Origin of the sequence: Yersinia aldovae ATCC 35236 (assembly GCF_000173735.1) — a bacterium.
Taxonomy (GTDB): domain Bacteria; phylum Pseudomonadota; class Gammaproteobacteria; order Enterobacterales; family Enterobacteriaceae; genus Yersinia; species Yersinia aldovae.
This window is the reverse complement of the sequence record NZ_ACCB01000003.1, coordinates 1-57,671: the sequence shown is the minus strand read 5'-3', so window position 1 is coordinate 57,671 and position 57,671 is coordinate 1. Positions and strand designations below refer to the sequence as shown.

The window sequence follows — 57,671 nt, the reverse complement described above, 5'->3', positions numbered from 1 at the left end:
AATCCAGACCCGGAAGTCTTCAGTTGGGCTGCAACTCAGGTCTTTACCGCCATGAATGCCACTCAAAAATTGGGCGGTGAAAACTATGTATTATGGGGTGGGCGTGAGGGCTATGAAACACTGTTAAATACGGATTTGCGCCAGGAACGCGAGCAAATTGGCCGTTTTATGCAGATGGTGGTTGAGCATAAACATAAAACCGGTTTCCAGGGCACACTGTTAATTGAGCCTAAACCACAGGAGCCAACTAAGCATCAATACGATTATGACGTAGCAACTGTTTATGGTTTCCTTAAACAGTTTGGGCTGGAAAAAGAGATTAAAGTGAATATTGAGGCTAACCACGCCACATTAGCGGGGCACTCTTTCCATCATGAGATAGCCAGTGCGATTGCATTAGGTATTTTCGGCTCGGTGGATGCCAACCGGGGTGACCCACAGTTGGGCTGGGATACTGATCAATTCCCAAATAGCGTAGAAGAAAACGCGCTGGTGATGTTTGAAATCCTCAAAGCGGGTGGTTTTACCACCGGCGGCTTAAATTTTGATGCCAAAGTACGCCGTCAAAGCACTGATAAATATGACTTGTTCTACGGTCATATCGGTGCGATGGATACCATGGCTCTGGCACTAAAAATTGCGGCCAAAATGATTGAAGAGGGTCAGTTAGATAAGCAGGTTGCTAAACGTTATGCCGGTTGGAATGAAGAGTTTGGGCAACAGATCCTAAAAGGCAAACTGTCGCTGGAAGAATTAGCGCATTATGCCGAACAGCATAACTTGAACCCACAGCACCAGAGTGGGCATCAAGAGCAACTGGAAAATCGGGTTAACCGCTATATATTCGGCTGATGTTTAAAATGGGACACTCGCTGTCCCAGTCTCACCTATAAGGAAGGCATATGTACCTTGGCATCGACTTAGGCACTTCCGGCGTCAAAGCAATCCTCTTGGCCGAAAACGGGCAGGTGATTGCCAGCCAAAGTGCCACTTTATCCGTCTCGCGCCCGCACCCTTTATGGTCAGAACAGAACCCATCTGACTGGTGGCAGGCAACCGATAAAGCCCTGCACGCATTGGCTGTAGAGCATGATTTACAGCAGGTAAAAGCCCTCGGACTGACCGGTCAAATGCACGGCGCAACCTTACTGGATAAACAGCATCAGGTGCTGCGTCCGGCCATTTTATGGAACGATGGCCGCAGTTTCTCCCAATGCCAGGCACTGGAACATGCGGTGCCCGAGTCGCGCCAGATTACCGGCAACCTGATGATGCCGGGGTTTACCGCACCGAAACTAAAATGGCTGGCAGAACATGAGCCAGACATTTTCAATCGTATTGATAAGGTGCTGTTACCCAAAGATTATCTACGTTTTCTGATCAGTGGTGATTTTGCCACTGATATGTCAGATGCCGCCGGCACGATGTGGCTCGATGTGGCAAAACGCGACTGGAGTGATGAGATGCTGGCCGCCTGCGATTTGGACCGCCAGCATATGCCAGTATTGTTTGAAGGCAACCAGATTACCGGCCATGTTCGTGCGGATATTGCCACGCGCTGGGGGATGGGTTCAATACCGGTGGTAGCCGGGGGTGGCGACAATGCTGCGGGTGCTATTGGGGTCGGCCTGTATCAGAGCGGTCAGGCAATGCTATCGCTGGGTACATCCGGCGTCTATTTTGCCGTGAGTGATGGCTTCCTCAGTAATCCAGCCAGTGCGGTACACAGTTTCTGCCATGCGCTGCCGGATACCTGGCATCTGATGTCTGTCATGCTCAGCGCCGCGTCATGCCTGGATTGGGCCTGCCAACTCACCGGTGCCGACAGCGTTCCTGCATTGCTTACCGAGGTAGAAAAAACACCACCTGCGGCTACACCCGTGTGGTTCTTGCCCTACCTTTCCGGTGAGCGCACGCCCCATAATAATCCTAATGCCAAAGGTGCATTCTGGGGCTTTACCCACCAACATGGTCGGGCAGATTTAGCCCGCGCGGTACTGGAAGGCGTAGGATTTGCACTCGCTGACGGCATGGATGCGCTACATGCCAGTGGATTACAACCCAGTTCGATCACCTTGATAGGCGGTGGCGCACGCAGTGCATACTGGCGACAAATGCTGGCTGATATCAGTGGCAAAACGTTGGATTATCGTACCGGCGGGGATGTAGGCCCGGCACTGGGTGCTGCCAGGCTAGCCCAGATTGCCATAAATCCGAATGTACCTCTGGCCGACTTATTACCGCCGCTGATGCTGGAGCAAAGGCACTTGCCTGATGCACAGCGGTATCACTATTACAGTGGGCGTCGGATAATCTTTAAAAAGCTTTATCAGCAATTACTGCCGCTGTATGAGTGAATAACACAGACAACTAACTGATGGGCTGCGGCTATTTTTCCTCAGCCCAGAGACCTAATGCTAATATAAGCTCATCGGGATCGATTCAATTGCCCAACGCCCTGCATTTCGCACTCCAGCCGGTACAAGCATTATTTTTGCCCATTTAGCGACTGAATTTGGCAATTCACGCCAGAGCAGTTAAAGGTACGAATGACCATGCCACCAAAGTCATTTATATAACCGAGGCTATAATGGTTGCCGCGATAACCCGACGTCTTAACCGATTCAGTGCTAAAAGGTGCAATCATCACGCTGTCAAAACCGGGGAAATTACCGCGATGATCCTGGCTCAAATACCCAATCGTAATGTAATAAGGTGTGGGATTATAAATCTTCACGCCTCCACCTTGCTTGCTGAGTTGTAACCTCTCCTGCCAGATACCGTTAGCACTCGCGTTGAGCGAGGCAGGCCGATAAAACAGTTTCACCCGGTTTTGAATCGCTATTTGCACCGTATTAGGCATATTACTTTTTGGCGGCACTTCCCGCACATTGAAATAGAATAACGTCTCGCGATCGGTTGGTAACTTGTTAGCCTCTGGCAACTTCATGATGCGAACCAGACCCTTTTTCCCAGCCTCTATACGCTGCGCCCGCGGCACAACAACCAGCGGGCTATCGACTTTCTGTCCGGCTACATTTTCCAACCACGATAGCGCCAAATGAGGGAGTGTTTCACTTTTGTTTTTTAACACGACACTGGCAAACTTATCAGTACTATTAAAGATAATCCGCGTTTGATCCAGGCTGATTGCCGCCTGACTCATTAACGTGGTGAACAACAGCGCCATCCCCAATAGATTTTTTTTGATGTGCGCAATCGGAATAATGTTCTTAACGTCTTTCATGAGTTGTTCCGCTGTAAATTATTTTGTTTGCAGTGAATAAATATCTTCTGGTAAAGAATAGTTTTCGGCCAAAAAACCATTCTAATGAGTATTTTTTTAAAAAATACAGCATAACACACTGATATAAAGGTGATTTTATATGGTTTTATACCACGATTCTTGGCAAGATAATCTTGCACTGCTTTTTACCTAATCGGGCGCATAAAACGCTGACACCGACGGCCTAACAAGAGTGGTCCTTTTTCCCCAATAATGGCCGAATTTGGTAATTCTGTGGTGAAACTACTGCGCGAATAGCCTCTGCTCTTGGGTACCCACTGAAGCCACCATGACTTTCCCGATGGCACACCCAGGTGGTTTGATATTAAATAGCGAGGAATTAAAGCTGCACACTGAAACAGTGCTGATCGAGAGGCTTGCCACTATTCATACCGTAGCTTAAACATTACATGCGCTGGATGTAGGAAAGCGGGTATCGGTTACAACGAGCTGACAATCGCCATTAGACCTGACCTGGCCCTTCCGTCAGGGATGACACGTCGAGCACACACCGGCGCAGCCAACGGTGTGCGGGGTCAGCGTCCATACGTGGGTGCCACAGCATAGAGAGTGTGATGGGTGCTAACGTAAATGGAAGAGGGAAACTGTGTAATCCGATACGTAAATTGGCGGAGTGACGCTCAGGAACCGTCGCTATCAGGTCGGAACCTTTAACCAGGGCCAGTGCGGTAGAAATGCTATCAACGGAGGTTATCACATTCCTTTCAAGCCCCAGTAACTGTAATGCTTCATCAATCGGCCCTTTATGGTTCTGACGGCGCGAGATCAAGAGATGGTTCTGCGCCGCATAACGAGCTGCGGTGATATCCCCTTCGCATAAGGGGTGGCTGGCACGCACCACGCCAATAAAGTGATCGCGAAATAATGCACGCGTGCGTAACTCGGGGCTGGCCATCGCACCAACCACACCGGTTTCGAGATCGACAATGCCATCACGCAATAATGTGCTCTCTTTGTCCCGTTTTTGTATAAAACGTAGCCGAACATCAGGAGCCTCTTGGTGAATTCGCGCTAACAGCGCCGCACCGACGTTTTCGACAAAACCGTCACTGGTACGTAAGGTGAAGGTGCGCGCCAGTTGGGTGAGATCCAGCTGCGTCGCAGGGCGTAGAACCGCCGCCGCATTATGTACCAGTTGGCTGACCTGTTCACGTAGCTCAAGCGCTCTTGGGGTGGGTACCAATGCACGCCCTGCCCTTACCAGCAAAGGATCACCGGTAGTTTTACGCAATCTGGCCAGCGCCCGGCTCATTGCTGACGGACTAAGCCCCAGCCGCTGGGCGGCACGTACAACACTGCCTTCCGCGAGCAGAACATCGAGCGTGATAAGCAGGTTGAGATCCGGTTTTTGCATAGAATGACTCTAGCACAAGTCATTATGATATGGCGTTTAATGCACGAATAAACTGCACTCCATGCGTCTTCCGCTTGGTTATGCGATGCAATAGTCTCCTGAGCAGGTCTTTCAGGAGCGAACTCGCCAATGAATATCAATACGAAAAGCACCGAGTTAGGTGTTGCTGAGAATGTCTCGTTAAGAAAAGTGGTTGTCAGTCTTTCACTGCCGATGCTGCTTTCTTCTTTAGCCACCAGCATTGCAAATGTGGGGCTACCCACGTTAACACAGGTTTTTCATGCCTCATTTCAAGAGGCTCAATGGGTGGTTTTAGCCTATTTACTTGCCATCACCACATCGGCTATCACCGTAGGTCGCTTAGGAGATATCATCGATAAGCGCCGGTTGTTAAAAGGGGGGATCGGGTTATTCATCGTGGCCTCTCTGGGTTGCGCGCTGGCCCCCACCATGACGGTATTGATTAGCGCCCGCGTTCTACAAGGATTAGGGGCCGCCGTAATGATGACCGCTACGCTAGCACTGGTAGGCGAGGTTATCAGTAAGGAGAAAACAGGGCGCACTATGGGGATGCTCGGCACGATATCGGCCATAGGGACTGCACTGGGGCCATCCCTTGGCGGGATGCTGATTGGTGGATTTGGCTGGCCAGCGATGTTCCTGATAAATATTCCTTTTGGATTATTGGCGTTGCTGCTGCTGTCACGCTATCTGCCAGATACCGCGCCTCCATCCCGCCCGCACCACAGCGGTTTTGATCCCGTCGGGATACTGCTTTTGGGCCTGACGTTGACGCTATATGCGCTCTCCATGACTCTGGGGCAAGGTACATTTGGTGTTCTCAATGGGGTGCTGTTGCTGGGTTCGGTAATTGGTGCCGGGGTATTTGTCCTGTTAGAACAGAAGGTTGAATTTCCACTCATTCAACCGGCAATGCTACGGCATGTCAGTCTGCGCACTGGCCTGATCACGAGCGCATTAGTCACGACCATCATGATGGCAACGTTAGTAGTAGGGCCATTTTATCTTTTACACGCGCTGGGTTTGAGCACGGAAGGCATAGGGTTAGCCATGTCTATCGGCCCGATGATAGCGGCTTTGGGCGGCGTTCCTGCGGGCTATCTTGTGGATAGATTAGGTGCCCAAACGATGGTGACTGTGGGGTTGGCGGGGATTACCGCCGGTGCTACCGTGTTGTCGATGATATCGCCAATACAGGGAGTTTTCGGCTATGTCGCCCCGGTCTGTCTGATTACTGCGGGTTATGCTATCTTCCAGGCAGCAAATAATACGCAAGTTATTAAATCTGTAGAGGCCGAAAACCGTGGGGTAGCCGCAGGTATGCTGAACCTTTCGCGTAATCTTGGGCTGATTACCGGAGCCTCAGTAATGGGAGCAATTTTTGCATTCGCTTCAGCAACTCATGATATTCAGTGGGCAACCGCGGCTGACATAACGGCCGGAATGCAGTTTACTTATATCGTCGCGGCCCTGTTAGGTGGCGTTGCACTGAGTGTTGCGACAAAATTTAACCGGTAATAGTGGATTGATCATGCAATGCAATCTCTATTTTCTCTTGCTGGTCGTACCCAGAGTGATTCACAACTCTACTTTTCTACCGAAACCGCAGCAGTCGTCCGCCGATTCCACCGTTTTTGGGAAGCCATACTTTTGTTGATCATTCCCTCTCCTGAGAGTGCGATTGATGTCGATACCAGGTTGCCTGGCTGATACTCGCTAAGGCGATGAAAAATTGACCTGAAAATGCGAATATCAGTACATTTATCTTTTGTGTTCATGTTGTGATGCAGATAGCTAATTTAATTTTTTCCATAACATACAAGTATGACAGGTATAAGTTGATGCCCTGACAAAGCATATCTCTGCTGCAACAAAATTCTCGTACCTCAAGTGCCAACACTTTAAACACAAGCCTTGTCCAGCCAGACTTAACCCCATAAATTTAGTGGGTTTTCTTCATTTTTACCAAAGCGAATGTTAAAAAAACTATGTAAGTATTTATTATTAAATAATTAATTGAAACAGTTTATTTCCCTATCAAATACACATACAAAACAATAGGTAAAAACTTAACATCAGGTTTATTTATCCATATTTTTCATCATGATGAAATATTTTGTTTTGGCAAGATGATTGTAAATACGCACTATTCTTAAAACCTTACTAATCCGTTCCTGATTAAAGGATAGCTCGCGCCATTAAAAGATATGTGTATAAAAAGGTATCACTTCATTTGCAGAAAACCAAATTTAGCCAGGAGTATTTTATAAATAATGCTTGGAATATTGATGATTTAAGAAAAATAACCAAATCAAATGTGCCATCTATTTTTTATGATTATCTTATTGGAGGTGCAAGTAGTGAATCAACATTAAAAAGTAACGTGGACGATTTTGCATTGTGGGAATTGAAGCAACGTGTTCTTTCTGGTATTACCGATGTCGATTTATCTGTCCACCTTCTGGGTAATACTCATAAACTCCCTGTGATGTTGGGGCCTGTTGGTTTCGCAGGCATGTACTATAAAGATGGGGAGATTGAGGTCAGCTATGCTGCGGACAAAATGGGGATACCTCAATGCCTTTCAACATTTTCAATATGCTCAATGGAAGATGTTGCCAGTGTAAGAAAAGGCCCTCTTTATTCACAATTGTATATTTTCAAACACCGTGAATTGACGCTGGACATGCTGGAGCGTTGTAAAAAAATTGGTATCGACACCATATTTATAACGATTGATACCCCCTACACTCCTGTGCGCGAGAGAGATGAGCGCAATGGGTTTCGTGCCAGCCCTGTCCCCTCAGCTAAAATGATCCTTTCCATGTTGAGTCATCCATTCTGGTCTGTAGGCGCTATTGCTCATGGCGTGCCAAAAGTACATCAGGTTGATAAATATGAAAAACTTGGCTCCTGGATCATGGAGCAATCGGTTAAGCTCGGGCGTGAAATCGATCCAACCCTGACCTGGGATGATATACGTTGGTTCCGCGAACAATGGAAAGGGAAACTGGTCGTGAAAGGTATTCTGTCTGCTCAGGATGCCCAGTTAGCGGCTGACGCAGGTGCTGATGCCATTGTTGTTTCCAATCATGGCGGACGTCAGTTAGACCCTGCCTCATCAACAATTAGAAGACTGCCGGAAATAAAAAATGCTCTTGGGGATCAGATCGAAATAATATTCGACGGCGGGATACGACGCGGCAGTGATATTATAAAAGCAATCGCATTAGGGGCTAACTGTGTCTCTCTTGGCCGAGCATATATCTATGGGCTAGGTGCTGGCGGAGAGAAAGGGGTATTGCGTTCAATTGAAATCCTAAAAAACGAAATGGAACCCGCATTAAAAATGATGGGTTTTAAAAGTATCAATGAATTACGCGATGCTGGCCCAGAGGCGCTACATTTTTTACCCAACGATCTGGGGTATAAAATAAGCACCAAGTTGATCTTACGTGCGATAAATAACGGGTTAGAGTGAGATGTTGTGGATTATAGCAAATCGAGATGTAATTCTTTTTCACTAAATGAAAAGAAAACCAGATAAAGCAATCTTATAAAAGCCTACAGGGTTTGGGCTTGAACTTTTACGATATCCCAAAATCACGAGAATTCGATGCATTCAACCAAGCTATGTAAAGCATGGTTGGCTATCTGCTCGCCTTTGGTACCCCAGCAGAAAACTTCTCCCACGTTCCTAATAATTTTTCCGCGCCGTGCGGATTTTTTGAGCCTTTCAAATTGCGATAGAGCTTGTGTTTCTTAACAAAAGCCTGTTTTGAAACCCACACGGTGCGGGAAAGGCCTTCAAATGTTCCAACCATTTGTGCCAAAGTAACCAGGAGAGTTAGCACTGATTTGGTGTGATGACAACAAGGAACATTGTTTGCTGTTTATCACCATTCTCAGCGCCAGGGATACTATCAAATATCCCAGCGCTGAGAGCGATTCAGATTCTTAACCATGAACGCCACAGCGTGGTTTGACTGATAAATTAACTGACCAGACGCCGCCGGTCGATGCGTTGCAATCCCATAGACAATAAAGTGCTTAACGCCAGTGCTAAGGCAAAGACATAAAAAATATCCAGTACCGGGTAAGCGGTGAAATCGTAATTATGGGTGCGGATAAAGTGAATAATCAGCGCATGGAAACCGTAAATCGCCAAAGAATGTCCGGCGAGCCAACGGAGCCAGGCAACAGGCTGATTCAGGCAGTTCTTGAACCACACCAGCAGCGATACGGCTGCCACAAACACCAGTGGGCCACAGTACATATAGAATGTATCAGCAAAACTGCCATTAATTCGCGTCTGCTTTTCGGTTGATATGGCAATAAATATCACACTAACGATAAACAGCAAGGCGGCTCCCCAACTGATGGCCCGCCCCTGTGTTTCCAGCATACCAACTGCCCGCCCCAGTAACGCGTACAACAGGTAATAGAAGGTATCGCCGTAGATATAGAGATTCACGGGGAGCAAGTTGAAACCATCTAATGATTGTTTACTGGTTTGCGGGTTCGCCACCACCGCCAGTAGCAACACCACCACCGCCAGATAGCGGCCCGATACCGGTTTGACGTTAATCAGCGGTGAAACCAGGTAAACCACGATAATGGCGTAGAAAAACCACAAATGATAAAACACCGGTTTTTGCAGGATATTTTTTAACGATGCCCAACCGTTGATCGGGGTTAGGGTCGAAATATAGATAAGCGCTATCACGCTGTAAAACAGCAGGCACAGCCCGATGCGGGTAAAATGCTTTTGCTGTGCACTTTTTTCACCAAAAAACAGATAGCCGGAGATCATAAAAAACAAGGGTACACAGGCACGGGAAGCCGAATTAAGCAAATTGGCAATATCCCAGTTCACCTCCCCCACCTGCGCCCCGCTAGTGACATAATAGGTCGTGGCATGAATCATCACGACCATAATGCAAGCCACTGCCCGCAAATTATCAATCCAGCCAATCTTATTGGTCATGCATACTCTCTATCACCTGTCTGTGGGCTTAAAAACGGCAATCCATTTATGGAACCAATAATCAGGTTGCAAACAATAACGTAAATTCGACTTATACCCAAAGTAAATGAAACAGCGTCAATTCGTCAGCAAACTGTTGCTATACTTTAGTATCAGCGGCAAAATAGCCGTCCTAATGCGCTCTGACTGTACATCCTGCCTGAGCGTCTCCAGTTTTTTATTTTTATTATTAATAACTTAACCTATGCAAACTTCATTCTCACCCGCGACACGTTTAGGTCGGCGGGCGCTTTTATTCCCTCTTTGTCTGGTGCTGTTCGAATTCGCCGCCTATATCGCCAACGATATGATTCAGCCCGGTATGCTGGCGGTAGTCGCCGATTTTAATGCCAGTATTGAGTGGGTTCCGACCTCCATGACTGCTTATCTGGCAGGTGGCATGTTCTTGCAATGGCTGCTCGGCCCGCTGTCGGACCGCCGTGGACGCCGCCCGGTGATGTTGGTTGGCGTGGCATTCTTTGTGGTGACATGCCTGGCTATCTTGCTGGTCAATACCATCGAACAATTTATGGTCATGCGTTTCCTGCAAGGCATCGGCTTGTGCTTTATTGGTGCGGTGGGTTACGCCACCATTCAAGAATCGTTTGAAGAAGCGGTATGTATTAAAATTACCGCGCTGATGGCAAATGTGGCATTAATTGCCCCATTACTTGGGCCTTTAGCCGGGGCAGCGATGATCCATGTTGCGCCGTGGCAGGCCATGTTTGTGCTGTTTGCCGCGCTGGGTGCGATTTCATTCGTCGGCCTGTGGCGTGCGATGCCAGAAACCGCCGCCCTGAAAGGGGAAAAACTGTCAGTTGCCCATATGTGGCGTGATTATAAGCTCGTGCTCGCCAACCGCCGTTTCCTGTGTGGCGCTCTGGCATTGGGCTTTGCCAGCCTGCCATTACTGGCGTGGATTGCTCAGTCACCGGTTATTTTGATCAGCGGCGAGCAGCTCTCTACTTTTGAATATGGTATTTTGCAGGTGCCGATTTTCGGCGCGCTTATTATAGGTAACCTGACACTGGCGCGGCTGAGTGGTAAAACCGGTATTCCGCAGCTCATCCGCTATGGCGCAGGCCCGATGATTGTTGGCCTGATGATAGCAGCAGGTTCAACGCTGTATTCCTCACATGCCTACCTGTGGATGACCGCCGGGTTAAGCCTCTATGCCTTTGGTATTGGTCTGGCGAATGCCGGTCTGGTGCGGCTGACGCTGTTTTCCAGTGATGTCAGTAAAGGAACCGTATCCGCAGCGATGGGGATGATCAGTATGATGGTCTTCACCCTTGGCATCGAACTGGCCAAAGTCGCCTATCTGTGGGGAAACAGCGGTATTTTCAATCTGTTCAATCTCATCAGCGGCTTGCTGTGGCTGGGCTTGGTGATGATTTTTATTTGCCGTCAGCCGGAGGCGGTTACTGCGGAGTAGTTTATTAAGCGCTGGGAGGGATAGACCCTCCAGCGAATTTATAGCCTAAAATCAGTGTGTAATTGCGCCCAATGATTTCGTAATACGTGCTTATGAGCCTCATTCATGGGCAAAGAGGCCAACATTTCAGGCCATGTTTGACGCGCAATAATAATCGCATCGTCTAAATGGGCCTTAATAGCCGGGTAAGATGCACTTATCCGCAATATTATTCGTATCTATTTGTATTAATTCTATTTTATCATGCGCGAAAAGTGCCCATAGGGGGATATCTCCCTTCATCAATGGGCGGGTTATCAATGCACCGGCGAGATTACCGCCAGCTCGCGCCAACAACGGAAATTCATTATCCTCATGAATTTTTAATTGCCCTGCCATCATCTGCCGCAACGCCCCTTCAGGTAATAAGTTCGACAGTACCGGAGGTAGCTTTTGTTTATTAATCTGCGTCCTTTGCAGGTAACCGTGATCAATCTGCTGAGTTAAGGTAAAGGTCGGTCGCTGTGTATCCGGCATCGCGATATAATCAGGATCGAACGATAGAGCATTCTGGCCGCCGGTATAGTGCACCAGAACACCCCACACGGATTTCCCCCAGATAAAGCGCCAGCCCTTCGACACTCTCAAGCTGTTGCGACATCGGCTAGTCCTCCAGATCTTTATATTTCTGTGTCCAGGGATCATCATTGGCCGTGATATTCTCCTTATTGACCACGCGTTCTGCCCCCATAGTCAAACGTATATCCTGCTCCTGTTCCCGGGTGAGCAGCAGCATTTCCAGATCCAAACCGGCCAATATCCGCAGAAAAGTAGAAAGGTGAATATCCCCCCTTTCTCAAACTTGGAAACTTGCTGTTGCGTCATGCCATTGATAAGACGCATATCAGACTGTGTAAATTGTTTCTGTTGGCGAATTTCTTTTATCTGCTCGGCCACATCTAACAGCGATTTCATATCATCCCCAGCTACATGTCTTTTGATGTATCTATAGCCAACAATGTATTTTAGGGATTAAACATCGGATATGATGTAAAAAAATCAAAATACACCTTATGAGATGTAATTTGACCACGTTACATCACTTTAGATGTATTTTAACCGAATTACATATTAGGAGATGTATTAAGAAATAGCCCACTGTCACGCAATAAATGGTCATTTCCCCGACGGCGAGTAAATCCACTGCGGTCAAAGAATTCCAGGATTTGAATCGCCAGCTTGCGGCCAATACCCAGCCGATCGCGAAAATCTGCTGCACTGGCACTGCCTTGACTGACATCCAATTCACGAATCAAAGCAGCAAACTGCTCAATACGTTGGCTCAGATAGTAGCGGTCAGGAACAATTGCCGTGATGTAGCCCAGTTGTGCCGCTTTACGTAGCAAGCTGCGCATCTCACTTTCATCCATTGCCAATTCCGCCGCTAAATCACGAACCCACCACGGATCGTCAGAGAAATAGGGGGCAACCTGTTGCCATCGTGCTTGTTCTTGCGCGGTAAATCCCAATCCATGATCGGGCAGATGCAACCAGCCACGGGTATTTTTTAGCGCACCCTGCGCCACCAGGTTATCGACCAAACGGAATACCAGCCCTTCGTCCAGTGTCGGCAGCGCCATGCGCCGCAAGCGCGCCCGCCCTAATCCTAACTGATCACTATGCTGTTGATGGTAGAGACATAAAACATGCAATAAGGTTTGTTGTGCTTGCTGAGCATGGGGGCTAGACAGAGCAATATCACCGGCGACCACACAATCAGTACCGGCCAGCAATGCTGCCATATCATGGTTGTTAAGCTGACGCGCCCAACTGAATTTATGCAGAGAAATTGGCCCTTGTGCCAAATGCAACGCCAGCACCTCAGGATCGTTCTTCGCTTGCGCTAACGCGGTTAACCACGCCAAAAATGCCGGTTGTCGTTTCCCCCGTTTTGGCACCGCCAGATGAATAACACGCGCCCCACCCAATGTCTTTTTCGCGGCAATATCCCGCAGAATCAGCCGATCATTCTCAGCCAACCACAGGGGGTTATCCAGCAGTAGCTCGGCCAGTATCAATTGAGATTGGCAGCCCTCCGGTTGAGGGGTGTTAAGTAATGAAAAGCGGCCGGTAATATGGCTGGCGGCATGATGCAAATGCAGCGGTTGCCAGTGCTGTATGGGTTCATCTGCATCGACGACGACCAGCACTCTATCAACGAATTCCGCTGGCTGTTGGGCTAATAGCCAGTCACCACGATTGATCTGTTGTTTGCTAGTATCACCGGAGAGATTCAGGGCAATGCGCTGGCCGGCCTGCGCGTGCTGGGTATCCTGGTTTTGAGCGTGTATACCTCGCACCCGCACAGGGCAATTGCTGCCCGTGAGCCATAAGGTATCACCCACCGCCACTTTGCCCGCTAACGCCGTCCCCGTGACCACTAACCCTGCGCCTTTCACACTGAATGCGCGGTCAATAGCCAGACGAAACCGCCGTGATAACCGGTGACTATTTTCATCTTGCTGATGGCATTGCGCCAGATGCTCACGCAATTGGCTGATACCACTATCTATTGTGGCGGCAGTGACAAACAGAGTGACTTGCTCGATTTCCCAGCCTTGGGCTAGCAGCTCCGCCATCACTTGCTGGCGTACTTGCGCAATACACTCGTCATCCACTCTATCGGATTTAGTCAGCGCCACCGTCAATGTCGGGCGGCCCGTCAGCCGCAGGATGGCCAGATGCTCGCGGGTTTGTGCCATCACGCCATCATCACAGGCCACCACCAGCAAAGCATGGTCGATACCACCGACGCCAGCCAACATATTGGCAAGAAATTTCTCATGTCCGGGGACATCAATAAACCCAATAATGCTGCCATCTGATTGCGGCCAATAGGCATAACCCAAATCAATGGTCATCCCGCGCTGTTTTTCTTCCGGCAAGCGGTCTGCATTAACCCCGGTAATTGCCTGTAACAGCGTGGTTTTACCGTGATCGACATGACCCGCGGTTGCAATAATCATGGTGCCAACTCCCTGAGCAACGCTGCCTCATCCTCCAAACAGCGCAAATCTAACCATACACGCCCATCGGCCACGCGGCCAATGATGGGTTTAGCCAATCCACGCCAACGCCCTGTGAGTGCTTCCAGAGCGCTTCCACGTCCCTCTTTAGGGGTAAATGTTACTGCCCAACTGGGTAACCGGTCTACAGGTAATGAGCCACTGCCAATCTGCGACCAGCATGTCTCTACCGCCAGCGTAAACTCAGCGCCATAGCTGTCATTAAGGGCTGCCAGCACCCGCTGCGCACTCTCGGCAATATCCTGCGCCGGACGCGTCAGCAACCGCATTGTCGGTAACAATTCGGTCAAACGATCGGGCTGCTGATAGAGACGCAAGGTCGCATCCAGTGCAGCCAGTGTCATTTTATCGGCGCGAAGTACCCGCTTGAGCGGATGTTGCTGCAATTGGTCAATCCACCGTTTTTTACCGAGAATGATCCCTGCCTGAGGGCCGCCGAGCAGCTTATCCCCTGAAAAAGTCACCAAATCGACGCCTGCTGCAATTAACTGCTGCGGCATCGGTTCCGCCGGTAAGCCGTAGCGGGTCATATCCACCAGCGAACCACTGCCCAGATCTGTTGCGGTCGGAATCGCAAATTCATGCCCCAACGCAGCCAGTTGCTGCTCCGCAACTGCGGCCGTAAAGCCCTCAATACTGTAATTGCTGGTATGCACTTTCATCAGCAAACCAGTATGTTCGCTAATAGCCTGACGGTAATCTTTCAGATGAGTGCGGTTGGTGGTACCGACTTCAACCAGCTCACAACCGGCCTGACGCATCACATCCGGGATACGAAAAGCGCCGCCAATTTCCACCAATTCACCCCGGGAAACCACCACCTGCTTCCCAGCAGCCATGACAGTCAGCAGCAAAAATACCGCAGCAGCATTATTATTAACGATGCAGGCATCTTCCGCGCCAGTCAGTTCGCAGAGTAAATCGGCTACCGCGCGATCACGATGGCCACGACCTGCACCACTCAAGGAATATTCGAGGGTAACCGCACCACGCATCGCGTCATTCACTGCAGCAATGGCTGATTCCGCTAAAGGTGCTCGCCCTAGATTGGTGTGTAAAACGGTGCCGGAGAGGTTAAAGACGGGTTTTAACGCGGATTGGCGGTTATGTAGACGCTGCTTCAATGCCATTGGCCAGTCACTGCACCAATCAGCCAGCGAATGAAATTGGCTGATATATTCACGAGCCTCAACCTGCATTTGACGCAAAGTATCAGTCAATAAAACAGGGCCGTATTCAGCCACCAAAGGGGCAACGTCTGGCTCGCGTAACAAGCGATCAATTGCGGGAAGCTGACTGTATAACAGATGGAGTTCTACGCTCATACTCACTCAGGTAATAGGGTCGAAAGAGCGCCATAATAACGGCACGGCGCTCTGTCTGAGTAATTAGTGTAGCGCGATAGGGTTCACCACGCTGTTAACTAACGTTTACTGTTGCTTGGTATCCAACAATTCAACGCCCGGCGGGTTAGTCGCCACCGTAACTACCATTGGTTACCAGGGAGCCTATTCCCCTGGAAACACAAAGGGATTGATACTGCTGCGGGCGAATCCTTCACCTTCCATCTTAGCATCAAGGATAAGCGAGGCCAGATCATCAGCGACCGCCTCTACTTGCGGGTCTTTTTCCTGATAGAGAATTTTCAGGTAAGTGCCGCAATCACCGCAACTTTCCGCTTTTACTGCCGCCAGTTCGCTGTCCAGTGACCAGTAGTTCAAATCACGGGTCTGCTCGCAATTACTGCATTTAATCCGCACCACATGCCATTCACTTTCACACAAGTTGCAGTGCAAATAACGTAAACCGTTTTGCGTGCCGATATGTACCACACTGGAAACCGGAATACTGCCGCACACCGGGCAGAATTGGCGATGTTCACCATATTCGGCCCGCGCTTTACCCGGAATTTGGCTCGCCATCTGCGCCCAATACAAGGATAGCGCAGCCCAGATAAATGGCGCTTTTTCGCTACCAACATCGGCAAATTCGCGGTTTAACAGTGCGTCTGCGTACAATTCCAGCTCATGTACTGACGACTTATCCAGATTATCCAGCACCGCCACGATATGATCGGGGGCATCATGGCGTAATTCGGCAATCAATGCTGATAACAGCTTGCGCCAGTGATCGGTGCGCGGAAAAACACTCAAATCTAGCGGCGGTTTACCACTGGCCGCAGATTGTGCCAACTCAGCCTGCATATCCAACACCAGCGGGTGGTCATGCAGTGCTTTTTGCTGCGCTTGGGTAATTTTGGCAGCAAAATCCAGATAATCCGCTAACGGGTTATCCAGCGCTAACTGCTGCAAACGTTCGGTTCGCCGGGTATACAGGCTTTTTAAATTCGCGAAAAGTAACGGCGGGATATTCCCCGCCGTTGTACCTTTTTCGCTCTGTTTTCCTAATTGATCTTTAGGGACAATGCGAATACTCATCAGGGTTTCTCTTCCTGTTTGTTCTGAAGCTGCCGTTTGGCATTGACCTCGCGATACCAACGCGGATGGTGCTTTTTAGCCCATGCTGCGGGTACCCAACCTTCTACCATCGCGGTAATAGTGCCTTTCACCCACAGGGCGGCATAAATATGCACCATAATCACGATAATCAATCCTACTGCGGCCAGCGAATGCACCAGCAGCGCCAGACGAATCAGTGGGATCGGGAAAGAGGGCGCAAAATAAGGCCGCCAAATTACCACACCACTGGCCAGCAATAACACCAGGCTGATAATAGCAGCCCAGAATACGCATTTCTGGCCAAAATTATAGCGCCCCGTGTCACCCACTTCCTCATTCATGGCAATTTTATGGATATTTTTAGCCCACTCCAGGTCTTCCTTGTTGATTAGGTTATGTTTCCAGTAACGGAAAAACATGATCAGGAAGGCGGCGAACATAATCACCCCGGCGAAGGGGTGAAGGATGCGCGCCAACTGCGGCGTACCAAAAATATTCATCAACCAGTTAAATGATGGGAAGAAGAACCCCAGACCACTGATGGCAGCTAATATAAAACAAAAAGCCACTATCCAGTGGTTGATTCGCTCCGGCGCACTGTAGCGCTGGATACGCTTTTCTTTTCTCATTTGGGCGTCTCCCCATCGTCTGAGTGTTCAGCGGTGGTAGGCTCAGGAGCCTTGGATGCGGTATCGGAAGGGGTAGAGTCCGGTTTATCGTCTTCGTCCTCTTCTTCTTCAACCCGATTCGGGCCGACACCCACGTAGTGGAAGATACTGGCGGCAAAGGTCGCGGCAAAGCCAATTGCGGCCAGTGGTTTCCAGATCCCCTTCCAGAAGGTGATCGTCGGACTGATGGTCGGGTTCTCCGGTAAGCCATGATAGAGCTGCGGTTTATCCGCATGATGCAGTACATACATCACATGGGTGCCCCCCACGCCTGCGGGGTCATATAACCCGGCGTTATCAAAGCCACGCGTTTTCAGTTCGCTAACCCGGCCTGCGGCCACCTCTTTCATCGCTTCTTTGGTACCAAAGTGAATCGCTCCGGTCGGGCAGGTTTTCACACAGGCAGGTTCCTGGCCAACACCAACGCGATCGACGCACAGAGTACATTTGTACACCCGATTATCGTCTTTGTTCATGCGCGGGACATCAAACGGGCAACCGGCGATGCAGTAACCACAACCGATACAGTGCTCTGATTGGAAATCGACGATGCCATTCGCATACTGAATGATAGCGCCTTCTGACGGACAGGCTTTCAAACAGCCCGGATCAGCACAATGCATGCAGCCATCCTTACGGATCAGCCACTCCAGCTTGCCGCTCTCTTCGTCTTCAACTTCAGAAAAACGCATTACCGTCCATGACTTGGCAGTCAAATCGGCGGGGTTATCGTACACCCCGACGTTATGACCGACTTCATCACGGATATCATTCCACTCCGAACAGGCCACCTGACAGGCTTTACAACCGATACAGGTGGTGACGTCGATAAGCTTGGCCACCTCTTGCTGGTGGTTACGATCCTGTGGCGGCGGCGTAAGGGAGTTGGTGCCGGAGCGCCGGATAATGTCTTGGGTTTGCAGTGACATAGGTTCTCTCCGTTACACCTTTTCCACGTTGACCAGGAACGCCTTAAACTCTGGCGTTTGCGTATTAGCATCACCGACAAACGGTGTCAGGGTATTGGCCAGGAAGCCTTTTTTCGCCACCCCTTCGTATCCCCAGTGGATCGGGATACCAATAGTGTCAACTTCCTGCCCATGAACATTCAGCGTACGAATACGTTTGGTCACCACGGCCTTGGCTTTGATATAGCCACGGTTGGAGCTGACTTTCACGGTATCGCCCTGCTTAATGCCCTTTTTCGCTGCCAGTTTTTCGCCAATTTCCACAAACTGTTCTGGCTGGGCGATAGCATTGAGCAGCACATGCTTAGTCCAGTAGTGGAAATGCTCGGTCAGACGATAAGTGGTTCCGACATACGGGAACTGCTCATGAGAACCCATTGCGGCCAAATCGTCTTTAAAGACACGAGCGGCCGGGTTGGATATCACATTCGGGTGCAGCGGGTTGGTGCCCAGCGGCGTTTCAAATGGCTCATAATGTTCCGGGAATGGCCCTTCCGCCATTTTGTCGATGGCAAACAGACGTCCCATGCCTTCAGGCTGCATAATGAACGGCCCGACATCGCTACCCGGTGCCGCGGCACTGTAATCTGGGATATCAACGCCGCCCCATTTGGCACCATCCCACTCCAGTAACTGGCGTTTCGGATCCCAAGGTTTACCCTGTGGGTCAGCAGAGGCACGGTTGTACAGAATGCGGCGGTTAAGCGGCCACGCCCACGCCCAGCCCAGTGTATTGCCAAGGCCGGATGGGTCAGCGTTATCACGGCGTGCCATCTGGTTACCGGCCGGTGTCCAGCTACCGGCAAAGATCCAGCATCCACTGGCGGTAGTACCATCATCACGCAGATGAGCAAAGGTACTGAGCTGCTCGCCTTTTTTGACCAGCACTTTGCCGTCAGCATCGGTGATATCAGCCAGTGCTTTACCATTGCTTTCCTGTGCCACTTCTTCTGGCTCTGGATTGTCTGGCGTCAGATAATCCCAGGTCATATTGAGCACCTGTTCTGGCACTGCACCACCGTCCCGATGGTACATATCACGCAAACGACTAAAGATCCCGGCCAAAATGGCACCATCGTTCAATGCTTCGCCCGGTGAATCAGCACCTTTCCAGTGCCATTGCAGCCAACGGCTGGAGTTAACAATTGAACCGTTTTCTTCAGCAAAACAACTGGATGGCAAACGGAATACCTCGGTTTGAATTTTCGCTGGATCGACATCGTTAAATTCACCGTGGTTTTGCCAGAAATTCGCGGTTTCAGTATTGAGTGGGTCAATAGTCACCAAGAATTTCAGTTTCGACAGTGATGCCACTACTTTGTTTTTGTTCGGGAACGACGCGACCGGGTTAAAGCCCTGGCAAATATAGCCATTCACTTTGCCCTGCGACATCATCTCGAAATACTGCAAGACGTCGTAGCCTTTATCCCACTTCGGCAACCAGTCGTAGCCCCAGCCGTTCTCTTTCTGGGCTTTGTCACCGTAGAAACTTTTCATCAGACTGACGAAGAATTTCGGGTAATTGCTCCAGTAGTTAACCTGGCCCGGTAACAAGGTTTTCGGGGTATTGGCCTTCAGATAGGTATCAATATCCGGCTGCTTTTCTGACGGCAGATTCAGGTAGCCCGGCAAGCTTTGTGACAGTAAGCCCAGGTCAGTTAAGCCTTGAATATTAGAGTGACCGCGCAAGGCGTTAATACCGCCCCCGGCCATCCCCATATTGCCCAGCAGCAACTGGATCATCGCCATAGTACGGATGTTCTGCGCACCAACCGAGTGTTGTGTCCAGCCCAGCGCATACAGGAACGTGGCGGTTTTATTGGACGCACTGGTTTCGGCGAGATATTCGCAAACCTGCAAGAAATCTTCTTTTGGCGTACCGCAAATGTTGGAAACCACCTCTGGCGTGTAACGGCTGACGTGTTCTTTCAGCAAGTTCCACACACAGCGCGGGTCTTGTAAGGTGACATCGCGTTTAGCAAAGCCGTTTTCATCCAGCTGGTAATTCCAGGTGGTTTTGTCGTATTTGCGGTTTTCGGCGTCATAACCACTGAACAGGCCATCATCAAAGGTAAAGTCTTCCCGCACCAGCAAGCTGGCGTTGGTATAAGCTTCGACGTATTCGCGGTTAATTTTGTTGTGGGTCATCAGATACAACAACACGCCGGACAGGAACGCGATATCGCTACCGGAGCGGATTGGCGTATAGAAGTCAGCCACCGATGCAGTACGGGTAAAGCGTGGGTCTATCACCAGCAACTTGGCATTGTTGTGGATTTTGGCTTCCATCGCCCAGCGGAACCCCACCGGATGCGCTTCTGCCGCATTACCGCCCATGACGATAATTAAGTCTGCGTTCTTGATGTCAACCCAGTGGTTGGTCATCGCACCGCGACCAAATGTTGGAGCAAGACTTGCTACCGTTGGTCCGTGTCAGACACGTGCTTGGTTGTCTACGGCAAGCATGCCGAGAGCGCGACTAAATTTCTGGGTCAGATAACCCGTCTCATTACTGGATGCCGAAGCACACAGCATACCGGTGCTCAGCCAACGGTTGACGGTCACACCCGCCTCGTTGGTCTTAATAAAGTTAGCATCGCGGTCTTCTTTCATCAGCTTGGCAATGCGGTCAAATGCATCATTCCAAGTGATGCGCTGCCATTTGTCTGAACCTGGCGCGCGGTATTCCGGGTATTTCAAGCGGCTTTCGCTGTGAATAAAATCCACCAACCCCGCGCCTTTAGGGCACAGCGCACCACGGTTGACCGGATGATCCGGGTCCCCTTCAATGTGGAAAATACTCTCTTTGGCGTTTTTTGCGCCATCGCCGAGGCTATACATCAAAAGCCCGCAACCGACGGAGCAATATGTACAGGTATTCCGCGTTTCACGGGCGCGCAGCAACTTATAATTGCGCGTTTCCGCCAGCGCCACCGACGGCGTAAAGCCGAGTGCCGCGACCGTGGTTCCTGCCATACCGCCAGCGCAGATCTTAAAGAACTGCCTTCTGCTGACCTGCATGGGTCTCTCCTTCATTCATTGTCACATTATTTCCAGTTCACGCTTCCCTCAACAAAACGGGAAGCGTTAAAATCGCTCATGCGATATCACGCTTTTCAGTGTGGGATACATTTCTGTAATAACGGAATATAGCCACACTATTCTTAATGTGAATGTTACCACATTGTGATTATGGGTTATAACTTTCAGGGCCGCATAGTGAGCCAGATCAAACCTTCAGATATTGACCTCTCCACCGAAATTTGCGGTGCCAGGCAACTTCACGTGCTACAGCGCCATCAAATGGCAGAGCCACAATTGGATTGGCTGGCAGAAGAAGTGCCGGTCGCTCTGGTTTATAACGGTATTTCCCATGTGGTGATGATGGCGACTCCTAAGGATTTAGAGGCTTTCGCACTGGGGTTTTCGCTATCAGAAGGCATTATCAGCGCGCCACAAGATATTTATGCCATTGATGTCACGCCTGGCTGTAATGGCATAGAAGTTAACATTGAGCTATCCAGCCGGAAGTTTGCCGGTTTGAAAGAGCGGCGTCGGGCAATGGCTGGACGTACCGGATGTGGTGTCTGCGGCATCGAACAACTGGCCGATATCTTCCGCCCAATCGCCCCCCTGCCGTTCACCCAAACCTATAGCCTGAATCAATTGGATAGTGCGCTGGCACAGCTCAAGCAGGTACAAACAGTGGGTCAACTGACCGGTTGTACCCATGCTGCCGCCTGGATTACCCCTCAAGGTGAGTTATTAGGTGGCTGTGAAGATGTGGGCCGCCATGTGGCACTGGATAAACTGCTGGGGATTCGGGCCAAACAGCCGTGGCAGCAAGGTGCGGTGCTGGTTTCCAGCCGTGCCAGCTATGAGATGGTACAGAAAACCGCGATGTGCGGCGCAGAGATTTTATTTGCTGTTTCTGCTGCAACAACCTTAGCTGTTGAAGTCGCCGAGCGTTGTAATCTCACCCTGGTTGGCTTCAGTAAACCCGGCCGGGCAACGGTGTATACCCATCCCCAACGGGTCAGTGAATAAAAAGACCACACAATAAGTACGGTATTGATAATCATTTTCAATATCATTTAATTAACTATAATGATCCGAATGCTTACGCGGTGCTTACTTTTTTGCGCCGCCCTACACCTACGGAGACGATGATTATGAGTTACTCACTGCCATCCCTGCCTTACGCTTATGACGCCCTGGAACCCCACTTCGATAAGCAGACGATGGAAATCCATCACACCAAACACCACCAAACTTATGTTAATAATGCAAACACGGTGTTGGAGAGCTTCCCTGAGCTGGCTAAATTCAGCGTTGAAGATCTGATTAAAGATCTGGACAAAGTCCCTGCTGAAAAACGCACCTTTATGCGTAACAATGCTGGCGGCCACGCTAACCACAGCCTGTTCTGGAAAGGCCTGAAACTGGACACCACGTTGACCGGCGACCTGAAAGCGGCTATCGAGCGCGATTTTGGCAGCGTTGACAGCTTTAAAAGAAAAAATTTGAACAAGCTGCGGCAACGCGTTTCGGTTCAGGCTGGGCCTGGCTGGTACTGAAAGACGACGGCAAACTGGCGGTTGTTTCGACTGCTAACCAAGACAGCCCACTGATGGGTGAAGCGGTTTCTGGCGCATCAGGCTTCCCGATTGTGGGCCTGGATGTGTGGGAACACGCTTACTATCTGAAATTCCAAAACCGCCGCCCAGACTACATCAAAGCATTCTGGAACGTAGTTAACTGGGACGAAGCAGCCGCGCGTTTCGCTCAGGCTAAGTAACGAAAGCAGCTATACCCCCATAGCTCCAAGTACGAAAGATACATGCCAGCAAGGCTACTTGCTGGCATTTTTTATTGTTAAAGTTTAACCATTTTCTGCCGATAGATTATACAGAAGGCGGTTGGCATTCATGAGGTAAGCCCATGAATGTAGATTTGAAACAGCGCTCTTGCCAGGGCTGCCCCACATACCGCCAATCTCGTGAAATCCTCTAATAACTAGACCTCCCCCAATTTACCTAAGCTGATTGATTTGCAGCAAAACACCACATAACGGAGAAGAACATGGCAGCATTTAGCAAAGTTTTTAGTCACTTTGAAAACGCAAAAGTCGGCAAAAAGCTAGGATTAAGCTTTTTCCTGATGTTGTTGTTAGTGGGGATCATTGCTGGCACCACCGCATATCATTTCTCCGTGATTGAAGAACATGCTTATAAAGTCAACTTGAGTTACAAAATTAATGATGAAGCCAACCAAGCCAAATATAACCGTGCGCTATATGAACGCACCTATGACTTGAAATATATCAAGGAAAACTCAGGATATATCAATAAGATAAAAACCTTACTGATTCAAAGTGAAGAGCTTGACTGGTCGGAAAATAATCGCAAAACAATCAATAGCATTGCTGATGTGGTAGAAGAATATCTGCAACAACAAAGCAATTTTGTGAATGCTGTGGCCCATAAAGACGATGTACGTAAAAGTTGGAATATCTCTGAAACACAGAAGAACCTCAATGAATTACAGCAAAATTTGCTCAATGAAGGCGCGGATACCCATACTCAAATTCTACTGGCAGAAATGAATCAAAAACTCATGACCGTGCGCTATAACGCGCGAGGTTTATTACTGGATCGCAACCAGGATGCAGAGTCTTCATTGATTACCTCAATCAATATTGCCAACAGTGCAGCAAATGCTTTCATGCCGGTGTTATCAGCCGATCAGCAAAAACTATTAGCTCCGGTCATCTCCAGCCTCAGCGCCTATAAAGACAACGTATTAGCCTACTTACCGGCTTATCAGCAAGAGCTGGCAGTGGGTAAAGTGATGGAATATAATGCAAATGAATTGAATAAGTTAGCCACTCACCTGTTCACCCAAGAGCTGCAAGGCACGCATGACGAAATCAATAATGCACAGTTACAGTTAACCATTACGGCTATTGTCGCACTGCTATTGGGCTTATTGATTTCATGGCGCATGACCCGTCAAATTACTGTGCCACTGCGCACCACGTTAGCGATGGCAGAGCGCATTGCCACTGGCGATTTAACTGCGGCGGCAACCTCAACTCGTACCGATGAACTGGGCCTGCTAATGAATGCCGTTGCCCGCATGAATGAAAACCTGCGCGCTATGATTGATGAAATTCGCGTCGGCGTTAGTCAGGTATCTCATGCCTCTGGCGAAATTGCGGCAGGCAATACTGACCTCTCCTCGCGTACCGAGCAGCAAGCCGCCGCCGTAGAAGAAACAGCCGCCAGCATGGAGCAACTGAACGCGACGGTGAAACAAAATGCAGATAATGCACATCACGCCAATCAGCTGGCAACAGAGGCCTCAGATACCGCACAACAGGGCGGCAAACTGGTTAACGATGTGGTGCGCACCATGAACGACATCTCCGGCAGCTCCAAACGCATCGCTGAGATTACCTCGGTAATTAACAGTATCGCTTTCCAGACCAATATTCTGGCGCTAAATGCGGCGGTTGAAGCGGCGCGTGCCGGTGAGCAAGGCCGTGGTTTTGCCGTCGTCGCCAGCGAAGTTCGTAATTTGGCACAACGCAGTGCGCAAGCCGCCAAAGAGATTGAAGGGCTGATTGGTGAATCCGTAAGCCAGGTGAATAGCGGAACCACGCTAGTGCAAAATGCCGGGCAAACAATGGAAAACATCGTTCGTTCAGTGACCCATGTGCGCGATATCATGGCGGAAATCGCATCAGCATCAGATGAGCAAAGCCGTGGTATCACACAGGTCAGCCTGGCTATTTCAGAAATGGACAGCACCACTCAGCAAAATGCCGCATTAGTGGAAGAATCGGCTGCCGCAGCTAATTCACTGGCAGAACAAGCCATTTTGCTGGCGCAGGCGGTGGCAGTGTTCCGCCTAACTGATACCGAAACCGAAACTGTTGCTGCCCAGCATAAGGGTACACCTTCTCCCCGCACTGGCTCGCAAAGCAGCAGAGTGACCCAGCAAGATAATTGGGAAACCTTCTAATTACCCGGCGGGAATAGCCCTGACAGCTATTCCTGCACTTCCCATTACTTTTCTCAATCCCATCGATAACTCCTTTTATCTTGGAACCTTGTCATCGGGCAGGGTATTCTGACTCTCCCTTCCACGCCCAGACAAGGAGAGCAAATGAAGTATCCACAGGTTTATATCGGTAAAATTGAACCCTACAGCGGCAGTTCCCCAAGTGCCATTGGTAAACGCCAGGTGCAGGGTGGCATCATGCTGACAACTCTGGGATTGGAAGGGGATCAGCAGGCAGAAACACGCTTTCACGGCGGGCCGGACCGCGCCTTATGCCATTACCCACGCGAGCATTACACTCACTGGGCACAGCAATTCCCCGCACAAGAAGATATTTTCTCTACCCCGGCCTATGGCGAGAACATTTCAACCCTCGGTATGACTGAACAAAACGTCTATATGGGGGATATCTACCGCTGGGGAGGTGCCATTATTCAGGTGACGCAACCGCGCTCACCTTGCTATAAACTCAATTTCCATTTTGCTATCGAGGATATGTCGGTGCTGATGCAGCAAACTGGCTACTGCGGTTGGCTATATCGCGTGATTTCCGCAGGCATTGTCAGTGAGGGCCATCCATTAGAGCTACTGGCTCGCACCAGTGACGTCTCCGTGGCACAAGCTATCGCCATTGCCTGGCACATGCCATTCGACGAAGAGCAGTATCGCCGCTTGTTGTCGGTATCGGGCTTATCGGCCAGTTGGAGTAAAACCATGCTGACCCGCCTTTCCCTGGGAAAAATAGAAGACTTTAATCGGCGGTTGCGCGGCTCTTGATAGATTAATTATCAAACGATAAAAATACGCTGTTGCCAAGGATGGCAAATTATCTGAAAAACCTTTCTAAAGAGAATTAATTAAATAGGCTATTGAAATTAGCACCCTGAATATATGACTCCATTGTATTAAACTGTTTGTATTCGAAATAGTGGCTATTGAGTCCAATCTTCAATTCGTAGATTTTTAACTCGTTCAAACTCTCTAATATTATTAGTCACTAATATTGCTCCAGCAGAAACTGCATGTCCGGCTATTGCGGCATCATTTCCGCCAATTGGTGTCCCCTGCTTTGCCAGCTCAACTTTAATATTAGTGGTGGCATCAACAGCTGCGGCATCCCACGGCAAGATGGCATCTAATCGTTTCACAAATTCATCCACTAAGTAATTATGCTTTGGTGATGCCTTCTTACCAATAGCACCGAAACGCATTTCTGAGTATGTAATTGCTGAAACAACTATTTTATTCTGATGCTCAATACATTGTTGTAATTTTATAATTAATTCCGCTGGCCGCTCCCGCATAATAAAAGAACAAATATTCGTATCAAGCATGTATATTTTTTTTGTCATAATTCGAAGCGTCCCTCTTCGATAACGTCTTGTCTTTCTGCAAGAAAGTCATTATCCGCTTTATCTTCATCCATGAATGATACCCATGTCGGGCGTATGGGTCGTAAAATAATACTATCACCGTCTCTGAGTATTTCCAGCTCGGTCACGCCATCAAAATCCATATCTTTTGGCAAACGAATTGCTCGATTCTGCCCATTTTTGAAAATAGATACCGTTCTCATATTTTTACTCCTGATGCTCGTGTCATTAAAAACACTAGCATATGCCAAGCATATGTCAAGAGTAGTGTCAAAGCTAGAAAACAAGCCGGGCGGCGGCCATGCCACACACCCGGTTTTATCGAAGGCGTCAATCAGAAGGTTTTTTTAGCGTAACCGGTCACTTCTTTCAAGCCCATTTCACGGCCTAATGCAGTCATTGGGTGAACCACCACAATACCGCGCGCTGCTTTCTTTAACGTGCCCATATCCGCCTGTTCTTTTTTGGTGATGGCACGACTAAAGGGCAGTTGAGCCAGCTTCTGTGCTTCTACGCTCAAGTTTTTTACTCGCACTTCTTTCAGCCGCTGAATTTCAGCGGCCAGTTTCTCTTTTTCTTTCATGTGCTGTGCGATTAAATCCATATTACCCTGCTGGATCACGGTAGGGTCTTTGTGGTTCAACGCATCCAGCATATCGCTCAGACGTTTGATTTCTGCGTGTTCTTTCATGATATTTGCCCGTACATGCCGCTGATAGGCACGATGTTTCGCTAAAGTTGGAGATAGAATAGCACTGATTGCGCATCAAGATAGAGAGTGTATCACAGCAGACTCCTGTCGCGGTTGCCACTGCATTCCGGCAGGCAAGCCGCTGACTTCACAAGCGGCTGCACCGAGCCTCGCCAATGCTTCGCTATAGCGGCTGTTGAAGGGGTAACAGCATGACAGCCGCAGCGCATTGCGATAGCGCCCACTGGGTGAATAAAGCGTTCCGGGGGTCAGGCAAATCTGCTCTTGTAGCAATTGATGAAATAGCGCCACCGTATCTATGCTGTCAGGGAGTTCGACCCAGAAAACAAAACCCCCTGCCGGTTGGGTCACTTGAGTACCGCGCGGGAAATATTGCGTGATCAGTTGCTGTGCCTGCTGCACCTGTTGCGCATAACGGCGACGCAAACTGCGCAAATGGTGATCATAGCCGCCAGATTCCAGAAATAGCGCTAAGGTTTCCGATAATAACGCCGATTCCGCCATCGAAGAAACGGCTTTTAGCTTGTGTAATGCCTCAGCGAAGCGGCCACCATCAACCCAGCCGATACGGAAATCGGGGGCCAACGTTTTGGTAAAACTGGAGCAAAACAGCACCCAACCATCACGATCAAACGATTTCACCGCCGGAGACAGTGTGCTACCAAACTGAATCTCGGCATATAAACCGTCTTCAATTAATGGCACCTGATGATCGTTCATCAGCGTTGCCAACCGTTTTTTCGCTGCCAACGGCATCGTGTAACCCAAGGGGTTCTGCACCGTCGGCATGGCAATCAGTGCGTTTAAGCGCCCTTCCTCAAGCAGCAGTTCCAGCACATCGAGCGACAACCCTTGCTGCGGATCGGTCGGGATTTCCACGGCTTTCAATCCGAGGCTTGCCAGTAATGGCATCAGATAGAAATAAGTTGGCGACTCCAACCCCACACAGTCGCCGGGTTTAGTGGTGACGCGCAAGGCCAGTTGCAGCGCCTCCATACAGCCGTGGGTAATGGTGATATCTGACGGGTTGGCCAGCATCCCTAGCGTCATGGCGCGGCGGGCGATTTGCTGTCGTAGCCGTTGGCTGCCAGGCGGCAATGCATATTGGCTGATCAACTGCGGCTGACGGCGCAACAGCGAGGCCATGATGCGGCCCAACTTGGCGCTGGGATAGAAATCGCCGGTCTGCGGGCAGGCCAGCGAGATGTTGGTAAAGTGCGGATTTTGTTGCGCAGCAAAGACGGTATCAATCAGATCCAGCACTTCGTCCACCGGTTTCCCGACCGTGGCCGTTGGCACCACTGCCATTGACGGGCTACAGACATAAAACCCTGACTGCGGGCGAGCCTCTATCAGGCCGCGGTCTTCCAACGTGCGATACGCCGCGACCACGGTATTGATACTCATCTGATGGCTCTGTGCGTAACCCCGTACCGAGGGCAAGCGGCTACCCGCCAGTAAACTGCCGTTCTTGATGGCCTGTGTCAGGCTATCTGCCACCTGCAAATAGCGAATTTCATTTATAACGAGGGACATGGTGACAGTTCTCCACAGCTTCAATGGGTACAGTTTAGAATCATGCAAACTGTACCCATTACAATAGATAACTTCTGCTTCTGACGCCATCACGGATTGATCTTTATGCTGAACATCTTGATAACATCAATAGGACCTACCGCCCATGTTGGACAGTGCCTTTATCAGTTATGTTACCGTGATGTCGATCACTCCCGGCCCGAACAACCTGCTATTAGCGGCGTCTGGCGTCAATTTTGGTATCCGCCGCACCTTCCCGATGATGCTGGGGATTACCTTTGGCTGCGCGTTGCAATGCGCGCTAATGACCACACTGCTGGCCTTAATTCTCAGTTGGGTGGGTGTCATTCGATTGCCACTGGTGACGCTGGGATGTGCCTATTTACTGTGGCTATCGTGGAAGATTTTTATCTCTGGCAGCCCGAATGCTAAAAACAGTCAACAACCGATGGGGTTTGTACAAGGGGCACTGTTTCAGGCTATCAATCCAAAAGCCTGGTTGATGGCAATGAATATCGCTATTTTATTCACGCCACGCGACGGTGCGACACTTAGCTATACCTTATTGATTGTTCTCGGATTTGCCTTACTGAATCTGCCTTGTGTTGCCGTTTGGGCGATTATGGGCGATCAGTTACGCCATGCCCTGCGAGTTAACTGGAAATTGCGGTTATTCAATGGCGTGATGGGGGGATTAATGGCTATCACCGCACTCTGGCTGCTGGCTGATGAGTGGTTAAGCGCGTTGGCGTAATCAGACGTGGCCTAACGGCGAGAGCCTGGAGACTTGTTTTAAGCTGATGCGGGAGAGTAATTCAGTAATAGACAACACCATCGTCGAGCGCACCATTTGCTGATAACGCTGGCGCTGCATGGCAATCAGTGAAGCATCTGCCTCATCCGGGCGCAGGAAGGTTGGCACTGGCGGCAAGTCAGCCACACAATGTAATTCACCAAATGGCCCGAGGATTTCGTCATCGGTAAAGCGATACTCGGTGCCATCATGATTTAGCTCTTCACGCAGCGCCATCAATAGCTCGGCATCTTCATATTCATGACGGGTAATCACCCCCAACGCATAAACCAGTTTTAGACGCACAGATAACTCACCCAGCGGCCCATCCCCGACCAATAAAGGCTCGACGGCATATTTCACCGCATAGTCATCTTTACGAAAAACCTGCACCACGAGAATATTCAATGCTTCTGCCAATAACTCGACAGCGGCCATCAAGAAACTCCGAACCGTCTTCCCGGCGTTCAGATGTTCAAGTACTCGATTCTCAAATGCCTGTGTCTTTTCAATCATCGCTTGTCACTGGGGTGGTTGGTGAATGCTGAATGCGTAATCATTGGCCCGATAGTAATACCAGGCCAATACTGAGAATCAGTGCGCCCGCTTATCCTGCATGGCGTTATACACATTCACCGCCTGTTCGACAACCTCGCCATCAACGGGTAGTCCTGAAATTTGCGCGAGCGCAGCTTTCGGCCCTAACTTCGCCAGTAATTCAATCCATTCCTGCGCTTGCGGGTCTTGCTCGCTGCGATAGCTCATCGCGGCAGCAATACCGGTGACCAAATTATTGTGCGGCAACTTATATTCCAAAGTCCCCAACAGCGGTTTGATCAAACGGTCACCGGCACTCAGTTTACGCAGTGGCTGACGGCCAACGCGCTCAACATCGTCATGCAGATAAGGGTTCTCAAAACGGGAGAGAATTTTATTAATATAAGCGGCATGTTTTTGTGGATCAAACGCATAGCGCTTAATCAGCACCGCACCGCTCTCTTCCATTGCGCCTTTGACGGTCTGGCGTACTGCTGGGTCAAGGATGGCATCACGGATAGTTTGATGACCGGCCAGTTGGCCCAGATAGGCGGTAATAGCGTGCCCGGTGTTCAAAGTGAAGAGTTTACGCTCCACAAACGCCATCAGGTTGTCGGTCAGTTCCATACCGGCAATTTGCGGCGGCGGCCCTTTAAACTGGGTACCATCAACAATCCACTCGCTGAATGTTTCAACGGTTACAGCCAGAATATCCGTGCTGCCCGCTTCCGATGGCGGCACAATGCGGTCTACCGCTGAATCAACAAATCCAACATGCTGCTCAACCCACGCCTGCTCACTTTCCGGTAAGGCGGCGAAGACATGCTGTTTTAACTGGCTGGTGCCACGCACCATATTCTCGCAAGCAATAATATTCAGTGGGCGGGTATTAGCTTGTTGATGACGAGCAACCAGGCCTTGTGCCACGGTGCCAGCGATGCGCGCCAGAATTTGTGGGCCAACCGCGGTGGTGACAATATCGGCGTTTGCAATCAGCGCCACCACTTCCGGACTACCACTGTTGACGGCGCTGACATTGTTGACTTCTTCAACCCTTGCTTGCTCACCGACCACATTCACTTGGTAACTTTTACGTTGGTTCAGTTCATCCAGCAACGGTTGGTTAACATCGGCGAAAGTGAGTTGTGCACCGGCATCAGCAAGAAGTTTGCCGATAAAACCCCGGCCAATATTACCTGCGCCAAAATGTAATGCTTTCATATTCTTTACCTTTAACTGTGTGACTGTGAAAGGGCCGCGTTCTCCCCACGGCCCTATACTCGTCATACTGCAAGCTGCATGTGCGTTGGCTTCTCTCTTGCACCCGAATCATTGACTAGCGTCAACTCATCGGGATTTACTCGCTTGCCGCCTTCCTGCAACTCGAATTATTTAGAGTATATTTAGTATTACTGGGTTATTTTTACCGCTTGGTTACTTTTTACCGCCCAATAAATCCAGCACTTCTTGCACACTAGTGGTTTTGCTTAAGCGCTCAATGACTGACTCATCATCCAGTGCGTTGGTCAGGCTGGTAATGACGTGAATATGCTCATTGTTACGGGCAGCAATACCAATCACCAGACGAGCCACTTCATCCTCTTCTTCGCCAAAGCGCACACCTTCAGGATATTGACAGAACACCACGCCAGTCTTGAGTACACGATCTTTGGCTTCAATGGTGCCATGTGGCACGGCGATAGATTCGCCCAGATAAGTGGAAGTCAGTTTCTCACGTTCCAACATCGCTTCAACATATTCAGGCTCAACATAACCACCTTTGACCAACTGCTCACCGGCAAAGCGGATAGCCTGCTCTTTGGTCGCCGCATGTTGATTCAGGAAGATGTTCTCCGCACCCAGTTTGAACAGATTGGCTTCCGATGGCTCAAAGCTATCATCCAGTGTTTCAATCACTTTCTGAGTGGTTGCCAACGAGTTGGCCGCTTCCACCAAACGTACTGTCAGGTTGGTATAAAGTTGGCTGTCGAGGAAGTTGCTCAACGAGATATGCTGAGCCTGTGGTGCATGGCGCATGGCGCGCTCAGTTAAATCACGGTGGGTAATGACCAAGTCTACATCTTCTGGCAAGTTGTTGATGGCGCAGTTAGTCACAGAGATATGCTTCAGGCCCGCATCTTGTACTTTTTTACGCAGCACACCGGCCCCCATCGCACTGGAACCCATGCCAGCATCACAAGCCACGATGATTTTACGTACTGTGCTCAAGTCACCGGCGGCAGCGGCAGCATTGGCGGCTTGTGCACCTTTAGATTGCGCTTTCATATCTTGCATACGACGAGTGGCATCTTCCAGAGTGTCCTCCTCGTCATCTTTAACTTTAGAGGTCTTCAGAAGTATGGCTGATACGACGAATGACACCGCAAACGCAGCAGCAACCGCAGCAATGTTGGCAAAATAAGCGCCTTTAGGTGTCATCGCCAGTACCGCCAGAATAGAGCCTGGAGACGCTGGTGATACCAGACCGCCGTTCAGCACAGTCAGCGTGAACACACCGGTCATACCGCCCAGAATCACCGCCAGCAATAAGCGTGGGTTCATCAAAACGTATGGGAAATAGATTTCGTGGATACCACCAAAGAAGTGGATGATAGCCGCGCCGCCAGCAGATTGCTTCGCGTTACCTCTACCGAAAAACATATAAGCCATCAACACACCCATACCTGGGCCTGGGTTCGCTTCGATCAGGAAGAAGATAGACTTACCGGTTTCAGTTGCCTGCTGGATACCCAGCGGTGAGAAGATACCATGGTTAATCGCGTTATTCAGGAACAGGATTTTGGCCGGTTCGACGAAGATAGACGTGAGTGGCAGCAGGTTGAGCTGCACCATGATATGCACGCCTTTCGCCAACACTTGGGATAACACTTCTACCAAGGGGCCAATTGCCATAAAGGCCAGAATAGCCAACAGCATACCGATGATACCGGCTGAGAAGTTGTTAACCAGCATCTCAAAGCCGCTTTTGATTTTACCTTCAACCCAGCGGTCAAAGTGTTTGATTGCCCAGCCACCCAGTGGGCCAACAATCATCGCACCGAGGAACATCGGCATATCGGCACCAACGATAACCCCCATCGTGGTGATAGCACCGACCACACCACCGCGATCCCCCCCCACCAAACGGCCACCGGTAAAACCGATCAGCAGTGGTAGCAGGTAGGTGATCATCGGGCCAACCAGTTTGGCTAGCGTCTCATTCGGCAACCAACCCGTTGGAATAAACAGCGCGGTAATAATACCCCAAGCAATAAATGCGCCGATATTGGGCATAACCATGTTACTGAGGAATCGGCCAAAATTTTGAATTCTGACCTTTGCGTCTGGTGAAAACATAAAACACCCCTATTGATACGCGCTAACAATAAGAGCGCGATATAATTGTTTCGTTGAAGCAGTTTTGCAAAACCCACCGATGTTACCGAATACGATTCAGTTACCGAGTGCAAATATGCTGTATGCAAAACAAACTCTAGCACGCTCTTTTAATCACGCGTAGCTCATGGCATTTATGTGACTCATATCACACTAAACACCTGGGTACAGGGGTTCGTTTGTTGATATAGATCACACTATTTGGCTGTAAGAAAGGCACGGAGGATAATTTTTAAGCTGCAAACACTCATTACAGTGACTTGAGTCACACTTAAGAGGCATCTCTTTGTTTTTAAAATGTGATGTTAATCACAAGTTATTTTTTGTTCGCGGAAGCAGGATGAGACATTCACCCATCCAATACATCGATATTGAGCCACTGACTGGTAAATGTGTAATAAAACAACAGGAGGAAGGAGGCACACGATTGGAGCGGGTTTCAGGTAAAATTTATTCAGAGATGAGGTTCAGTTGTTAGAGCTGGCTGAGTCACTGTTTCGGTTGATATTAGTTCAGTGGTCATTTTAGCTCAGTCGCCTCAACCGAGTTAAGGCCCATAAGCGTGGGCCTTAACAATCCGCGCTTGCGCACGTATCGCTTGCCTGCTGCGCAGGTTCCCTCGACTCATCATTACGCTGGCGGGACGGCTTTATTCGCATCCCTGCTCATGACGCCTAAATCCGCCGTCCATGGCGGATTTCCCTGGCTTCATTCTTCACTCGGCAGCTCAAATGTGCTTTTAAACATCAAAACCTAAAACCATGGTGTTGACTTTGAGCGCAATCAGGAATATTGCCGACAAGGAGTGAGGGTAGAGTGAGCGGGCATGGACGCCCGCGAAAAGCGCGCTTGGGCAGGAGCGAATCGCGCTGGCTCGTGAGCCCGAAAGACGCTGACGGTTTACCCGCAGGGCAATATTTCGCGCAAGTGCGGGATTGCACAAGGGGCCACGCTTATGGCCCCTTTGCCGGTTGGTTCATCGCAGATTAAGTAAGCTCAGTTGCTTTAACAACCGAACTTATTCACTTATCAAATACCAACCGAACCGATCACCAAATCAAATCAACCTAAATCAACCAAAACCATCACTGTATGACACTCATCGCACTCTTCTGTGCTGCCATCATCGCCGGATACTTAGCGACCAAATTAGCCATCATCGTGTTGTACAGCGCAGCTTGCTGTGCCGTTTGGAATTGAATGCCGCCATTGTTAAAGGTGACCTGCGTACCCTGCTGTTGCAGGAAATCACCCACTTGCGCCAGATCCTGCACAAAGGCAGAAATCACCGGTACGGCGGGGATCAACACATTGGCAGGTTGAGTCACAATATTATCAAAGGCTTTATTAAATACGACTTTCAAATCATCAGGTTGCTTCAACGCAGCGACAGCGCTATCGGCCTGAGCTTTGACAGTATGAATCTGCTGCACCAACAGGTTCAAAGCACCTGCTGACTGCTGTAGAGCATCACGTTTAGCGAGATAATCCTGCGCTACACGAATCTCATTAATTTGCGCCATAGCCGGAGTTAGGCTGGCATCAACAGATTTGGTCAGTTGTTGCGAAAAACTCACTAAAATTGCGTAATCGCTGACATAAGGGCCGAATTTCTGCTTTTGATCTTCACTCAGTGTTGGCAGTTTCATCCCGCTGCGCATCACAGTGTTTTGTAGATAATCAATAAAAGCCTTACGTTGCTCCGGCTCTTTATCCCCACAGGCGGTCAATTGGAAGACCACCAGTAACGCCAATAATGGCGCGAACCAACGTGAATATCGGGTCGTATTCAGTGCAAAAGTCATGTGAAACTACTCCTGTAGTAAGTACTTATTTTCACAACATTCTATTCTTATCACTCAATTCCAGTATTAAGAATAGCTAAGGGGAGCGATATACCCTTCTTACTTGAGGTTGCAGGGGTGTTCGCCGCTCTCACTTACCCGAATCACTTACTTGAGTAAGCTCATCGGGATTCGCTCGTTTGCAGCCTACCTGCAACACCAAATTCTTTGGGTAACTACGCTCCCCTATTGCCAAGCAAGAGCAGGGTTACTGCAACAGCGAAATATCAGCAACCTGCAAGAACAATTCGCGCAGTTTACTCAACAATGTCAGTCGGTTAACCCGTACCGCATCATCTTCAGCCATCACCATAACACTGTCAAAGAACTCATCGACGGTTTCCCGCAGTGCAGCCAGTTCAACCAGTGCTTCCTGGTATTGACCTGCCGCAAACACAGGCTCGAGCTTATCGCGTAACACCACTAAATGCGTGGCCAGTTTCAGCTCTGCCGGTTCTTTTAACACCGAGGCTCGCACATGGTCATTCAGGGTATCAGTGGATTTCGCCAGAATGTTCGACACGCGTTTGTTCGCCGCAGCCAGTGCCGCAGCCGCGTCCAATGTGCGGAAATAGGTTACCGCTTTCACCCGTGCATCAAAATCAGCCGGACGGGTTGGACGGCGCGCCAGAACAGCCTGGATAGTATCAACGCTATGACCTTCATCCTGATACCAGGCACGGAAGCGGCCCAGCATGAATTCAATCACTTCGTCGACCACTTTACTGTTGGTTAACTTGCTACCATATAGGCGCACAGCCTCTTCGGTCAGCGTTTGCAGATCCAGCGGCAAATTCTTCTCGACGATAATACGCAACACACCCAACGCCGCACGGCGCAGAGCAAATGGGTCTTTATCGCCTTTTGGATGTTGACCGATACCGAAAATACCCGCCAACGTGTCCATTTTATCGGCAATGGCTAATGCGCAGGCAACCGGATTCGATGGCAAATCATCACCGGCAAAACGTGGCTGATACTGCTCGTTCAGAGCAACAGCAACATCTTCTGCCTCACCGTCGTGACGAGCATAGTGCATCCCCATCACGCCTTGGGTATCGGTGAATTCAAACACCATATTGGTCATCAGGTCACATTTGGACAGCAGACCTGCACGGGTGGCATGGTTAACATCGGCACCAATCTGTGCTGCAACCCAACCGGCCAGCGCCTGAATACGATCAGTCTTATGGCGCAGAGTGCCCAATTGCTGTTGGAACAGCACGGTTTCCAGACGCGGTAGATTATCTTCCAGGCGTTTTTTACGGTCAGTTTTAAAGAAGAACTCGGCATCCGCCAGACGTGGGCGCACCACTTTCTCATTACCCGAGATAATCTGCTGAGGATCTTTCGATTCAATATTGGCAACAAAGATGAAGTTTGGCATCAAGTTACCGGCAGCATCGTAAACCGGGAAATACTTTTGGTCACCTTTCATGGTGTACACCAGTGCTTCCGCAGGAACTGCCAGGAATTTCTCTTCAAATTTTGCCGTCAGCACTACCGGCCATTCCACCAGTGAAGCCACTTCTTCCAGCAAACTTTCACTCAGATCAGCGATACCGCCAATCTGCTGCGCGGCCAGTTCTGCATCACGCTTAATGATAGTTTTGCGCAATTCATAATCAGCGATGACTTTACCGCGCTCCAGCAGGATTTGCGGGTATTGGTCAGCGTTATCAATGGTGAATTCAGCTTCGCCCATAAAGCGGTGACCACGGATAATACGGTCTGAATCGATACCTAATACCGTGCCAGGAATGACTTCAGAACCTAACAGCAGGGTCACGGTATGAACCGGACGAACGAATTGGGTTTCTTTATCACCCCAACGCATCAATTTAGGTATTGGCAGTTTGCTCAGGGCGGTATTCACCATCCCCGCCAGCAACAACTGCGCTGATTGCCCTTTGACGTGCGCGCGATACAGCAACCACTCGCCTTTGTCGGTAACCAGACGCTCTGCTTGATCGACAGTAATACCACAGCCGCGCGCCCAACCTTCAGCCGCTTTGCTGGGTTTACCTTCAGTATCAAATGCTTGTGCAATCGCCGGGCCACGTTTTTCGACTTCACGATCAGCCTGAGCAGCACTTAAATTAATGACTTTTAATGCCAAACGACGTGGTGCGGCGTACCAAACCACCTCGCCATGCGGCAAATTGGCACTATCGAGTTCAGCCGTAAAATTGGCGGCAAAAGATTCGGCCAGAGAACGAAGAGCCTTCGGCGGCAGCTCTTCCGTGCCGATTTCCACCAGGAAAGTCTGTTGAGTCATGACAGCCTCTTAGTTCTGATTCTTTTTGCACATAGGGAAGCCCAATGCCTCGCGGGAAGCATAATAAGCCTCGGCGACAGCTTTGGTCAGCGTACGAATGCGCAGAATATAACGCTGGCGCTCAGTCACCGAGATGGCTTTACGGGCGTCGAGCAGGTTAAAGGTGTGACCAGCTTTGAGAATACGTTCATAAGCCGGCAGTGGCAGCGGAGCTTCCAGCGCCAGCAGTGACTGGGCTTCTTTCTCATATTGCTCGAAGCAGGAGAACAGGAAGTCCACATCGGCGTATTCAAAGTTATAGGTGGATTGCTCCACTTCATTTTGATGATAAATATCGCCGTAGGTGGTGGTACCCAATGGGCCGTCACACCAAATCAGGTCATAAACGCTGTCTACGCCCTGAATGTACATCGCCAGACGTTCCAGGCCGTAGGTTATCTCGCCGGTGACCGGTTTACATTCCAAACCGCCGACTTGCTGGAAGTAAGTGAACTGCGTCACTTCCATGCCGTTTAGCCACACTTCCCAGCCCAGACCCCAGGCACCCAGCGTTGGGTTCTCCCAGTTATCTTCGACAAAGCGAATGTCGTGAATCAACGGGTCCAGACCCAGCTCTTGCAATGAACCTAAATAGAGTTCCTGAATGTTGTCTGGTGAAGGTTTGATAATCACCTGGAACTGATAATAGTGTTGCAGGCGATTGGGGTTCTCACCATAGCGACCATCGGTCGGGCGGCGTGAAGGTTGTACATAAGCGGCAGCGATTGGCTCGGGGCCAAGTGCGCGCAGGCAGGTCATTGGGTGGGAGGTACCCGCGCCGACTTCCATGTCCAGTGGTTGAACAATGGTGCAGCCTTGGCGCGCCCAATAGTCCTGTAACGTCAGGATCAGGCCCTGAAAGGTCTTGGTATCAAACTTTTGCATGTTGGATTCGCACGCGATACAAGTGAATTAAAATGGAATGGGTCAGTATACCCGTTGACCGTAAGATATACAGCCAGAATCCAGTAAGATGCAACAATCAGCGAGGATTTGTTGATAAAACCTGCCGTTAAATTGAATACAAACGGCTAAATCGGCTCGATACCCGCCAAGGTAAAGAGTCCGTCGATAGGTTGCTAATCCGTCCATGAACAGCGATCATCCCCTGTTGAGACAGATAATAAAAAGGAAGAAGAGTTATGAGTCTACAACGCTGCGGTTGGGTCACCTCTGATCCACTTTATCTGGCTTATCACGACAGTGAATGGGGCATCCCACAGACCGACAATCAGGCGCTGTTTGAAATGATCTGCCTTGAAGGGCAACAGGCAGGGCTTTCGTGGATAACGGTGCTGAAAAAACGTGAACACTATCGCAAGTGCTTCCATAACTTTGATCCGATTCGTGTGGCGAAAATGGGGCCAGAAGAGGTAGAAAAACTGGTGCTGGACAGCGGCATTATCCGCCACCGCGGTAAAATTCAGGCCATTATCACTAATGCACAGGCTTACCTGGCGATGGAAGCTAACGGTGAAGATTTTTCGCGCTTTATCTGGAGTTTTGTTGATGGTGAACCCAAAATTAACCATTGGTGGTGTTTGGCTGAATCGCCAGCAACCACACCAACCTCTGATGCGATGTCTAAAGAATTGAAAAACGGGGTTTTAAGTTTATCGGATCCACCATCTGTTATGCATTTATGCAAGCCAGTGGGCTGGTGAACGATCATCTGGCGAGCTGCTTTTGCCATCCGGATAATGCAGCAAAATGATTAGTGCGTATCAACCCGGCGATCTTGATGCCGTGATGCGATTGTGGCTCACCAGCACTATTGCCGCGCACCCTTTTATTGCCGAACCATATTGGCACGAGAGCGCCCCGTTGGTACGAAACACTTACCTGCCAGCGGCGAAAACTTGGGTGTATTTACACCCAACAGCCACCGGCGATGAGAATCCGATTGCTGGATTTATCAGTATCTTGGAAGAGCAACTGGTGGGGGCACTGTTTGTCGCCCAGCCTTTTCACGGGCAGGGTATCGGTAAGGCATTGATGGAACATGTTCAGCAGCATTACCGCGCCCTGACGCTGGAGGTCTATCAGCAAAACCAACGTGCCTGCCACTTCTACCGTAAACAGGGATTTACCGTAATAGGAAAAGCGTATAATACCGAAACTAAAAATACGATTATGACCCTACATTGGCAGAGGCCAATTTATTAACGTCGCTTGATTTCATCTATTACCTGACAAATTTTGATAGCGGTATCGAACAGACAATCGCATTACTCTATTCCCAAATCTATTTCTGGCAAGAAGAAGTGAGGGATTTATTATGCCAAGGATATTGATAAGCACCCAAGTAGCGTTAATTCTCTTAATAGCATGGTCGCCATTAGCCATTGCCGATAATTCTAACAAACGATGGTCTTATTTACATCCTGAAGACCAATATCAAAGCGAAACCGGAATAACAGACCATAGTGAATACATCGTTCACAGAATAATTGAACGGGATGCCGCCAGAATATTAAGCTGTACCTTCATCCCTGCATTGGCAATTTATAATTATATCACTCATAGCCATTGTGATCAGGCGGAGAAATTATGGCGTCAAATATCGCATTGGTTTTCTGATGATAACAAAGACAACGCAGTATTGATCGTCGGCAACTCGCCATTACTTGAACCACAACCGTCCCTCCCCAAGAATAGGGATAACGAACCCCACCCGATCACGCTAACATTAAATAAACTCAATACGCAGTTGCATCATCAGGCACTGACATTACCCGCCACAGCACGATTCTGTAAGAAACCAATCGATTATATCCTCGCTGCGCGCTATCCACGTAGCCCGGATGATAATTGTCCGCAGTGGGTATCACGCATATTAGCTGACTTTACGACATTATTCGGTCATTCCGTGCAGAGCTGGACACCACAGCAACTACAGGATGTTATTACGCGGATTGATGGGCAACAGGCGACCGGCTATGCCGGTAGCGACCAGGCCACTGAGGATCATCTGGTCGGTGAAGTCAGGCAAGCCGTAGAACGGCTGGGTTTGGTTGAAACAATTCGGCAAATCACTCATGCATTGCAGTATACCCAATTAAATTATGCTAATTATATCGAGCATAATCCCAGCGCTACCGAATCCCCTGTTGCCGCACAAAGTCTTCCCTTAGGGGAATATTCACTCTCGCTGGAATCATATCACTACCCCGCTGAACCAGTGGCGGTTCGCATTCGTGAGAATAATGAATGGGTAGCCAGACCTGACTTACATTTTGCAGTTGAGATCATCGATGCCAGCACAACTGACCGATCGGCCATTACCCTTGCTCATGCCGTGATGGCTCGCTGGTTTAATACTTACCTTTTCACCCCGTTAAAATCAGACCCGCATGGCAATCCCCTCACTGACCTTGATCGCACCATCAGCGCGGCACGCACCACCAGCACCTCACTATTGCTCGAATTGGAAAACACCACCAGTAACTATCTGTTCGTGGTGGTAAAGCTTGAGGGAGAGATTGTTAGTATGCTGGGAGCCGCCAGAGGGAACGCTACAGATGAGTTCTATATTGATGTTTCGGTAAGCGATCCCCGTTTTGTGCTAACGCCAATCGCGGAAGGCAATGTACGCGGGGCAGGTACCGCAGCCGTGCATGAATTGGCCCGTTATCTGAAAGAAAAAGGGATAAATAAATTACGTTCTACCGTGATTTCACAGCCCTCCGCTCGCGTAAAAATAAAGCTCGGTTTCCAGCATGATGAGTTTTAATATTTTCTCAAATAGTTGATGAGAATATTTATTACTAAATTAACGCCACTATTTTTATTAACACATTCACCTCATAAAAAAGGAGTTAATTATGAAGCTGAATTTTATAATTAAGATTTTAACAATATTATTTTTTATAATAACCGCTACCACTGCAACTTCTAAAGTAATGGGGAATATTTTTTCCACATCACCAAAGGTATGCTTATATTCAGAAGATAAATTACAGGGTAAATCAAAATGTTTTTCCAACCAAGAGAAGTCTGATCTTTTTAACGAAGACGATGTCATGATAGGAAATGATAACACCTCATCAATTTATATTCCGGACGGAATGTTAGCTACCATATATAAAAATGATGATTATAGCCCCCCTTATTTTAATTTAACTGAATCAATCGGGCAACGCGCTTTAGCCGACTTGCACATGGATAATGAAATCAGCAGTGTTGAAGTTGCTTATTCGCCGATTGAAAGTTGTAGTGAACGCTGTGTTATTCTAAAACGAATGCAACTGCCTTTATCCGATATTTTTGCGCATCAATGGAGTAATCCTGGCTATCCAAATAAACAGGTTTTATTAAGTTTTGATATTAATGATCACAGTGTTTTTATGACAGAATTAACTTTAGGGCCACTAATATGGTTTTCTAACCGAGAACTGTTCATCTTTACTAATCCGCAGAATAATGAACCGCTGGCATTTCGTATTCACCCCGATGCAAATCGATTCTCTCTGTTATTCCATATCAACAGCAATAATATTGCCGTAGATTATATGGAAAGCCGTGGCACCGAACAGATAGCCTTATCCCCCACTATAACGATGGCTAAAGCGCCCTTTGATCGCCCAATAGAAACCTCAGCCATCATGATTAATAACACCAGTAAGCATCCGCTGGTCATCGACCAAATCGTGATGGCAGCCAATAATGAAGATATTCAGTCTGTACACCACAGAAGCGAACGGGATACCGCCGGAACATTAGGCTGTACCTTTATTCCCGCACTGGCGATTTATAATTACATCACTCACAGCCGTTGTAATCAGGGCGATAAATTATGGGACAAGATGAAGCGCTGGTTTTCCAGTGAAAATAAAGACCAAGTGGTGCTTGTTAGTGCGGCCACCCCCTTACTCCAACCGCATCCGCAAGCGACTAACAATAGCCACCACCCACTGCTGACATTAACCAAAATCGACACCCAATTACATAATCAAGCCCTGACGCTACCGGCTACCGCACAGTTTTGCAAAACAACAATGGAGAATATCCTCGCTACCCGCTATCCCCGCGATGTGGACATGCACTGTTCGCTATGGGTATCCCGCATATTAGCGGACTTTACCTTGCTATTTGGTGATTCAATGCGCGACTGGACTATTGATGTTCTGCGTCGGGTATTACAACAAATTTATGAGAATGATACGACAGGTTACGCAGCTAGCGATCCGGCAGCAGAAAGCCGCCTGGTGAATGAAGTTCGGGAAGTGATACGTAACCTGGGGCAGGACGAGGCCATCCGTCAAATCTCTCAGGCATTCGAATATACGCGCTTAAATTACGCACGCTATCTGACACACAACCCCACCACGGCGGCAACTCCCGCGGCTGCCCAGCGCTTGCCATTAGGAACCTATTCACTCTCATTAGCTTCTTATCATTACCCCACTGACCGGCCCACGGCACGGGTACGTGAAAATGGCGAGTGGGTGACCCACCCCGATTTATATTTTGATATCGATATCCTTGATACTACAATTCCGGGCCAGCCAGGGATTGATGGCCCTTTGATGGACGATGCCAGGGCAGCACTGACTGCCTGGTCTGATATTTATCATGCAGTTCCTGTGCATTACTACACCACCAATGAATTCTGGTCAGAGTCTGACAGGACTCTTGATGCGGGGCGATCCAACAGTTACTTCCTGTATAGCGAATTGCTCTCGCCCGAAGATGACTATGTCTATGTGGCTGTCCGGCTACAAGGAGATATTGTCAGTATTCTGGCCGCCAGAAGAGATGAATCTTTCGAAAACAGCCATGAAAACTACCGTATTGCGTTTTTTGTCACTGACCCAAACTATGTACTGGAACCGGATAATGAAGGAAGTGTACGCGGTGCTGGAAGCGCAGCATTACACGGGTTGGCGCATTATCTACAACAACACGGGGTGAAAATGATACGTTCTCGTGTTATTTCTCAGCCCGCAGCCCGGGTAAGCACAAAACTTGGCTTTCATCATGATGAGTTTTGAGAGTATCCCAGCTCGATATAAAGCGCTTTTCTGTGCTTTTTTCGTCGATAAACCCAACATTCACGCTAAATACCTAACACTATGAGAGTTTTCTCAATGGTATTCACCGCTATTTTGCCGGATAACGATGGCAGGTAAATACCTGCTACTGTACTTAACGCTGGTTAATCATTTTTATTATTTACTATTGGGCGACATTATCCACTTTTCGCCGAAATAGAATGCCATTTAAGGGAAATTCAATGAAAAAACGCATTCTGGTCACGGTGACCGCCATTTCTGTCGCGCTGACACTCTCCGCTTGTACCACCAATCCCTATACCGGCGAATCACAGGCCGGAAAATCCGGTTACGGTGCCGGTATCGGTGCGGCCTTAGGTGCAGGGATCGGCATGTTGTCATCATCCAAACACGACCGGGGCAAAGGGGCGTTAATTGGTGCAGCTGCCGGTGCCGCGTTGGGAGGTGGGGCGGGGTATTACATGGATGTGCAGGAAGCCAAACTGCGTGAAAAAATGAGTGGTACCGGTGTTAGCGTCACGCGTCAAGGCGACAATATCGTATTGAATATGCCCAATAATGTCACGTTTGATACCGACAGCAGCAACCTAAAACCGGCAGGTGCCAATACCTTAACTGGCGTGGCGATGGTGCTGAAAGAGTATGATAAAACCGCCGTCAATGTGACCGGCTATACCGACAGCACCGGTGCCAGAGCGCATAACATGACCCTTTCGCAACAGCGCGCCGATAGCGTAGGCAGTACGCTCATCGTACAGGGCGTGGCGGCTAACCGTATTCGTACCAGTGGTGCTGGGCCGGACAATCCGGTAGCAACTAACAGCACCGCCGCCGGTAAAGCGCAAAATCGCCGAGTTGAAATCACCTTAAGCCCGCTGTAACACCAGCAGCCTCTATGCGGATAATACTTTTGGTTTTATCCGCATTCTCTTCATGGTGACAACCTTCCGGTCATCATAATTATTCCAGCTTGATACGATAAGTGCAACGACGGGAGCCGGATAATATATGCTCCACACGCTCGACGGGCACCCCTAGTACCTGCTGAAACACCGCTAACTCTGCTCGGCAAAAACCCTGACAATGAGTGGCCGCCGCGCAAATCGGGCAATGATTTTCAATTAATAACAACGATCCGTCGGCTTCCACCTGTGATTCTGCCATGTACCCTTCACGACTACGGATAGCCACCAACCGCTCGACGCGCTCCGCGACATTGCTGATTCCCACCATCGCCTGACAATATTGGCTGCACGTTTCCTGCTCACGGCTATCGATCAGCGCATCCAAAGCACTCTCCCCCAATTGCGTGCGGATTAAACGCAACAGTTGCACGGTCAATTCACCGTGCGCATCAGGAAAACGTACGTTACCGGCCTCGGTTAATCGCCATAACTGGATCGGCCTGCCCACCCCGCGCGTTTGCGCCTCAGACACCACCAGCCCCTCTTTCGCCAATTTGACAAACTGCTGGCGCGCCGCTTCGCCGGTGGTACCAAGGATATTTCCGGCATCACTCGCTTGCAGTGGGCCACGGGTTTTGAGCAGCATCAGCAGGCGTTCACCGACAGATTGCGGCTGACTGGTAGTATGGTCGGTATTCATATCTTCCCCGGCGTTATTGATGCGTTTTATCTCTGGTCAATGACGGTTCACTTTCTATTTTCCAAGCATATGCTTGACTTATTATTGCTGACTGGCCTAAGTTATTCCAAGAATTAACTTGTTTAACTTTATCGTAACAATGAAACTAACTCAACAACCAGACTTCTGGCAGGAAAGAAACGTGATAATAAATGATGCAAGCCGTTGGCGTGACCTGTTTTCCGGTAAAAATGCGGCTTTTGCGATCGCACTATCCGGTGGCGTAGTGTTACATGCGATCAATATCTATATTGCTACGACCATTCTGCCTTCGGTGGTGTTGGATATCGGTGGGCTGAATCTGTACGCCTGGAACACCACATTATTTGTCACAGCATCCATTCTCGGCTCCGCCCTTTCCGCCCGTTTACTCAGTGGTTACGGCCCGCGCAGCGCCTATCTTGTGGCTTCATTAGCTTTTATGTTAGGCAGCGCCCTGTGTGCGCTGGCACCGAATATGCCGCTGATGTTGGTGGGCCGAACCGTTCAGGGATTAGGCGGCGGTTTCCTGTTTGCGCTTTCTTACGCCATGATTAATCTGGTTTTCCCGCAATCGCTATGGCCGCGAGCAATGGCGCTCATCTCCGGCATGTGGGGGGTTGCCACGCTGATTGGCCCGGCAATTGGCGGGATTTTTGCTGAATTGGATGCCTGGCGCTTCGCTTTTTGGACATTACTGCCCATCACACTGATTTATGCCATTTTTACCTGGCGCATTCTGCCAGCGGGCCGTGCCAGCACTGCCGCTACCGCCACTCTGCCAGTGACGCAGTTAGTGCTGCTGACGGCAATTGTGCTGACCATTTCCGCCAGCAGCATTGCCAATAGTGGGCTGACCAATATCGCGGGGATGGTGGTGGCAGCCCTGCTGCTGCTGCTGTTATTGCGTATCGAGTCCCGCGCCACCTCGCGTTTACTGCCAAGAGATGCCCTGCGCCTCAACTCCCCTCTGGCGGCACTTTATATCACTATTTCATTATTGGTGATCGGTATGACCAGTGAGATTTTTGTGCCTTATTTCTTGCAAACCCTGCACGGCCAATCACCGTTGATTTCTGGTTATATTGCTGCCGCTATGGCTGCGGGCTGGACAATATCTGAAGTAATGAGTGCCGGTTGGAAAAAAGCGGGTATTCGCTGGGCGATTATCAGCGGCCCCATCATTGTATTGGTGGGATTAGTGGTGCTGTCTATGCTGATGCCAGCAGGATCAGTCGGCGGTTGGGCACATATGGCCCCGATCGCAATCGCACTGACATTGGTGGGTTTTGGTATCGGTTTCGGCTGGCCACACTTGTTGACGCGCATTTTGCAAGTGGCAGCGGAAGAAGATAAGGATATCGCCGGAGCCTCGATTACCACGGTGCAGATGTTTGCCACCGCAGTAGGCGCAGCGCTGGCAGGCATGGTCGCGAACCTGTCTGGCCTGAATGACCCCGGCGGTGTCATTGGCGCAGAGAATACAGCCCACTGGCTGTTTACCCTGTATGCCATTGCGCCAGCTCTCGCCATCATTACCGCGCTACGTTGTGCTGCTATCCGCCCAGAATCAGTTGTGGTTAACACCAGAACCCGCAGTGACGCGCTATAAAACACGGCAGCCAACCTGCCAAAGTGGGTTGGCTTTTCATGCGCCATCACATGATGGTGCAGATTAGTGCTTGATCCCGCATTGGTATTCGCTGGTATGCTGGCTTTAAATCTTAATCTTATTTACCCAAAGTCATTGAGGTTGCAATGAAGCCATCTATTGTTCTGTACAAAAGTATTCCTACCGATCTGCATCAGCGTTTAGAACAACATTTCACCGTAAACAGCTTTGATGGTTTAACACCGGATAATCAGTCGGAGCTATTGACTGCGCTGCAACAAACGGAGGGGCTTATCGGTTCTGGTGGAAAAATCGATCACGACTTTTTACAGCTCACACCGCGTTTACGTGCCGTTTCAACCATTTCTGTCGGTTATGACAACGTTGATGTTGATGCCCTAAACCAACGTGGCGTACTGCTGATGCATACCCCAACCGCGCTGACGGAAACCGTCGCTGACACCCTGATGGCGCTGGTACTCTCTTGTGCACGTCGGGTCGTAGAATTAGCCGAGCGCGTAAAAGCCGGTGAGTGGCAGGATAGCATTGGAGATGACTGGTATGGCGTTGATGTTCATCATAAAACCATCGGTATCCTTGGTATGGGCCGGATTGGATTGGCACTGGCGCAACGCGCACATTTTGGTTTCAACATGCCAGTATTGTACACCAGCCGCCGGCCACACGAAGAAGCCGAACAGCGCTTTGGTGCGCGCCATTGTTCATTGGATACCTTATTGGAGGAAGTGGATTTCCTTTGTATCACCCTGCCACTGACCAAGCAGACTTACCATATGATTGGCCGTGACCAATTAGCTAAAATGAAATCCAGTGCAATTCTGATTAATACTGGCCGTGGGCCGGTGGTGGATGAGCAAGCGCTGATTGCTGCGCTGCAAGATGGCACGATCCACGCCGCCGGGTTAGATGTGTTTGAGCAAGAACCGCTGGCGGTAGGTTCACCATTACTCAAGTTACGCAATGTGGTTGCCGTGCCTCATATTGGCTCCGCCACGCGTGAAACCCGTTACAACATGGCAGCCAGTGCCGTGAATAACCTGATTGCCGCACTGACCGGCACCGTCACTGAAAACTGCGTGAATCCACAGGTGTTAAAGCAAGTTTAAACACATCCACGGGCCTGATCGCAGGCTAAAAACCCGCCACCGCAGCCCTCCTCCCTATAGCGGGGGTTTACTGCTTCTTGAGTCAGCCCGAACCCAACAGGCACGCCCTTTAGCGGGCAAAATGCCACCGTTTATTTTGCGCTATTCTATGGTGATGAAAGTGGTCGAGAGTTCGCCCCACCGGATCAGACTCCCCGTAAGGAACCCGTTCGGATATGAACTGGAACGAACTAACAGGAGAAAAAGGCGCACTGTTGACGCATTGGCAGAAAGTGAGTCAATTCAGCGACCATCACCCGGCGATCGGTTCAGGCATTCAAAATACTCAGCAACATACTGATTAATATGATTTTATCCGTCAGTATCCAGCAGATAAAATAGTGGCAATTTGGGGGGGCAAAAAAGAGTAGCGCAGTGTATTATCCCGCAATAGTGCTTTTTGTCGCTATTTTCACATGAAAGGAAGAAAAACTTCCGCATTGCGTCCGCTTTTATCTGCGAGTATGGTGCTTGTTCACTTACGGATAACAATAAATTTTCATTTATGAAGTTTTCACTTTTCGGCGATAAATTCACCCGCTACGCGGGTATTACCAGACTGATGGATGACCTCAACGATGGCCTGAGAACACCAGGCTCCATCATGCTTGGTGGTGGCAATCCGGCCCATATTCCAGAGATGGATGCCTACTTCCAGCAATTGTGTCAGGAGATGCTGGAACGCGGCCAATTGACCGAGGCATTGTGTAATTATGACGGGCCACAAGGTAAGGATTTACTGCTAAAATCGCTGGCAAAAATGCTGCGCGACGAGCTGGGTTGGCAAATTGAGCCACAGAATATTGCACTGACAAATGGTAGTCAGAGCGCATTTTTCTACTTATTTAACTTATTCGCTGGCCGGTACGCTGATGGCACCCGCCGTCGAGTGCTATTCCCACTGGCACCAGAGTATCTCGGTTATGCCGATGCCGGGCTGGACGAAGATTTATTTGTTTCTGCCAAACCGAACATCGAATTACTGCCAGAAGGGCAATTCAAATATCACGTCGATTTTGAACACCTCAACATTAGCGATGATATTGGCCTGATATGTGTATCGCGGCCGACCAACCCGACCGGCAATGTGATTACCGACGAAGAGCTAATTCGCCTTGATGCTATCGCCCAGCAGCATGACATTCCGCTATTAATTGATAACGCTTATGGCGTACCGTTCCCTGGCATTATCTTTTCCGATGCAACACCGTTGTGGAATCCGAATATCATTCTGTGCATGAGCTTGTCGAAACTGGGTCTGCCGGGTTCGCGCTGCGGAATTGTGATTGCCGATGAGAAAGTGATTTCGGCTATCACCAATATGAATGGCATTATCAGCTTATCACCGGGCAGCATGGGGCCAGCGATTGCCGCCGAAATGATTGAGCGCGGTGATTTATTGCGATTATCCAACGAGGTTATCCGGCCATTCTATTTTGAGCGGGTACAGCAAACTATCGCTATTGTGCGCAAATACTTGCCACCAGAACGTTGCCTGATCCACAAACCGGAAGGGGCGATATTCCTCTGGCTGTGGTTTAAAGATTTGCCAATCAGCACCGAGCTGTTGTATCAACGCCTGAAAAAACGCGGCGTGTTGATGGTACCGGGCCACTATTTCTTCCCCGGTTTGGGTTATGACTGGCCGCATACCCATCAATGTATGCGGATGAACTATGTTCCCGCACCAGAGCAGATCGAAAAAGGTGTGGCGATTCTGGCCGAAGAGATTGAGTTGGCATTTCAGGAAGCGCAGTAAAACAGCCATTCTTAGCTTCAATAACAGAGTATGAGTGGAGAGAACAGGTCGATCGTAAAGACGCCATACTTCTTTTGTTAAAACAAGCTTCCCTGGAGGCTCGAGCCGCGCCATCCTTGGCGCGGACGCTTTACTCTTCGGCCTATCCTTTCCACTTAGTCATTGACGTCGCTGACGAAATAAAAACCATACCCAAAGGCATTGGAGTTGCAGGTAGGCAGCCAGCAAACACATCCCGATGAGCTTACTCAAGTAAGTGATTCGGGTGGGTGCGTGCAGCTAACACCCCTGCAACTTCAAGGAAAAAGGGTAGCTACAGTGTCCAAAACAGCACGGCGAGTATCTGCGGCGACATGATTCGTAAGAACATTGCCAGCGGGTAAACCGTGGCATAAGAGAGTGCCGCCGCGCCACTGGTTGGGTGTAAACCATTAGCAAAAGCCAATGCCGGTGGATCAGTCATTGAACCGGCTAACATGCCGCACAGTGTCAGATAGTTCATTTTGGCCAACATGCGCGCCAGAATCCCCACCGTCAGCAACGGGATACCGGTAATCATTGCCCCGTAACCAATCCATGCCAGCCCATCGCCGTTAACCAGCGTATTGATAAAATCACCGCCAGACTTCAGCCCAACCACTGATAAGAACAGCACAATCCCCAATTCACGCAACGCCAGGTTAGCACTCGGCGGCATAAACCAATACAGCTTACCGATACTGCCGATACGGCCAAGAATAAGTGCGACCACCAGTGGGCCACCGGCAAGCCCGAGCCGTAATGCCGCCGGAAACCCCGGAATAAACAAGGGAATTGACCCTAACAATACCCCCAGACCGACACCAATAAAGACCGGCAGCATCTGAACTTGTTGTAGTTTCTGATGTGCGTTTCCCACAACAGCAGAAACAGCCTCAATAGCTTCCGGACGACCGACCAGATTGAGAATGTCACCGAATTGCAGGCTGGCGCTGTTACTGGCTACCAGCTCGATACCCGCTCGGTTAAGTCGAGTGATCGCCACGTCATACTTCTGTTTCAGATTAAGATCGCGGATTTTTTTACCTAATACCGCTTCGTTGGTCACCACCACACGGGCGGTTTGTAATGCCGTGCCGGAGGTCGACAAGGTGACATCCACCTCTTCCCCCACCACCAGTCGCACTTTCTCCAAGGCTTCGCGCTGCCCGACTAAATGCAGATAGTCACCCAGTTCAATCACGGTGGTCGACAACGGCACCATCAGCAAGTCACCGCGCTTCAAGCGGGAACAGACCACTTCATCACTGTTTAGCAGCGGCACATCCTGCATCGATAATCCATGCAGATTGGGGTTACGTACCGCCACATTCATGGTTTGCAGCAACTCACGGTTCTGCCCATGACTGCTATCAAACTCTTTCGCTTCACGATCAACGTTGATTTTAAAGAATAAACGGATCAGCCACATTACCAGCAAAATACCGCAAATGCCGAATGGATAGGCCATCGCGTAGCCCATCCCCATCTGGCTGACCAACTGGGGTGGCGAACCTAAATCGGTCAAAATTTGCTGTGCCGCCCCCAGCGCCGGTGTATTGGTAACCGCACCTGAGAACACGCCCAAAATAATCGGCAGCGGCACGGCAAATAATTTATGAATAATTGCCGTCACCAACCCACCGACAATCACCATCAGGATAGCAAAGCAATTAAGCCGCAACCCCGATACCCGCAGTGAGGAGAAGAACCCCGGCCCGACTTGAATCCCTATCGTGTAAACAAACAGAATCAGGCCAAATTCCTGGATGAAATGCAGCATATCTCCGTTAAGAACAACGCCATAGGTTTGTGCAAAATGGCCCACAATAATGCCGCCAAATAGCACCCCGCCGATACCTAACCCCACACCATATATCTTCCAATTACCGATCCATAACCCCAATACGGCGACCAGCGCCAACATACTGACGGTGAGGGCGATAGCACTCATAGATCACTTCCTTGCCCAAGTTTAAAAACCGGTCGGTCACATATGTTGCTACAAAAACCATACGTTACGAAATTCACATGTGGCCTTAAATTCTTACAATTAGTAGGGATTCTGTCAGAAGGAGAGGCGGTTGAATGTGGGATACACCACAAAATGCACCGGAGAGTGGGGAAACTCTCCGGTGAAAAAATAAACACGGAAAAGTTTAATACTAATAAGGACAAAACAAGGAGAGGAGGATTCGTTACCGGCACCTCAGGCAGAGGCACCGGTCATCATAATTACTGCTGTTCTGTGTGCTCGGTCGCGGCCGGGCTATCCAATACCTGACGCTCCGCAGGTGCTGCATTACCGATAGTAATACGCTGAGGTTGCAGTGCCTCCGGCACCTGGCGCAGCAGATCAATGTGCAGCAAACCATTGTCAAACTGAGCATTATCGACATTCAGATGCTCCGCCAGCGTAAAGGTCAGTGAGAACTCTTTACGTACCAGGCCTTGGTGCAGGTATTCAACCTGTCTTTCTACTGGTGCAGGCTTACCGCGCACCGTCAGACGTGGGCCTTCCACTTCGATGTCCAGCTCGTTCTGTTTAAAACCGGCTAATGCCAGTGAGATGCGATAGTGGTTATCATCAGTTTTCTCAATATTATATGGCGGGAACCCTTGAGGCTCCTGACCGCCTTGCATTGAACTGGCCAGTTTATCAAAACCAATCCACTGACGAAGTAAAGGTGACAAATCATAATTACGCATAAATATAACTCCTTCCAGGAAGCGAGATAATAGAAAGCCGATCAGCCCCCGATTACGGCAAGCTTGGCTCAGTTATTAATAATGTGACTCGATCACATTATTGAAAAGCATTTATTAACCTGATTATTTAATCTCAATACGCCGTGGTTTCATACTTTCAGGCACCAGCCGCTCGAGATCGATATACAGTAAGCCATTCACTAAGTTGGCCCCTTTAATTTTGATATGTTCAGCCAACTGGAATTTACGCTCAAAGTTACGTTCGGCGATACCTTGATATAAATAAGTCCGTTGTACAGGTTCACCTGCACGAGAACCACGAATAATCAACAGGTTATCCTGGGTGACTATCTCCAGTTCTTGTTCTGCAAAGCCCGCCACCGCGATCGCAATGCGGTAGTTATTTTCGTCGACCAACTCGACATTATAGGGAGGATAACCGCCATTACTCTGGTTCTGGCCGGATTCTAATAGATTGAACAACCGGTCGAAACCGATAGCTGAGCGATACAATGGAGCAAGCTCGGAATTACGCATAAAAACTGCCTCCTAAATATATTAGCAAGGATGTTGTCATATTTTGTATTAAGCCTTCCATTCTGGACAGGCTGTTGGTCTGAATACCCTGTCGGCATATTCTCTCTGACCTGATAATAAAATGAGGTCGGTAATCTTCTTTTCAAGAGCAAAATCAAAAAAAGTTCACAAGAAAAATCTTAATAAGAAGTTTATTAATTTCATTATTCGATAAATGCGCTGCTATAACTTACACTTAGATAAATTTACCTCATAAGACTGAATCTTTCACCATAGGAACTGTCTGTAAGGTTGTGTAAAATCATGTCAAAACCTGGCATAGATGGTGGGTTGAAAGTTGTAACCTGTAACTCCCCGGTATAATGAGAGCTGAAAAGAACAATGAAAAATACAGTTATCCCTTTTGTTACCGGTTTTTCATTGCTGTTCGTTAGTGGTTGTTCAAGTATCATGACCCACACCAGCAGCAGTCAGGGTTATTACTCCGGCACTGAAGCCAATGTCGCCATGCTTAAAGATGACAATACCGGCTGGGCACTGCGCCCCTTGCTGGCGGTAGATTTGCCGTTATCCGCAGTGATGGACACCCTGTTACTGCCGTATGATTACTTGCGCTCGGACAGTGAGGATAAAATGGCCAGTTCCCCGCGTGAACGCATCCGCCAGTCGGAAGCACAAAATCAGCAGTCGGCACAGACGGTCAGCGCACCGATACAGTAAACCACCGCCCCACCAGCCTCTATAAGCATAACCTTAAGGGGCTAGCACACATTCACAGTGAAGATTTGCGCCAAGCCATCTATTTCTCGCATAAATGCTACTTTATTACCATCGGGTGAGAACACGACCGCATCGGCCAACGGCGTAGCGACACTACGGGCCGTCAGGCGGTGCAATTGACCGGAGCGGCTCTCACATAGCATCACACTGTTATCACACACAAATGCCAGGCAATCCCCCTGTGGCCGCCAGCTAAACGCAGATTGAATCCCCCCCTGGCACGATGTGAGCTGTCGCGGCTCGCCACCATTGGGGGAAACCAACCATAGCTGCACCATTCCGTTATCGTCTTTCATCAAGCAGGCAATGGCGCTGCCATCCGGCGATGAGCGTAACCAATGGCGCGGGTGGGTCGTGAGGCCAGGAAAACGCCGTTCGGCGGTGCAGGTTATCCGCCGCTGAGTCACTCCCGCAGGTGGCGCAGGCAGTGTGGTTTCTGTTCCTTGCAGTGGTTTTTCACCTGCTCGGGCGTAGTCTCTGTCATGTTCGGGCAAATCAACAATAAAGATTTCCGGGACTTTCTCACCCTGCGCTGAGAGGGTGTCACCGATAAATGCCAATGCCCAACGCTGGCGGGTACCGTCTGCTTTCAGATAGCCTTGCGATCCAACCCACCCTTCTTCATAAGCGCGGTTTATCTGGTCAGTTCCAGCCTGAGGTGTCGGCGTGGTACTGCTGACCAAAACACAAAAGTGGCTGCCATCATATTCACGCGGATGTTGTTTTGGCGGATTGACACCATGCAGAGGCAGGGCTACACCGACATTGCGACAATCCAACTCCGGATCTCGCTCGTGTAGCACATGGTCGTTATAGGTAAAGCTAAGGCGACTACCATCGGGGCTAAAAACATGCACATGGCTACCACCACGCAATGCGCCGGAAGTATAGGGCGGGCTGATATCCATCGCATCCAACGTGACGGCCAGTTCTCTGTCTGGTTCAGTGACAATCACACCTCGCCGATGATGGAAATCATAATGCCAGTGGCTATCCGGGTGTTCTGGCCCGTGAATAAACACATAGCGCGCTGGCATATCAGGGCTAACGGTCACCACGCCAACATGAGCGCCATGCTGAGCGCGATAAATAACCTCAATCTCACCGGTTATGCAATTCACCCGCTCAATCGTTAATCCACTAAACGTACTGCCATTAGGCCGCACATCATAAGCCAGCCATTGGCTGTCCGGCGTCCAGACATTGATGTTGGTAAGCTGATGACTTCTGGGATCAAAGGTGAGTTGCTGCTCCTGTGTGAAATCGTGTTTTTGCATGTTCATGCTATCAACTCTTTTATGTTAGGTTGCAATAACGTTTTTTTGCTAAATCTGTATGTCATTATGGCATACAGATTCCCTGAGGGCTGCCCGCAGTTTGTTGCAAGTAATCTATTGAAAAATAAAACTATAAAGGAACCAAGATGACCACCTTATTCGATGCGATTAAAGAAGCTCACCAAGTATTACGCCCACAAGTGAGAGTAACGCCACTGGAATACAGCCCGTTACTATCACAACACAGTGGCTGCGAGATCTATCTCAAGTGTGAGCACTTACAACACACCGGTTCTTTTAAGTTTCGCGGAGCCAGTAACAAGCTGCGTTTATTAACCGATGAACAGCGCCAAAAAGGGGTTATCACGGCCTCTACCGGTAACCACGGGCAGGCGATGGCGCTAGCGGGGAAACTGGCTGGGGTGAAATCCACCATTTATGCACCAGAGCAGGCGGCAGCTATCAAATTGGACGTTATTCGTGCACTGGGTGGAGATATTGAGCTGATACCTGGGGATGCCTTAAATGCGGAACTCGCTGCCAGTACCGCGGCGGATCAGCAGGGAAAAGTTTATATTTCCCCTTATAACGATCAACAGGTTATTGCTGGGCAAGGCACCTGTGGCATGGAGATAGTTGAGCAGCAACCGGATCTCGATGCTGTATTTGTGGCAGTCGGTGGCGGTGGCCTGATTTCCGGAGTTGCGACGGTTTTGAAGACGTTATCGGATAAAACAAAAGTGATTGGTTGCTGGCCTGCCAATGCCACTAGCATGTACACCTGCCTGAAAAATGGTCAAGTTCAGGAAGTGGCTGAACAAGAAACCCTGTCCGACGGTACTGCCGGTGGTGTTGAACCCGGCGCGATTACCTTCGCGCTTTGCCAGACGTTAATCGACCAAAAAGTGTTGATAAGCGAGCAGGAAATCAAAGATGCCATGCGCTTGATTGCCCGCACTGACCGCTGGATGATTGAAGGTGCCGCCGGCGTAGCCTTAGCGGCAGCGCTGAAGTTAGCCCCCGATTGGCAAGGTAAGAAGGTCGCGGTGGTGCTGTGTGGTAAAAATATCGTATTGGAGAAATATCTGGGAGCCATCAGCGAATGCTAATCCTGAACAAACAACAGATTCTCGACAAATTCGATGCAGATGCCGTCACATTGCTGCTTAAAGAGGGGTTTATCGCGTTTAGCCAAAAACAGGTACAAATGCCACCGGTACAGCATTTATCGTTTGAGCAAGCCAACGGCGATTGCTGTATTAAAAGTGGCTATTTGCAGGGTGATAACCAGTTTGTAGTGAAGGTTTCAGGCGGTTTTTATGATAACCCAGCCCAAGGGCTAGCCAGCAACCAAGGGCTGATGATGGCCTTTTCCGCCCTTACAGGCGAGGCTCAAGCGATATTGCTCGATGAGGGGTGGCTAACAGCTTTGCGTACTGCACTGGCCGGGCGTATCGTCGCCGAACTTTGCGCACCACAACATATCAACGCCATCGGTATCATCGGTACCGGTATGCAGGCACGGTTACACCTGATGTATCTGAAAAGTGTGATTTCATGCCGCCAGCTATGGGTTTGGGGGCGCAGTGAAACCGCATTAGAAGAATACCGCCAATATGCTGAAGAGGAAGGTTTTGGAGTCAATACCACCTTGGATGCTGCGGAGTTAGGCCATCACTGTCAGTTTATTGTCACCACCACTCCTAGCCGGGAGGCTATTTTACAAGCTACGGATGTTCAGCCCGGCACTCACATTACCGCCGTCGGAGCTGATGGCGCAGGTAAACACGAACTGGCACCGGAGCTGGTGGCAAAAGCGGATAAAATTTTGGTAGATTCATGGGCGCAATGTACTGAATTTGGTGAAATTTCATCCGCATTTCAACAGCGGCTATTAGCGCATCACATCTTAACCGAGATGGGTACAGTTTTAGCTCAGGGCATACCTTTCAGAGACAATGATCAGCAGATTACCTTAGCGGATTTAACCGGATTAGGGATTCAGGATGTGCAAATAGTGAAAGGGATTCTGGGGTGATAAAAGAGAGGGTAGGCTTTTAGATTCTCTCTGTTAACCTTGAGCGCAATCAGGAATATTGCCGACAAAGTTTACAGGCCGAATGAGCCGCATGGACGCGGCGAAAGGTGCTGTCGAGCTGGGAGCGAGTCAGCACCGGTTCGATTAGCCGGTAAGCTGCCGGAGGGTATGGCGAAACCACAATATTTCGTGCAAGCCACAGGTGCAGGAGGGCCGGCCAGCCCTCTTGCTCGGTTGAGGCATCGGAAGTAAGCTGAGCGCC

Annotated in this window: 45 protein-coding genes and 4 pseudogenes (1 of these 49 running past the window's edge); 23 read left to right on the top strand and 26 right to left on the bottom strand. The window is 49.5% G+C overall.

All coding sequences use genetic code 11. The features are described from left to right. Both xylA and xylB read left to right on the top strand, forming a co-directional pair. Positions 1–852: the 3' portion of a xylose isomerase gene (gene xylA, locus YALDO0001_RS02405; RefSeq protein WP_004699551.1), read on the top strand. The gene continues 468 nt to the left of window position 1, outside the view; only the last 852 of its 1,320 coding nucleotides appear in the window; its start codon lies off the left edge, out of view; the stop codon is at positions 850–852. 50 nt (positions 853–902) lie between these two features. Continuing rightward, positions 903–2,357 (top strand): xylulokinase, encoded by a 1,455-nt coding sequence (xylB, locus tag YALDO0001_RS02400; protein WP_004699550.1) that lies wholly within the window; start codon positions 903–905, stop codon positions 2,355–2,357. A gap of 131 nt (positions 2,358–2,488) precedes the next feature. Here the strand turns inward: xylB and YALDO0001_RS02395 are convergent, their stop codons facing one another. Further along, complete coding sequence (locus YALDO0001_RS02395) at positions 2,489–3,247, bottom strand: fimbrial biogenesis chaperone (RefSeq protein WP_004699549.1); 759 nt, start codon at positions 3,245–3,247, stop codon at positions 2,489–2,491. A gap of 272 nt (positions 3,248–3,519) precedes the next feature. Between YALDO0001_RS02395 and YALDO0001_RS22300 the strand changes: the two are divergent. Next, a pseudogene (locus tag YALDO0001_RS22300) lies at positions 3,520–3,686 on the top strand (isochorismatase); the annotation flags it as partial. A gap of 63 nt (positions 3,687–3,749) precedes the next feature. Here the strand turns inward: YALDO0001_RS22300 and YALDO0001_RS02390 are convergent. Then, a complete protein-coding gene (locus YALDO0001_RS02390; protein ID WP_004699547.1) occupies positions 3,750–4,661 on the bottom strand; it encodes a LysR family transcriptional regulator in 912 nt (303 codons plus the stop codon). A 129-nt stretch (positions 4,662–4,790) separates the two neighbouring features. On the opposite strand from YALDO0001_RS02390, the gene YALDO0001_RS02385 reads away from it, so the two are divergent. Together YALDO0001_RS02385 and YALDO0001_RS02380 are read left to right on the top strand one after the other, a co-directional pair. After that, positions 4,791–6,200, top strand: coding sequence for an MFS transporter (locus tag YALDO0001_RS02385; RefSeq protein ID WP_004699546.1), 1,410 nt, complete (start codon positions 4,791–4,793; stop codon positions 6,198–6,200). Positions 6,201–6,915: 715 nt separating this feature from the next. Then, on the top strand, positions 6,916–8,163 hold the full coding sequence (locus tag YALDO0001_RS02380; protein ID WP_197082823.1) for an alpha-hydroxy acid oxidase: 1,248 nt from the start codon (positions 6,916–6,918) through the stop codon (positions 8,161–8,163). A 513-nt stretch (positions 8,164–8,676) separates the two neighbouring features. Here the strand turns inward: YALDO0001_RS02380 and YALDO0001_RS02375 are convergent. Next, positions 8,677–9,669: an acyltransferase gene (locus tag YALDO0001_RS02375; RefSeq protein WP_004699544.1), complete on the bottom strand. Its 993-nt coding sequence runs from the start codon at positions 9,667–9,669 to the stop codon at positions 8,677–8,679. Positions 9,670–9,913: 244 nt separating this feature from the next. On the opposite strand from YALDO0001_RS02375, the gene YALDO0001_RS02370 reads away from it, so the two are divergent. Further along, positions 9,914–11,143, top strand: coding sequence for an MFS transporter (locus YALDO0001_RS02370; RefSeq protein WP_004699543.1), 1,230 nt, complete (start codon positions 9,914–9,916; stop codon positions 11,141–11,143). Positions 11,144–11,317: 174 nt separating this feature from the next. On the opposite strand, the gene YALDO0001_RS02365 is transcribed toward YALDO0001_RS02370, so the two are convergent. From YALDO0001_RS02365 to fdnG, 8 genes are all read right to left on the bottom strand, one after another. Continuing rightward, positions 11,318–11,764, bottom strand: coding sequence for a HipA N-terminal domain-containing protein (locus tag YALDO0001_RS02365; RefSeq protein ID WP_004699542.1), 447 nt, complete (start codon positions 11,762–11,764; stop codon positions 11,318–11,320). A 22-nt stretch (positions 11,765–11,786) separates the two neighbouring features. Then, the gene (locus YALDO0001_RS21690; RefSeq protein WP_252830382.1) at positions 11,787–11,930 is read right to left on the bottom strand and encodes a hypothetical protein; all 144 of its coding nucleotides are present in this window, start codon (positions 11,928–11,930) and stop codon (positions 11,787–11,789) included. A gap of 316 nt (positions 11,931–12,246) precedes the next feature. Continuing rightward, positions 12,247–14,148: a selenocysteine-specific translation elongation factor gene (gene selB, locus YALDO0001_RS02355; protein ID WP_042839298.1), complete on the bottom strand. Its 1,902-nt coding sequence runs from the start codon at positions 14,146–14,148 to the stop codon at positions 12,247–12,249. Next, entirely contained in the window at positions 14,145–15,533 is a 1,389-nt protein-coding gene (gene selA, locus YALDO0001_RS02350) for an L-seryl-tRNA(Sec) selenium transferase (protein WP_004699539.1), read from the bottom strand. The genes selB and selA overlap by 4 nt, the downstream gene beginning before the upstream one ends. 183 nt (positions 15,534–15,716) lie before the next feature. Further along, the gene (gene fdhE, locus YALDO0001_RS02345) at positions 15,717–16,646 is read right to left on the bottom strand and encodes a formate dehydrogenase accessory protein FdhE (RefSeq protein ID WP_004699538.1); all 930 of its coding nucleotides are present in this window, start codon (positions 16,644–16,646) and stop codon (positions 15,717–15,719) included. Beyond that, the gene (gene fdoI, locus YALDO0001_RS02340) at positions 16,646–17,296 is read right to left on the bottom strand and encodes a formate dehydrogenase cytochrome b556 subunit (protein ID WP_005161937.1); all 651 of its coding nucleotides are present in this window, start codon (positions 17,294–17,296) and stop codon (positions 16,646–16,648) included. The genes fdhE and fdoI overlap by 1 nt, the downstream gene beginning before the upstream one ends. After that, positions 17,293–18,264 (bottom strand): formate dehydrogenase subunit beta, encoded by a 972-nt coding sequence (gene fdxH, locus YALDO0001_RS02335; protein WP_004699537.1) that lies wholly within the window; start codon positions 18,262–18,264, stop codon positions 17,293–17,295. Before fdxH ends, fdoI begins: the two co-directional genes overlap by 4 nt. 12 nt (positions 18,265–18,276) lie before the next feature. Next, a complete protein-coding gene (gene fdnG, locus YALDO0001_RS02330; protein ID WP_156172354.1) occupies positions 18,277–21,324 on the bottom strand; it encodes a formate dehydrogenase-N subunit alpha in 3,048 nt (1,015 codons plus the stop codon). A 171-nt stretch (positions 21,325–21,495) separates the two neighbouring features. Here fdnG and fdhD point away from each other — a divergent pair, with 171 nt between their 5' ends. From fdhD to yiiM, 4 genes and pseudogenes are all read left to right on the top strand, one after another. Then, entirely contained in the window at positions 21,496–22,350 is an 855-nt protein-coding gene (fdhD, locus tag YALDO0001_RS02320; protein ID WP_004699534.1) for a formate dehydrogenase accessory sulfurtransferase FdhD, read from the top strand. 125 nt (positions 22,351–22,475) lie between these two features. Beyond that, positions 22,476–23,101 (top strand): annotated as a pseudogene (gene sodA, locus YALDO0001_RS02315) (superoxide dismutase [Mn]). A gap of 284 nt (positions 23,102–23,385) precedes the next feature. Continuing rightward, a complete protein-coding gene (locus tag YALDO0001_RS02310; protein WP_004699531.1) occupies positions 23,386–25,329 on the top strand; it encodes a methyl-accepting chemotaxis protein in 1,944 nt (647 codons plus the stop codon). A 144-nt stretch (positions 25,330–25,473) separates the two neighbouring features. Then, on the top strand, positions 25,474–26,145 hold the full coding sequence (gene yiiM / locus YALDO0001_RS02305) for a 6-hydroxyaminopurine reductase (protein ID WP_004699530.1): 672 nt from the start codon (positions 25,474–25,476) through the stop codon (positions 26,143–26,145). A 155-nt stretch (positions 26,146–26,300) separates the two neighbouring features. On the opposite strand, the gene YALDO0001_RS02300 is transcribed toward yiiM, so the two are convergent. From YALDO0001_RS02300 to YALDO0001_RS02285, 4 genes are all read right to left on the bottom strand, one after another. Then, positions 26,301–26,720: a type II toxin-antitoxin system VapC family toxin gene (locus YALDO0001_RS02300; RefSeq protein WP_042839293.1), complete on the bottom strand. Its 420-nt coding sequence runs from the start codon at positions 26,718–26,720 to the stop codon at positions 26,301–26,303. Further along, positions 26,717–26,944, bottom strand: coding sequence for a type II toxin-antitoxin system VapB family antitoxin (vapB, locus tag YALDO0001_RS02295; protein ID WP_004699528.1), 228 nt, complete (start codon positions 26,942–26,944; stop codon positions 26,717–26,719). Before vapB ends, YALDO0001_RS02300 begins: the two co-directional genes overlap by 4 nt. 131 nt (positions 26,945–27,075) lie before the next feature. Beyond that, positions 27,076–27,432: a YibL family ribosome-associated protein gene (locus YALDO0001_RS02290; protein ID WP_004699527.1), complete on the bottom strand. Its 357-nt coding sequence runs from the start codon at positions 27,430–27,432 to the stop codon at positions 27,076–27,078. Positions 27,433–27,507: 75 nt separating this feature from the next. Beyond that, positions 27,508–28,989: an aminotransferase-like domain-containing protein gene (locus YALDO0001_RS02285; protein ID WP_042839292.1), complete on the bottom strand. Its 1,482-nt coding sequence runs from the start codon at positions 28,987–28,989 to the stop codon at positions 27,508–27,510. 145 nt (positions 28,990–29,134) lie between these two features. Here YALDO0001_RS02285 and YALDO0001_RS02280 point away from each other — a divergent pair, with 145 nt between their 5' ends. Then, entirely contained in the window at positions 29,135–29,743 is a 609-nt protein-coding gene (locus YALDO0001_RS02280; protein WP_004699525.1) for a LysE family translocator, read from the top strand. Here the strand turns inward: YALDO0001_RS02280 and YALDO0001_RS02275 are convergent, their stop codons facing one another. From YALDO0001_RS02275 to glyQ, 6 genes are all read right to left on the bottom strand, one after another. After that, positions 29,744–30,298 (bottom strand): MltR family transcriptional regulator, encoded by a 555-nt coding sequence (locus tag YALDO0001_RS02275; RefSeq protein ID WP_004699524.1) that lies wholly within the window; start codon positions 30,296–30,298, stop codon positions 29,744–29,746. It lies immediately after the preceding gene. 78 nt (positions 30,299–30,376) lie between these two features. Then, entirely contained in the window at positions 30,377–31,540 is a 1,164-nt protein-coding gene (locus YALDO0001_RS02270; RefSeq protein ID WP_004699523.1) for a mannitol-1-phosphate 5-dehydrogenase, read from the bottom strand. 213 nt (positions 31,541–31,753) lie between these two features. Continuing rightward, positions 31,754–33,676 carry a PTS mannitol transporter subunit IICBA gene (locus tag YALDO0001_RS02265; protein WP_042839291.1) on the bottom strand — a complete coding sequence of 641 codons (1,923 nt, stop codon included), beginning with the start codon at positions 33,674–33,676 and terminating at the stop codon, positions 31,754–31,756. A 1,124-nt stretch (positions 33,677–34,800) separates the two neighbouring features. Further along, positions 34,801–35,520 carry a DUF3053 domain-containing protein gene (locus tag YALDO0001_RS02260; protein WP_004699520.1) on the bottom strand — a complete coding sequence of 240 codons (720 nt, stop codon included), beginning with the start codon at positions 35,518–35,520 and terminating at the stop codon, positions 34,801–34,803. A 247-nt stretch (positions 35,521–35,767) separates the two neighbouring features. Beyond that, entirely contained in the window at positions 35,768–37,837 is a 2,070-nt protein-coding gene (glyS, locus tag YALDO0001_RS02255; RefSeq protein WP_004699519.1) for a glycine--tRNA ligase subunit beta, read from the bottom strand. A 9-nt stretch (positions 37,838–37,846) separates the two neighbouring features. Then, entirely contained in the window at positions 37,847–38,761 is a 915-nt protein-coding gene (gene glyQ, locus YALDO0001_RS02250; protein ID WP_004699518.1) for a glycine--tRNA ligase subunit alpha, read from the bottom strand. Between the two features lie 257 nt (positions 38,762–39,018). On the opposite strand from glyQ, the pseudogene YALDO0001_RS02245 reads away from it, so the two are divergent. The 5 genes and pseudogenes from YALDO0001_RS02245 (at position 39,019) to YALDO0001_RS02225 (ending at position 44,771) form a co-directional block, all read left to right on the top strand. Beyond that, positions 39,019–39,590, top strand: a pseudogene (locus YALDO0001_RS02245) (DNA-3-methyladenine glycosylase I). Next, the gene (locus tag YALDO0001_RS02240) at positions 39,587–40,042 is read left to right on the top strand and encodes an N-acetyltransferase (protein WP_004699516.1); all 456 of its coding nucleotides are present in this window, start codon (positions 39,587–39,589) and stop codon (positions 40,040–40,042) included. Before YALDO0001_RS02245 ends, YALDO0001_RS02240 begins: the two are co-directional and overlap by 4 nt. 112 nt (positions 40,043–40,154) lie before the next feature. Further along, the gene (locus YALDO0001_RS02235) at positions 40,155–41,609 is read left to right on the top strand and encodes a GNAT family protein (RefSeq protein ID WP_004699515.1); all 1,455 of its coding nucleotides are present in this window, start codon (positions 40,155–40,157) and stop codon (positions 41,607–41,609) included. A 427-nt stretch (positions 41,610–42,036) separates the two neighbouring features. Next, on the top strand, positions 42,037–43,869 hold the full coding sequence (locus tag YALDO0001_RS02230) for a GNAT family N-acetyltransferase (protein ID WP_231585762.1): 1,833 nt from the start codon (positions 42,037–42,039) through the stop codon (positions 43,867–43,869). Positions 43,870–44,111: 242 nt separating this feature from the next. Continuing rightward, positions 44,112–44,771: an OmpA family lipoprotein gene (locus tag YALDO0001_RS02225; protein WP_042547376.1), complete on the top strand. Its 660-nt coding sequence runs from the start codon at positions 44,112–44,114 to the stop codon at positions 44,769–44,771. Positions 44,772–44,850: 79 nt separating this feature from the next. On the opposite strand, the gene YALDO0001_RS02220 is transcribed toward YALDO0001_RS02225, so the two are convergent. Beyond that, positions 44,851–45,495, bottom strand: coding sequence for a helix-turn-helix transcriptional regulator (locus YALDO0001_RS02220; RefSeq protein ID WP_004699511.1), 645 nt, complete (start codon positions 45,493–45,495; stop codon positions 44,851–44,853). A gap of 187 nt (positions 45,496–45,682) precedes the next feature. On the opposite strand from YALDO0001_RS02220, the gene YALDO0001_RS02215 reads away from it, so the two are divergent. From YALDO0001_RS02215 to YALDO0001_RS02205, 4 genes and pseudogenes are all read left to right on the top strand, one after another. Then, positions 45,683–47,125 (top strand): MFS transporter, encoded by a 1,443-nt coding sequence (locus YALDO0001_RS02215; protein WP_042839320.1) that lies wholly within the window; start codon positions 45,683–45,685, stop codon positions 47,123–47,125. 146 nt (positions 47,126–47,271) lie between these two features. Then, on the top strand, positions 47,272–48,252 hold the full coding sequence (gene ghrB / locus YALDO0001_RS02210; RefSeq protein WP_004699509.1) for a glyoxylate/hydroxypyruvate reductase GhrB: 981 nt from the start codon (positions 47,272–47,274) through the stop codon (positions 48,250–48,252). 141 nt (positions 48,253–48,393) lie between these two features. Next, a pseudogene (locus YALDO0001_RS20615) lies at positions 48,394–48,662 on the top strand (alpha-amylase); the annotation flags it as partial. A gap of 134 nt (positions 48,663–48,796) precedes the next feature. Then, a complete protein-coding gene (locus YALDO0001_RS02205; protein WP_004699507.1) occupies positions 48,797–50,050 on the top strand; it encodes a valine--pyruvate transaminase in 1,254 nt (417 codons plus the stop codon). Between the two features lie 313 nt (positions 50,051–50,363). On the opposite strand, the gene YALDO0001_RS02200 is transcribed toward YALDO0001_RS02205, so the two are convergent. The 3 genes from YALDO0001_RS02200 to ibpA all read right to left on the bottom strand — a co-directional run bounded on the left by YALDO0001_RS02200 (position 50,364) and on the right by ibpA (position 53,314). Continuing rightward, positions 50,364–52,022, bottom strand: a complete 1,659-nt coding sequence (locus tag YALDO0001_RS02200) for a putative transporter (RefSeq protein WP_004699506.1) — start codon at positions 52,020–52,022, stop codon at positions 50,364–50,366. Positions 52,023–52,303: 281 nt separating this feature from the next. Continuing rightward, positions 52,304–52,777 (bottom strand): small heat shock chaperone IbpB, encoded by a 474-nt coding sequence (gene ibpB / locus YALDO0001_RS02195; protein ID WP_004699505.1) that lies wholly within the window; start codon positions 52,775–52,777, stop codon positions 52,304–52,306. A 123-nt stretch (positions 52,778–52,900) separates the two neighbouring features. Then, a complete protein-coding gene (ibpA, locus tag YALDO0001_RS02190) occupies positions 52,901–53,314 on the bottom strand; it encodes a small heat shock chaperone IbpA (RefSeq protein WP_042547371.1) in 414 nt (137 codons plus the stop codon). 381 nt (positions 53,315–53,695) lie between these two features. On the opposite strand from ibpA, the gene YALDO0001_RS02185 reads away from it, so the two are divergent. Then, a complete protein-coding gene (locus tag YALDO0001_RS02185) occupies positions 53,696–54,034 on the top strand; it encodes a YceK/YidQ family lipoprotein (protein ID WP_004699503.1) in 339 nt (112 codons plus the stop codon). Between the two features lie 41 nt (positions 54,035–54,075). Here YALDO0001_RS02185 and YALDO0001_RS02180 read toward each other — a convergent pair whose 3' ends face one another. Continuing rightward, positions 54,076–55,377 carry a YidR family protein gene (locus YALDO0001_RS02180; protein ID WP_004699502.1) on the bottom strand — a complete coding sequence of 434 codons (1,302 nt, stop codon included), beginning with the start codon at positions 55,375–55,377 and terminating at the stop codon, positions 54,076–54,078. Between the two features lie 140 nt (positions 55,378–55,517). Between YALDO0001_RS02180 and YALDO0001_RS02175 the strand changes: the two genes are divergently transcribed. Together YALDO0001_RS02175 and YALDO0001_RS02170 are read left to right on the top strand one after the other, a co-directional pair. Beyond that, positions 55,518–56,480: a threonine/serine dehydratase gene (locus YALDO0001_RS02175; RefSeq protein ID WP_004699501.1), complete on the top strand. Its 963-nt coding sequence runs from the start codon at positions 55,518–55,520 to the stop codon at positions 56,478–56,480. Continuing rightward, a complete protein-coding gene (locus YALDO0001_RS02170; RefSeq protein WP_042839289.1) occupies positions 56,474–57,409 on the top strand; it encodes an ornithine cyclodeaminase family protein in 936 nt (311 codons plus the stop codon). The genes YALDO0001_RS02175 and YALDO0001_RS02170 overlap by 7 nt, the downstream gene beginning before the upstream one ends. The last annotated feature ends 262 nt before the right edge of the window (positions 57,410–57,671 follow it).

What these genes read in the sequence shown, in the direction of transcription:
- YALDO0001_RS02275 (WP_004699524.1), bottom strand. Translation starts at nt 30,298, where the DNA reads ATGATTGAAAAGACACAGGCATTTGAGAATCGAGTACTTGAACATCTG.
- YALDO0001_RS02185 (WP_004699503.1), top strand. Translation starts at nt 53,696, where the DNA reads ATGAAAAATACAGTTATCCCTTTTGTTACCGGTTTTTCATTGCTGTTC.
- YALDO0001_RS02285 (WP_042839292.1), bottom strand. Translation starts at nt 28,989, where the DNA reads ATGTCCCTCGTTATAAATGAAATTCGCTATTTGCAGGTGGCAGATAGC.
- YALDO0001_RS02220 (WP_004699511.1), bottom strand. Translation starts at nt 45,495, where the DNA reads ATGAATACCGACCATACTACCAGTCAGCCGCAATCTGTCGGTGAACGC.
- fdoI (WP_005161937.1), bottom strand. Translation starts at nt 17,296, where the DNA reads ATGAGAAAAGAAAAGCGTATCCAGCGCTACAGTGCGCCGGAGCGAATC.
- ghrB (WP_004699509.1), top strand. Translation starts at nt 47,272, where the DNA reads ATGAAGCCATCTATTGTTCTGTACAAAAGTATTCCTACCGATCTGCAT.
- YALDO0001_RS02385 (WP_004699546.1), top strand. Translation starts at nt 4,791, where the DNA reads ATGAATATCAATACGAAAAGCACCGAGTTAGGTGTTGCTGAGAATGTC.
- YALDO0001_RS02270 (WP_004699523.1), bottom strand. Translation starts at nt 31,540, where the DNA reads ATGAAAGCATTACATTTTGGCGCAGGTAATATTGGCCGGGGTTTTATC.
- YALDO0001_RS02375 (WP_004699544.1), bottom strand. Translation starts at nt 9,669, where the DNA reads ATGACCAATAAGATTGGCTGGATTGATAATTTGCGGGCAGTGGCTTGC.
- yiiM (WP_004699530.1), top strand. Translation starts at nt 25,474, where the DNA reads ATGAAGTATCCACAGGTTTATATCGGTAAAATTGAACCCTACAGCGGC.
- fdhE (WP_004699538.1), bottom strand. Translation starts at nt 16,646, where the DNA reads ATGAGTATTCGCATTGTCCCTAAAGATCAATTAGGAAAACAGAGCGAA.
- YALDO0001_RS02395 (WP_004699549.1), bottom strand. Translation starts at nt 3,247, where the DNA reads ATGAAAGACGTTAAGAACATTATTCCGATTGCGCACATCAAAAAAAAT.
- xylB (WP_004699550.1), top strand. Translation starts at nt 903, where the DNA reads ATGTACCTTGGCATCGACTTAGGCACTTCCGGCGTCAAAGCAATCCTC.
- fdxH (WP_004699537.1), bottom strand. Translation starts at nt 18,264, where the DNA reads ATGTCACTGCAAACCCAAGACATTATCCGGCGCTCCGGCACCAACTCC.
- YALDO0001_RS02235 (WP_004699515.1), top strand. Translation starts at nt 40,155, where the DNA reads ATGCCAAGGATATTGATAAGCACCCAAGTAGCGTTAATTCTCTTAATA.
- vapB (WP_004699528.1), bottom strand. Translation starts at nt 26,944, where the DNA reads ATGAGAACGGTATCTATTTTCAAAAATGGGCAGAATCGAGCAATTCGT.
- selB (WP_042839298.1), bottom strand. Translation starts at nt 14,148, where the DNA reads ATGATTATTGCAACCGCGGGTCATGTCGATCACGGTAAAACCACGCTG.
- YALDO0001_RS02265 (WP_042839291.1), bottom strand. Translation starts at nt 33,676, where the DNA reads ATGTTTTCACCAGACGCAAAGGTCAGAATTCAAAATTTTGGCCGATTC.
- YALDO0001_RS02175 (WP_004699501.1), top strand. Translation starts at nt 55,518, where the DNA reads ATGACCACCTTATTCGATGCGATTAAAGAAGCTCACCAAGTATTACGC.
- YALDO0001_RS02260 (WP_004699520.1), bottom strand. Translation starts at nt 35,520, where the DNA reads ATGACTTTTGCACTGAATACGACCCGATATTCACGTTGGTTCGCGCCA.
- glyS (WP_004699519.1), bottom strand. Translation starts at nt 37,837, where the DNA reads ATGACTCAACAGACTTTCCTGGTGGAAATCGGCACGGAAGAGCTGCCG.
- YALDO0001_RS02300 (WP_042839293.1), bottom strand. Translation starts at nt 26,720, where the DNA reads ATGACAAAAAAAATATACATGCTTGATACGAATATTTGTTCTTTTATT.
- YALDO0001_RS02200 (WP_004699506.1), bottom strand. Translation starts at nt 52,022, where the DNA reads ATGAGTGCTATCGCCCTCACCGTCAGTATGTTGGCGCTGGTCGCCGTA.
- YALDO0001_RS02290 (WP_004699527.1), bottom strand. Translation starts at nt 27,432, where the DNA reads ATGAAAGAACACGCAGAAATCAAACGTCTGAGCGATATGCTGGATGCG.
- YALDO0001_RS02370 (WP_004699543.1), top strand. Translation starts at nt 9,914, where the DNA reads ATGCAAACTTCATTCTCACCCGCGACACGTTTAGGTCGGCGGGCGCTT.
- YALDO0001_RS02280 (WP_004699525.1), top strand. Translation starts at nt 29,135, where the DNA reads ATGTTGGACAGTGCCTTTATCAGTTATGTTACCGTGATGTCGATCACT.
- YALDO0001_RS02170 (WP_042839289.1), top strand. Translation starts at nt 56,474, where the DNA reads ATGCTAATCCTGAACAAACAACAGATTCTCGACAAATTCGATGCAGAT.
- ibpB (WP_004699505.1), bottom strand. Translation starts at nt 52,777, where the DNA reads ATGCGTAATTATGATTTGTCACCTTTACTTCGTCAGTGGATTGGTTTT.
- glyQ (WP_004699518.1), bottom strand. Translation starts at nt 38,761, where the DNA reads ATGCAAAAGTTTGATACCAAGACCTTTCAGGGCCTGATCCTGACGTTA.
- YALDO0001_RS02230 (WP_231585762.1), top strand. Translation starts at nt 42,037, where the DNA reads ATGGATAATGAAATCAGCAGTGTTGAAGTTGCTTATTCGCCGATTGAA.
- YALDO0001_RS02240 (WP_004699516.1), top strand. Translation starts at nt 39,587, where the DNA reads ATGATTAGTGCGTATCAACCCGGCGATCTTGATGCCGTGATGCGATTG.
- YALDO0001_RS02225 (WP_042547376.1), top strand. Translation starts at nt 44,112, where the DNA reads ATGAAAAAACGCATTCTGGTCACGGTGACCGCCATTTCTGTCGCGCTG.
- YALDO0001_RS02205 (WP_004699507.1), top strand. Translation starts at nt 48,797, where the DNA reads ATGAAGTTTTCACTTTTCGGCGATAAATTCACCCGCTACGCGGGTATT.
- YALDO0001_RS02390 (WP_004699547.1), bottom strand. Translation starts at nt 4,661, where the DNA reads ATGCAAAAACCGGATCTCAACCTGCTTATCACGCTCGATGTTCTGCTC.
- selA (WP_004699539.1), bottom strand. Translation starts at nt 15,533, where the DNA reads ATGAGCGTAGAACTCCATCTGTTATACAGTCAGCTTCCCGCAATTGAT.
- fdhD (WP_004699534.1), top strand. Translation starts at nt 21,496, where the DNA reads ATGGGTTATAACTTTCAGGGCCGCATAGTGAGCCAGATCAAACCTTCA.
- ibpA (WP_042547371.1), bottom strand. Translation starts at nt 53,314, where the DNA reads ATGCGTAATTCCGAGCTTGCTCCATTGTATCGCTCAGCTATCGGTTTC.
- YALDO0001_RS02310 (WP_004699531.1), top strand. Translation starts at nt 23,386, where the DNA reads ATGGCAGCATTTAGCAAAGTTTTTAGTCACTTTGAAAACGCAAAAGTC.
- YALDO0001_RS02180 (WP_004699502.1), bottom strand. Translation starts at nt 55,377, where the DNA reads ATGAACATGCAAAAACACGATTTCACACAGGAGCAGCAACTCACCTTT.